The 57,671-nt window shown below is 39.3% G+C and carries 43 protein-coding genes and 1 tRNA gene (1 of these 44 running past the window's edge); 34 read left to right on the top strand and 10 right to left on the bottom strand.

Annotated features, from left to right (window positions below):
* From panB to EQG61_RS06285, 6 genes are all read left to right on the top strand, one after another.
* On the top strand, positions 1–493 hold the 3' portion of the coding sequence (panB, locus tag EQG61_RS06310) for a 3-methyl-2-oxobutanoate hydroxymethyltransferase (RefSeq protein ID WP_129461071.1). 326 nt of this gene lie to the left of the window's left edge; 493 of the gene's 819 nt are visible here — the last part of the coding sequence; its start codon lies beyond the left edge, outside the window; its stop codon occupies positions 491–493.
* 111 nt (positions 494–604) lie between these two features.
* On the top strand, positions 605–1,300 hold the full coding sequence (locus EQG61_RS06305; protein ID WP_129461070.1) for an RluA family pseudouridine synthase: 696 nt from the start codon (positions 605–607) through the stop codon (positions 1,298–1,300).
* Positions 1,301–1,361: 61 nt separating this feature from the next.
* Positions 1,362–2,726: a DUF5723 family protein gene (locus tag EQG61_RS06300; RefSeq protein ID WP_235829035.1), complete on the top strand. Its 1,365-nt coding sequence runs from the start codon at positions 1,362–1,364 to the stop codon at positions 2,724–2,726.
* Position 2,727: 1 nt separating this feature from the next.
* Complete coding sequence (locus EQG61_RS06295) at positions 2,728–4,056, top strand: aldehyde dehydrogenase (protein ID WP_129461069.1); 1,329 nt, start codon at positions 2,728–2,730, stop codon at positions 4,054–4,056.
* Positions 4,057–4,102: 46 nt separating this feature from the next.
* Complete coding sequence (locus EQG61_RS06290) at positions 4,103–8,113, top strand: PAS domain S-box protein (RefSeq protein ID WP_129461068.1); 4,011 nt, start codon at positions 4,103–4,105, stop codon at positions 8,111–8,113.
* A 148-nt stretch (positions 8,114–8,261) separates the two neighbouring features.
* Entirely contained in the window at positions 8,262–9,593 is a 1,332-nt protein-coding gene (locus EQG61_RS06285) for a hydroxymethylglutaryl-CoA synthase family protein (protein WP_129461067.1), read from the top strand.
* 1 nt (position 9,594) lies between these two features.
* Here the strand turns inward: EQG61_RS06285 and EQG61_RS06280 are convergent, their stop codons facing one another.
* Both EQG61_RS06280 and EQG61_RS06275 read right to left on the bottom strand, forming a co-directional pair.
* On the bottom strand, positions 9,595–10,512 hold the full coding sequence (locus EQG61_RS06280; RefSeq protein WP_129461066.1) for an alpha/beta hydrolase: 918 nt from the start codon (positions 10,510–10,512) through the stop codon (positions 9,595–9,597).
* Between the two features lie 12 nt (positions 10,513–10,524).
* Complete coding sequence (locus tag EQG61_RS06275; RefSeq protein ID WP_129461065.1) at positions 10,525–12,060, bottom strand: YifB family Mg chelatase-like AAA ATPase; 1,536 nt, start codon at positions 12,058–12,060, stop codon at positions 10,525–10,527.
* 197 nt (positions 12,061–12,257) lie between these two features.
* On the opposite strand from EQG61_RS06275, the gene EQG61_RS06270 reads away from it, so the two are divergent.
* On the top strand, positions 12,258–12,737 hold the full coding sequence (locus tag EQG61_RS06270; protein ID WP_129461064.1) for a hypothetical protein: 480 nt from the start codon (positions 12,258–12,260) through the stop codon (positions 12,735–12,737).
* The gene (locus EQG61_RS06265; protein WP_129461063.1) at positions 12,727–12,927 is read left to right on the top strand and encodes a helix-turn-helix transcriptional regulator; all 201 of its coding nucleotides are present in this window, start codon (positions 12,727–12,729) and stop codon (positions 12,925–12,927) included. The genes EQG61_RS06270 and EQG61_RS06265 overlap by 11 nt, the downstream gene beginning before the upstream one ends.
* Before the next feature lie 35 nt (positions 12,928–12,962).
* On the opposite strand, the gene EQG61_RS06260 is transcribed toward EQG61_RS06265, so the two are convergent.
* Genes EQG61_RS06260 through pabB form a run of 3 tightly spaced genes read right to left on the bottom strand, consistent with a single transcriptional unit; the run spans position 12,963 to position 17,576 of the window.
* The gene (locus EQG61_RS06260; protein ID WP_129461062.1) at positions 12,963–14,963 is read right to left on the bottom strand and encodes a protein-disulfide reductase DsbD family protein; all 2,001 of its coding nucleotides are present in this window, start codon (positions 14,961–14,963) and stop codon (positions 12,963–12,965) included.
* Positions 14,960–16,267, bottom strand: coding sequence for a tRNA lysidine(34) synthetase TilS (gene tilS, locus EQG61_RS06255; RefSeq protein ID WP_129461316.1), 1,308 nt, complete (start codon positions 16,265–16,267; stop codon positions 14,960–14,962). Before tilS ends, EQG61_RS06260 begins: the two co-directional genes overlap by 4 nt.
* A gap of 16 nt (positions 16,268–16,283) precedes the next feature.
* On the bottom strand, positions 16,284–17,576 hold the full coding sequence (gene pabB / locus EQG61_RS06250; RefSeq protein ID WP_129461061.1) for an aminodeoxychorismate synthase component I: 1,293 nt from the start codon (positions 17,574–17,576) through the stop codon (positions 16,284–16,286).
* Between the two features lie 186 nt (positions 17,577–17,762).
* Here pabB and EQG61_RS06245 point away from each other — a divergent pair, with 186 nt between their 5' ends.
* The 6 genes from EQG61_RS06245 (at position 17,763) to EQG61_RS06220 (ending at position 22,278) form a co-directional block, all read left to right on the top strand.
* Positions 17,763–18,668 (top strand): DUF4349 domain-containing protein, encoded by a 906-nt coding sequence (locus EQG61_RS06245; protein ID WP_129461060.1) that lies wholly within the window; start codon positions 17,763–17,765, stop codon positions 18,666–18,668.
* 68 nt (positions 18,669–18,736) lie between these two features.
* Positions 18,737–19,111, top strand: a complete 375-nt coding sequence (locus EQG61_RS06240) for a DoxX family membrane protein (protein ID WP_129461059.1) — start codon at positions 18,737–18,739, stop codon at positions 19,109–19,111.
* A gap of 2 nt (positions 19,112–19,113) precedes the next feature.
* Positions 19,114–19,992 (top strand): tetratricopeptide repeat protein, encoded by an 879-nt coding sequence (locus tag EQG61_RS06235; protein ID WP_129461058.1) that lies wholly within the window; start codon positions 19,114–19,116, stop codon positions 19,990–19,992.
* 206 nt (positions 19,993–20,198) lie between these two features.
* Positions 20,199–20,744, top strand: coding sequence for a heme NO-binding domain-containing protein (locus EQG61_RS06230; protein ID WP_129461057.1), 546 nt, complete (start codon positions 20,199–20,201; stop codon positions 20,742–20,744).
* Between the two features lie 14 nt (positions 20,745–20,758).
* On the top strand, positions 20,759–21,877 hold the full coding sequence (locus EQG61_RS06225) for a sensor histidine kinase (protein WP_129461056.1): 1,119 nt from the start codon (positions 20,759–20,761) through the stop codon (positions 21,875–21,877).
* A gap of 5 nt (positions 21,878–21,882) precedes the next feature.
* A complete protein-coding gene (locus EQG61_RS06220; protein ID WP_129461055.1) occupies positions 21,883–22,278 on the top strand; it encodes a response regulator in 396 nt (131 codons plus the stop codon).
* A gap of 96 nt (positions 22,279–22,374) precedes the next feature.
* Here EQG61_RS06220 and lpdA read toward each other — a convergent pair whose 3' ends face one another.
* Positions 22,375–23,778: a dihydrolipoyl dehydrogenase gene (gene lpdA / locus EQG61_RS06215; protein ID WP_129461054.1), complete on the bottom strand. Its 1,404-nt coding sequence runs from the start codon at positions 23,776–23,778 to the stop codon at positions 22,375–22,377.
* Positions 23,779–24,171: 393 nt separating this feature from the next.
* Here lpdA and pckA point away from each other — a divergent pair, with 393 nt between their 5' ends.
* The 6 genes from pckA (at position 24,172) to EQG61_RS06185 (ending at position 29,309) form a co-directional block, all read left to right on the top strand.
* The gene (gene pckA, locus EQG61_RS06210) at positions 24,172–25,791 is read left to right on the top strand and encodes a phosphoenolpyruvate carboxykinase (ATP) (protein ID WP_129461053.1); all 1,620 of its coding nucleotides are present in this window, start codon (positions 24,172–24,174) and stop codon (positions 25,789–25,791) included.
* Between the two features lie 29 nt (positions 25,792–25,820).
* Positions 25,821–27,488: a putative transporter gene (locus EQG61_RS06205; protein WP_129461052.1), complete on the top strand. Its 1,668-nt coding sequence runs from the start codon at positions 25,821–25,823 to the stop codon at positions 27,486–27,488.
* A 157-nt stretch (positions 27,489–27,645) separates the two neighbouring features.
* On the top strand, positions 27,646–28,131 hold the full coding sequence (locus EQG61_RS06200; RefSeq protein ID WP_129461051.1) for a hypothetical protein: 486 nt from the start codon (positions 27,646–27,648) through the stop codon (positions 28,129–28,131).
* A 76-nt stretch (positions 28,132–28,207) separates the two neighbouring features.
* A complete protein-coding gene (locus EQG61_RS06195) occupies positions 28,208–28,633 on the top strand; it encodes a hypothetical protein (protein ID WP_129461050.1) in 426 nt (141 codons plus the stop codon).
* A 39-nt stretch (positions 28,634–28,672) separates the two neighbouring features.
* Entirely contained in the window at positions 28,673–29,092 is a 420-nt protein-coding gene (locus EQG61_RS06190; protein ID WP_129461049.1) for a hypothetical protein, read from the top strand.
* A 22-nt stretch (positions 29,093–29,114) separates the two neighbouring features.
* Complete coding sequence (locus EQG61_RS06185; RefSeq protein WP_129461048.1) at positions 29,115–29,309, top strand: hypothetical protein; 195 nt, start codon at positions 29,115–29,117, stop codon at positions 29,307–29,309.
* A 1-nt stretch (position 29,310) separates the two neighbouring features.
* Here EQG61_RS06185 and EQG61_RS06180 read toward each other — a convergent pair whose 3' ends face one another.
* On the bottom strand, positions 29,311–29,763 hold the full coding sequence (locus EQG61_RS06180; RefSeq protein WP_129461047.1) for an Lrp/AsnC family transcriptional regulator: 453 nt from the start codon (positions 29,761–29,763) through the stop codon (positions 29,311–29,313).
* Positions 29,764–29,929: 166 nt separating this feature from the next.
* Here EQG61_RS06180 and EQG61_RS06175 point away from each other — a divergent pair, with 166 nt between their 5' ends.
* From EQG61_RS06175 to EQG61_RS06165, 3 genes are all read left to right on the top strand, one after another.
* A complete protein-coding gene (locus tag EQG61_RS06175; protein ID WP_129461315.1) occupies positions 29,930–31,141 on the top strand; it encodes an aminotransferase class I/II-fold pyridoxal phosphate-dependent enzyme in 1,212 nt (403 codons plus the stop codon).
* A gap of 101 nt (positions 31,142–31,242) precedes the next feature.
* Complete coding sequence (locus EQG61_RS06170; RefSeq protein WP_129461046.1) at positions 31,243–32,298, top strand: T9SS type A sorting domain-containing protein; 1,056 nt, start codon at positions 31,243–31,245, stop codon at positions 32,296–32,298.
* Positions 32,299–32,359: 61 nt separating this feature from the next.
* The gene (locus EQG61_RS06165; RefSeq protein WP_129461045.1) at positions 32,360–33,415 is read left to right on the top strand and encodes a T9SS type A sorting domain-containing protein; all 1,056 of its coding nucleotides are present in this window, start codon (positions 32,360–32,362) and stop codon (positions 33,413–33,415) included.
* 12 nt (positions 33,416–33,427) lie between these two features.
* Here EQG61_RS06165 and EQG61_RS06160 read toward each other — a convergent pair whose 3' ends face one another.
* Positions 33,428–35,359: an amino acid permease gene (locus tag EQG61_RS06160; protein ID WP_129461044.1), complete on the bottom strand. Its 1,932-nt coding sequence runs from the start codon at positions 35,357–35,359 to the stop codon at positions 33,428–33,430.
* Between the two features lie 197 nt (positions 35,360–35,556).
* Between EQG61_RS06160 and EQG61_RS06155 the strand changes: the two genes are divergently transcribed.
* The 9 genes from EQG61_RS06155 to ribB all read left to right on the top strand — a co-directional run bounded on the left by EQG61_RS06155 (position 35,557) and on the right by ribB (position 44,089).
* Positions 35,557–36,195, top strand: a complete 639-nt coding sequence (locus EQG61_RS06155; RefSeq protein WP_129461043.1) for a peroxiredoxin — start codon at positions 35,557–35,559, stop codon at positions 36,193–36,195.
* 56 nt (positions 36,196–36,251) lie between these two features.
* Positions 36,252–36,560 (top strand): thioredoxin family protein, encoded by a 309-nt coding sequence (locus EQG61_RS06150; RefSeq protein ID WP_129461042.1) that lies wholly within the window; start codon positions 36,252–36,254, stop codon positions 36,558–36,560.
* Between the two features lie 2 nt (positions 36,561–36,562).
* The gene (locus EQG61_RS06145) at positions 36,563–36,820 is read left to right on the top strand and encodes a DUF6952 family protein (RefSeq protein ID WP_129461041.1); all 258 of its coding nucleotides are present in this window, start codon (positions 36,563–36,565) and stop codon (positions 36,818–36,820) included.
* Between the two features lie 127 nt (positions 36,821–36,947).
* On the top strand, positions 36,948–37,448 hold the full coding sequence (gene tpx / locus EQG61_RS06140) for a thiol peroxidase (protein WP_129461040.1): 501 nt from the start codon (positions 36,948–36,950) through the stop codon (positions 37,446–37,448).
* 6 nt (positions 37,449–37,454) lie between these two features.
* Positions 37,455–37,829 carry a diacylglycerol kinase family protein gene (locus tag EQG61_RS06135; RefSeq protein WP_129461039.1) on the top strand — a complete coding sequence of 125 codons (375 nt, stop codon included), beginning with the start codon at positions 37,455–37,457 and terminating at the stop codon, positions 37,827–37,829.
* Between the two features lie 36 nt (positions 37,830–37,865).
* Entirely contained in the window at positions 37,866–40,403 is a 2,538-nt protein-coding gene (locus tag EQG61_RS06130; protein WP_129461038.1) for a DNA translocase FtsK, read from the top strand.
* A 1-nt stretch (position 40,404) separates the two neighbouring features.
* A complete protein-coding gene (locus tag EQG61_RS06125) occupies positions 40,405–41,046 on the top strand; it encodes a LolA family protein (protein ID WP_129461037.1) in 642 nt (213 codons plus the stop codon).
* A gap of 5 nt (positions 41,047–41,051) precedes the next feature.
* Positions 41,052–42,956, top strand: coding sequence for an LptF/LptG family permease (locus tag EQG61_RS06120; RefSeq protein ID WP_129461036.1), 1,905 nt, complete (start codon positions 41,052–41,054; stop codon positions 42,954–42,956).
* Between the two features lie 2 nt (positions 42,957–42,958).
* Positions 42,959–44,089, top strand: coding sequence for a 3,4-dihydroxy-2-butanone-4-phosphate synthase (ribB, locus tag EQG61_RS06115; protein WP_129461035.1), 1,131 nt, complete (start codon positions 42,959–42,961; stop codon positions 44,087–44,089).
* Between the two features lie 57 nt (positions 44,090–44,146).
* Here the strand turns inward: ribB and EQG61_RS06110 are convergent.
* Both EQG61_RS06110 and EQG61_RS06105 read right to left on the bottom strand, forming a co-directional pair.
* Positions 44,147–44,231: transfer RNA gene (locus EQG61_RS06110), tRNA-Ser, on the bottom strand.
* Positions 44,232–45,075: 844 nt separating this feature from the next.
* Entirely contained in the window at positions 45,076–45,708 is a 633-nt protein-coding gene (locus EQG61_RS06105) for a response regulator transcription factor (protein WP_129461034.1), read from the bottom strand.
* 305 nt (positions 45,709–46,013) lie between these two features.
* On the opposite strand from EQG61_RS06105, the gene EQG61_RS06100 reads away from it, so the two are divergent.
* Together EQG61_RS06100 and EQG61_RS06095 are read left to right on the top strand one after the other, a co-directional pair.
* Positions 46,014–46,469, top strand: coding sequence for a hypothetical protein (locus EQG61_RS06100; RefSeq protein WP_164974898.1), 456 nt, complete (start codon positions 46,014–46,016; stop codon positions 46,467–46,469).
* Between the two features lie 11 nt (positions 46,470–46,480).
* Positions 46,481–57,671: beta strand repeat-containing protein (locus tag EQG61_RS06095; RefSeq protein ID WP_129461032.1), on the top strand; the 11,191-nt coding region annotated here is incomplete at its 3' end.

Here is a 57,671-nt window from a genome sequence, read left to right as displayed (position 1 = left end):
TCGTATTATGAAAGAAAGTGGCGGACATGCGGTAAAACTCGAAGGCGGTTCGGAGATTAAAGATTCGATTAAAAAGATATTAAATGCGGGAATTCCCGTGATGGGCCATTTGGGTTTAACCCCGCAATCCATCTATAAATTCGGTACATATACCGTTCGCGCCAAAGAAGAAGCCGAAGCCGAAAAACTGATTGAAGATGCGAAACTTTTGGAACGTCTGGGCTGTTTTGCTTTGGTTTTGGAAAAGATTCCGGCCAAACTAGCACAACGCGTTGCGGAAAGCATTCATATTCCTGTCATCGGAATTGGCGCTGGCAGCGGCGTTGACGGTCAGGTTTTGGTGCTCCATGACATGATTGGAATGACCCATGAATTCAGTCCGCGCTTCCTTCGTAGGTATATGAATCTCTACGAAGACATGACCAAAGCGATTGGGCAATATGTGAGTGATGTAAAGGCTGTAGATTTCCCGAATGCGAATGAGCAATACTAATTTGAAAATTTGAAGATTTGATGATTTGATGATTTGAAAATGATAGTTCACTGCATCAAATCCACTTTTAAACCATTCAACTTTTCAACTCCCTAAAAAACTTCTATTTTCATGAAAATAATCAGTACACCCGATAATCTGGACGTATTGTACGAAGACAACCATTTGATTGTGGTGAACAAACGGGTGGGCGATTTAGTACAAGGCGACAAAACGGGTGATACACCGCTTTCAGACATTGTCAAAGCCTATTTAAAAAAGAAATACGACAAACCGGGTGATGTGTTTTTGGGAGTCGTGCATCGTTTGGACCGACCCACAACAGGTTTGGTGGTATTTGCGCGAACATCCAAAGCATTAGAACGCATGAACGCCTTGTTCAGCAATAGAGAAACCCAAAAAACCTATTGGGCTGTGGTTAAAAATGCGCCACCAAAGTCAGAAGACACCCTAATCCATTACCTCAAACGCAATCCGAAGAACAACACTTCCAAAGCCCATAGTAAAGAAGTTCCCGACAGCAAACGGGCGAGTTTATCCTATTCCATTATCAAAAAACTGGACCGTTATTTGGCGTTGGAAATTGCCTTACATACGGGAAGACACCATCAAATTCGCGCCCAACTGGCTACCATCGGTTGTCCCATCAAGGGCGATTTAAAGTACGGTTTTGACCGCAGTAATCCCGACGGCGGGATACATTTGCATGCGCGTTCGTTGCATTTTGTGCATCCTGTGACGAAATTACCACTAACGCTCATAGCGCCAGTTCCACAAGAAGTGCTATGGCAATCGATTGAAAACTAAATTCAATTTTTCTTCGTTTATAAAAAAAATAGCTAACTTTAGCACAAAACCCCAAGATTACATGAAAAAACGACACCTTATTGCGATGGCCTTCGTTGGTCTATATGCACAAGCTCAGGAACATTTTGCAGGAATCGGACTCTCAAGTCGGGTTGGTGTTTTGAACACCCAATTCAATCCAGCAGAGTTGAATAACATGTCCGATAAATTTGACATTAATTTATTTGGAATTAGTGCCAATGTTTCCAACAACAAACTCACAGTAAATGATTTGGTGAACAACGACAATTTGGAAAATGTCCTTTTTCGAGGTACTGATCCCGTAAATTTAAGAGCCGATGTACAAGTAAGCGGCTTTGGTATGGGCATCAAATTCAAACGATTTGCTTTAGGTTTAAGTACCAAAATCTACGGAAATATGGACATCATTGATGTCGATCCGCGATTGGGAGATGCATTTGTAAACGCAGGCATCAATTCCATTTTTGGTGCTACGACGGTTTCCAACAATTTCAACCAACGCGTCAACGGTACGGCTTGGGGTGAAGTGGCAGGAACCGTTGCTTTTAGTTTGATCAACAAAGAAAAACACAAATTTAATGTGGGTTTCACTGGGAAATTATTACTACCGGGTTCCTTTGCCAATATGGGAATGGACAAATTTACAGGAACCATTTCCCGTGTGGGCGGAGTGGCCTATTTAACCAATACCCAAGCTTCGGTTAATTTTGCGTATTCAGGAGAATTGGCCAACAGTTTTACCCAATTTGACAACTACAGTAAGTCAGCTATAGGTTCGGTAGGCGGTGTCGGTTTCGACCTCGGAGTCAACTACCAATGTCGCGATAAAGCTCCTGAGAATCCGAAGAAAAATCAGAACCGTTACAAGTTGAACTTGGGAATGGCAATTCGCAATGTGGGTTCGATGACCTTCAAAGATCCCAACAACAAAAGCACCAATTATACCTTATCGATTCAAGGGACGCAAAGCTTGAATTTGAACCAGTTTGAAAATGTTGAAAGTATTCAAGACATAGAAACTATTTTGTTGAATAGTGGCTATTTAACCAAGACTACTTCCAATAAAGATTTCAAAGTAAATTTGCCCACCACTTTTGTTTTGTATGCTGATGTCAAAGTGATTTCTAAGCTTTTTATTTCAGGCTATTTACAACAACGCGTAAAGTCCATAGATGTAAACGATCAGATTGCGACACAAAACAATTTTACGATTACGCCGCATTTGAATTTAGGTTTCTTCGAATTCTTTTTACCCTTCACACAAAATGAAATTTCGGGTTTCAATACTGGATTGGGCATTCGTGCCGGAGGATTCTATTTGGGTTCTGGTTCGGGCATTACCGCTTTAATGAACAATGCCAAACAAGCCGATATTTATTTGGGATGGCGCTTTGGAATTTTCTAAAATGAGTAGATTGCGTGACGATATCGACTACCGCTTGGAGCGACTCAAAGCACTTTACAATGCCATTGAAGTCCGTGAAGAAGCCATTGTCGCTGCGCTACACACCGATTTTAAGAAACCCCGTTTTGAGGCGATTGCCACAGAAACGGCTTATGTTTTATCCGACATAAAAAATACAATACGGCAGTTGAAAAGTTGGTCCCGACCCAAAAGAGTGTGGCCCTCACTTCTCAATTTTCCGTCAGTGGAATCCATACACTATGAACCGTATGGTAAGGTTTTGATCATAGCGCCTTGGAATTATCCTTTCCAATTGGCCCTAGCCCCGCTAACAGCAGCCATTGCGGCAGGAAATACGGCGGTACTGAAACCTTCCGAATTAACCCCATCGGTTTCGGCTGTTTTAAGCGAATTAATTTCAACTGTTTTTACGCCAGAGGAAGTTCTTGTAAAAGAAGGCGGACCCGAGATAGCACAAGAGTTATTGCAGGAGCGTTGGGATTATATTTTCTTTACGGGAAGTGTGGCAGTGGGCAAAATTGTAGCCTCGGCTGCTGCCAAACATTTGACACCCGTAACCCTTGAATTGGGAGGCAAAAATCCTTGTATTGTTGCGGCTGATACCGACATTAAACTGACTGCCAAGCGGATTGTTTGGGGTAAATTTTTAAATGCGGGTCAGACCTGTATTGCTCCCGATTATGTATTGGTTCACGCATCTATATATGAATCACTAGTTAGTGCTTTGAAAGTCGAAATTGAAGCGGCTTACGGAAAAGATCCGGAACTGTCACCCGACTATGCTAGAATTATCTCGGACAAACATTGGGTGCGCTTAGAAGCCATGAGCCAGCCAGGGAAGGTACTTTATGGCGGAACGGGTCAGCGGGATCAACGGTATTGGGCACCAACCTTGATTGCGCCCGACCAAAAAAGTGCTGTTATGCAGGAAGAAATATTCGGACCGATACTTCCCTTAGTACCTTTTTCAGAGGAAAAAGAAATAACCGAATGGATTCAACTGTATGAAAAGCCGCTGGCCTTTTATGTATTTACAAAAAATATCCGTTGGGCCAAACAATTGATGCGCCAACACGGTTTTGGTGGGGGCTGCATTAACGACACTATTCTTCATTTTAACAACAAGCGATTGCCCTTTGGAGGAATCGGACACAGCGGTATGGGCGCCTATCATGGCCAATGGGGATTTGAAACCTTTTCGCATCGAAAAGCCATTGTTTACAAACCCTTTTGGGGTGATATCCCTTTGCGCTATGCACCGTATTTAAGCAAGATAAATTTTGTTAAAAAAATCATGAAATTGTTTTGATTTATTCGTAAATTGCTAAGAAATCAAACCAAACTTTAAATCCTTCATGACACATTTATTGAATGTTCTATTGACCGGATTACAGGCACCCATTTTACAAACTACACCTATTATTGTGAAGGAATTTCACTTTGAAAAATGGTTTGTTGTACTTGCTGTATTGTTTTTAGTGCTGTACATTACCTACGCTGTCTTTAATTACAAATCCAAGAAAAACAGTTTTATCAACACCTACTCCGAGTTTGCTCCCAAAGAGGAACTTTACAACATGTTATTGTTGATGCTGGGTATCGCCTTACCCCTTTCTGAAGTTGTCGTTGAAATCTTTTATGTTCGCCCCACAAGTTTACTGGTCGTCAAGTTTGTCATAGGGATATTACTGTTAAGTTTTTATTTTATAAATACAAGAACACAATGGCTTCAAAAGTACTATGTCCCTGTATTTATTAGTATTTATGTCATTGATTTTACGCTAAACATATACAGTTTGGTTGCTTTACCGTACGACTATATGTTGTTTTGTTCGCTAATAATCAATTTCTTTTTATCGTATTACATTTTAAAAAACATGGTTCAGTATTGGACCTTCGTAGTAATTTATTTTTTATTCCTGATTAGCCTTTACCAACAAGAAGCGTTACCTCCAAAAGATGTAATTATATTAATTTCTTGTTCTTTGTTAATTATTGGCGTTCATGCTTCTATCCATTTGGCTACAGTCACAACAAAAAGTAAATTTTTATTTGCCAATGAAATTTTGACCAAAGGAAATATTCTTACCATAGCCACCAACAAAAAAGGAGAACTCTCCTATTGTAGCGAACAGATTCGCGACTTTTTAGGGTATGAACCTGAGGAAGTTATGGGGATGCGCTTTTGGATATTAACAGAAGATCCCGATTTTGTCGGCGAAGCGTATCATGATGATTTTATTGATAACCGCGTGCACATTCGCCGTTTAAAAGCCAAAAACGGAGAATACAAGTACATCCAATGGAAGGATAAAAAGTTTTCAGACGACTTGATTATTGGTATTGGGCAGGATGTTACCGAACAGATGAACATTCAAAATCAATATCAAAATTTGATTGAGAATGCCAACGATATTATTTATGAAATCAATACCGAAGGAAAATTCACTTTTATCAATAAACACGGTGTGGCTTTAACCGGCTATACGCAAGAGGAATTTCTAAAAACGCCTTTCTTCAATTTAGTTCGAAAAGACCACCAACGTCGCATTCGTGAATTTTACAAGCGAACAGAAATGGAGTTCAATGAATTTCCCACACTTGTTGTTCCTGTAACGGCCAAAAATGGAGAGACTCTTTGGTTATCTCAAAACGTTACGATTAAAAGAAATGAGGTAGGGAAAATATCGGGATATACCGTCATTGCTAGGGATGTTACGCTACAACGACAGTTGGAAATCGAAAATGTTCGGAAAGAGAAAAAATTAAAACGCTACAATGAAGCGATTAAAAATTTAACGCTTAAACACCAACCCAATGGGGATAATTTTACTGAATTTCTGGAGGCTGTATTAAAAATTATTGCCAAAAAAGTAGATGTGAATCGGGTTGGATTTTGGCGGTACCTTGAAGACCGTATTCATTGCGAAAGTTCATTTATTAAAAACAAAGACGAATTCAAATCGGGATTTGTTGTCGAGAAAAAAGATTATCCGCACTATTTTAATGCCATTGAAAGCGAGTTGCAAATTGTCGCTTCCAATGTATTGGACAATCCGTTTACTACAGAATTTACGTCATCCTATTTCAATGAATTTGCTACAAAATCCATGTTGGATACCCCCATCTATATCAACGGTTTGTTGTATGGTGTACTTTGTATTGAATCCGACACTAAAATCAAAGAATGGGATAACGAAGATATTTTATTTGCCCGCTCGATCAGTGATTATTTAGCGGCAGCTATCGAAACTCACCAACGTTTGGAAGCAGAAGGGAAATTGGAATACAAAAACCAAATTTTAACTGAGATAACCAAATTTACCAACCGTTTTATTGCCATCAAAAACAAACAAGAATTATTTAATGAAGTTTTATTATCCCTAGGAAATGTTATAGGTGTCGACCGAATGTCCTATTTTGAATTTGATTATGAAAAAATGACATTCAGTCAGCGCAACCGTTGGCACAAAGAACAGAAAAACATTATTGAATTAAATCCGAACCTACAAAATTTACGCTACAACGATTTTGAAGAAATATTCCAAGTATTGCAACAAGATAAGGTTTATTCTGGATTAGTGAAAGATATCAAATCGTCAGTATCACGTGATTTTCTGACTGCTATACATTGCACTTCCATTTTAATATTACCCATTACCGTAAACAATCAATTGGAAGGATTTATTATTTTGGACGAGATGTATGTAGAAAGAAACTGGCAACCCGAAGAAATTTCAATTCTCAATACATTAGCTCGAATTGTTTCTTCTACGCTAGAACGCAACATCAATGAAAGTACCATACGTGAAAACGAAGAACGATTCCGATTACTAGCGAACAACATCCCTGGTACAGTGTATTTGTGTTCAATCGATGACGATTACAGCTACATATATCTAAATGATGAAATCCAAAAGTTAACTGGAGTTAAGAAAGAGAATTTCAAAAATCATAAAAACAGTTTTGGTGCAATAATCCATCCTGACGACAGAGAACGGGTGTTTGATACGTATAAAAAAGCCATTAGTTCGAAAAAGAAAATTCATACCACTTATCGTGTATTAAATACCGAAAATACCATAAAATGGGTGGAAGAATTTGGAGACATTATACGCAATGAAGATTCCCAATATATTGAAGGAATTCTCATTGATATTACCCGTCAGAAAGAAGCGGAAGAAGCCATCAAAGCCAAAGAATATGCGGAGGCAGCGAGTAAAGCTAAATCGGAATTCTTAGCAAATATGAGCCATGAAATTCGAACGCCTTTAAACGGAATTATCGGATTTACCGATTTATTAAAAAGTACCAACTTGGAGCAAATCCAACGCAGTTACATGAATACCATTAACGAGTCGGCACAATCCTTATTAGACATTGTCAACGACATTTTGGACTTCTCAAAAATTGAATCGGGTAAACTCGAACTGGATATCCGACGCTATGATTTAAAAGAGATTTTGAGTCAGGTGGTGGAATTGGTGAAATACGACACCAACCGTAAAAACTTACAATTGGAACTCACCATCAACAAAGAGGTTCCCAAATATGTTTGGACGGATATCATTCGTTTAAAACAAATTCTAATCAACTTATTGGGTAATGCCGTAAAATTCACTGAAAAAGGAAAAATAAACCTATCAGTGACCAATCTCGAATTTATAGGTGACACCCAATGCCGTTTGCGGTTCATGGTAAAAGATACCGGAATTGGAATCAGTAAAGAATACCAAGAACAAATCTTCAATGCCTTTTCGCAAGGTGACAATTCTACTACCCGAAAATTTGGCGGTACAGGTTTGGGCTTATCAATTTCCAACCAACTTCTGGGCTTAATGCAAAGTCGTTTAAAAGTCAACAGCGAGGTAAATAAAGGTTCAGAATTCTATTTTGATGTGGTGGTGAAAGCCAACAATACCAAGACTATCGAAGAGATCAATAGTATCGAAGTAGCAGTGACTGAAACGGAGAAACCCAATTATGGGCATGAAAACTTTAAGGTGTTGATTGTAGAAGACAATAAAATCAATATGTTGTTAGCCAAAACTTTAGTCAAACAAATCATTCCTCACGGCACAATTTATGAGGCCAACAATGGCGAAGAAGGAGTAATTAAGTACAATGTACTTCAACCGGACATTGTATTAATGGATGTTCAAATGCCTGTAATGAACGGGTACGAAGCCACCCAAGAAATTCGTAAATCCGATAAAGGTAAACATGTGCCCATTATCGCTTTAACTGCGGGTACTGTTGTGGGAGAAAAGGAAAAATGTTTGGAAATGGGCATGGACGATTATGCTTCCAAACCCATTATCAAAGAAGTCTTGGAAAACCTTATCGCTAAGTGGTTGAAAAACTAAACGAAAACGGGTGTGAAATCGAAAATAGTAAAATTTTACTCCCGCTTTTTTAACAAATTCATAAATCGTATTGCTGGGGAGATAATTTAGGGCTTGTCCAACGTTTATAAGGCTTGAGTATTTTTAATTTTGCCAAAAATTCAAGAAAATGAACGTAGGAATTGACAGTATCGCTTTGGATTTACCCCAGTTGTATTTACCCATTAAAACCCTTGCAGAGCAGCGTCAAATTGAGGCTGACAAATTGGTTAAAGGATTGGGCTTACACAAAATGGCTTTTCCCGATGTGGGACAAGATGTGGTAACATTTGCCGCCAATGCAGCCCTACAATTACTTCGTCAAGAAAACCTACAACCCTCAGCAATTTCTAAGATTCTTGTTGCAACGGAAAGTGGAGTTGACAGTTCTAAACCTATCGGTTCCTATGTTATTTCCTTGTTGGAAAGTCAGTTAGGTGCGCGTTCCTTTGCCCACTGTGATACCGTAGATTTTACTTTTGCCTGTATTGGTGGCGTAGATGCACTGCAAAGTGGTGTGGATTACGTTCGGTTGAATCTGACCGAAAAAGTAATCGTAATCACCACCGACAATGCCAAATACGACTTAGCCTCAACAGGAGAATATACCCAAGGTGCTGGAGCTTTGGCTTTATTGATTACTGCAAATCCGCGCATCATCGCTTTGGGGCAAAAAACAGGTGTTGCCACTGAAGGGGTTTTTGATTTCTTCAAACCACGACGTACTTTTTCAAAACTAGAAGTAACTGGAAAATCAGATAATCCCGATTGGTTGGGGGTTTTGGAAAATGATATTCAAATTTACAAGGAGCAGCCTGTATTTGATGGACAATATTCTAACCAATGTTATATCAACCGTATTTCGGAAGCCTACGAACATTTCAAAAAACAAACGGAGACTACAGGTGTTGTTTTCCAAAATTGGGCACAAGTCTTTATGCACCTACCCTACTGTTTTCAAGCGCGCCGAACATTTATAGAAATATATAAAAACGAATTGCACCCCAACCTTCCTGCCGAAGAAGTAAAAGCATTGGCCAAAAGCGAAGGCTATTTGCAATGGGTACACGAAAAAATTCAACCCAGCGAAGCCGCTTCGGGTCAGGTTGGCAATTTATACACGGGTTCCATTTTCTTGGGCATGCTCTCTGGATTAAGCGTATTAGCGACTCAAGAAACAGATTTAGCAAACGAAAAAGTTGGCTTTATCGCCTACGGCAGCGGTTCCAAGTCCAAAGTTTTTGAAGGAATTCTTCAGTCTAATTGGAAATCACAAATCGCGAAAGTAAACCTGTTTTCTTATCTTGAAAACCGTAAAGAAATTGATTTTAGCACCTACGAGCAATTACATAAAAAGGAATTGAGTACGGCTGTGGGACAACCGCAAGGTTTTATTTTAGATTCTATTGAAAAAGAAAATCCGGTTTTGATTGGTGCCCGCTATTACCGTTACCAAAACTAATTTAATTCCCTAACAAAAAGGTCAGCGGAATCGCCAAGCGTTTGTGCCAAGCTTGTTCGCTATGGTCTTCGCCTTCAAATTTTCGGGTTATCCAATGGGCACTATCCCAACCTTTTTCGGTCATTACGGCATCTGCTTGTTTTTGAAAAGGTTCGTATAACGCATCTAAGGTAGCCGTTCCGAAATCAAAGTAGATTTTATGCGAATTGGCCTTGGGCAAATGTTTTTTCAAATAGTGAATAAATTGCGCCGGAATGGGATTGTTTTCTACCGAAAAAACACCCGGCCAATGGGTCGACAAACAAGCGGCACCGCCAAATACTTTGGGGTATTCGCAAATCGCATACATCGAAATCAAGCCGCCCATACTACTTCCTGCTACAAAGGTATGCGCCGCATCCGTATATACTGAAAAATGACTGTCGATATAGGGTTTCACTTCCCGAACCAAAAACTTTAAATAATCGTCAGAATGTACCTTATACTGCTGAAAAACCGAATTCCCATTGGGTCGGTTGACTTGATAAAGGGAATCCTTTTGTTTTTGGGTGAGTTGTTCAAAGGGTTTTTGAGGAAAATAATCGGCATGACGGGTAGCTCCGCCGTTCCAAACACCTACCACAATGCACTCTTGAATCGTTCCCGATTGTAACAATTGGGTCATCACATCATCCACCTCCCATGCTTGTTTGTTCCAAGTGGTGGTGGCATCAAACAACATCTGACCGTCATGCATGTACAACACACTGTATTTCTTGGTAGTGGAATAATCCTTGGGCAACCAAATATCGATGTTTCGAGAAGTGACATATTCCGATTTAAAATCGGGTAAGCGTTCAATAGTTCCTGCTACAACTTTTGGAATCTCTTGTGCATTAAGATTAAACGCAATACAAAATGCAATGACTAACTTTTTCATTTTTCTATACATTTATCCTAACCATCCGTCACGGTCCAAACTACGGTATTGAATCGCTTCGGCGATATGTGCCGACTGTACTGTGGGCGCCGCTTCTAAATCGGCAATGGTTCGGGCTACTTTTAATATTCGATCATACGCTCGGGCCGACAAATTCAATCGTTCCATGGCGCTTTTCAACAAAGTTAGTGAGGTTGCATCCAATTCACAATAGGTTCGAATCAATTGTGTATTCATTTGGGCATTGTAATGAATATGATTCAATTCCGAAAAGCGTTGGGTTTGAATTTCTCGCGCCGCAATGACGCGTTCGCGAATGATCGAACTGCCTTCTGAACGTTGCCGGTCGGCTAATTTGTCAAAAGGTACAGGTGTGACTTCAATATGAATGTCTATTCGATCCAACAGAGGACCGGAAATCTTACTCAGGTACCGTTGCATTTCCGCGGGTGAGGTGGTTACGGGTGCATCGGGATCGTTGAAATAGCCGCCCGGACTCGGATTCATGCTGGCAACCAACATGAAAGATGACGGATAGGTAATGGTGAATTTAGCTCGTGATATGGTGACTTCCCTATCCTCCAGAGGTTGGCGCATGACTTCCAATACTTCCCGTTTAAATTCGGGCAGTTCATCCAAAAACAATACGCCATTATGTGCCAACGAAATTTCTCCCGGTTGGGGATAACTTCCACCTCCCACAAGAGAAACACTGGAGGCAGTATGATGCGGATTCCGAAACGGCCGCTGACTGATGAGTCCGACCTCCTTCACCTTCCCTGCCACACTGTGAATCTTGGTGGTTTCCAAGGCTTCGCGCAAGGTCATGGGTGGCAAGATACTCGGCAATCGTTTGGCCAACATGGTTTTTCCAGCACCCGGTGGCCCGATGAGAATGATATTATGTCCGCCAGCAGCTGCAATTTCCATGCACCGCTTGATGGACTCCTGCCCTTTCACATCGGCAAAATCAAATTCGGGAAAGTCTTGGGATTTAAAAAATTCGTCGCGGGTATTGACAACTGTAGGTTGCAATTCTAAATTTCCTGAAAAGAAGTCGATGACTTGCATTACATTTTCAATACCATAAACTGCTAAATCATCAACAATGGCTGCTTCTTGCGCATTTTGTAGCGGAAGCATAATCCCCTTAAATCCCTCTTCACGGGCTTTGATGGCAATGGGTAATGCACCGCGAATGGGTTGGAGACTTCCGTCTAAGGACAATTCGCCCATAATGATGTAGCGATCCAATTCATCGGCGGGCAATTGACCACTGGCGACTAAAATTCCTAAGGCTAGAGTTAGATCGTAGGCCGAACCTTCTTTCCGTAAATCGGCGGGTGCCATATTGATGGTAATTTTTTTAACGGGCAATTCATAGCCGTTATTTTTTAGGGCGGCAGCAATGCGGTAACTACTTTCTTTGATGGCATTGTCGGGCAATCCGACGAGATGGTAACCGACTCCTTTGTCGACATTGACTTCTACGGTAATCGTAGTGGCTTCCACGCCATAGACGGCGCTTCCAAAAACTTTTACTAACATGGCTTATACGTATTAAAGGCTTATAACTACTATGTTACGAAGGTAATTATTTTTTTAAAAGGATGAGCAATTCGGAGTTTTAAAAAGAATATTCAATAGTAAAAAAGTCAATTATTTTTTACTAAATGTAAATTTTATTTGTCTATATGTAAAATATACTTTACATTTGAAATATTCTTTTTTAATCACTTTTATATATGAAAACACAATTTTTATTTCCCCATTCGTGGAAAAAGGTAGGTTGGATATTATTCCTTCCCGGTATTTTATTAGTAATAATGGGTTCATTCTTCAACGTAAGTATTGATAATTACTTACCAATAAAAGTTATTGCCCTTTACAGTGATGAAATTTTAGGAAAATCCGGTTGGTTTCAAATCATAACGAATGCCATTGCGGATGAATTACTTACGATTATGGTTATTGGTGGCGGTATCTTGGTCGGTTTTTCAAAAATGAAAAATGAAGATGAGATGATTTCCAATATTCGGTATGAGAGTTTGGTATGGGCTACCTATCTCAATTATGGCATTATTTTATTTACGACACTTTTCATCTTTGGAATTGCCTACATGAATGTCTTAATTCACAACCTTTTTACCTTACTTTTCTTTTTTATCTTGCGATTCCATTACCGCATTTACAAACTTTCAAAAGCGGGCGACGATGAAGAATAATTTGAAAATATTGCGTGCGATTAAAAACATCTCACAAGAGGAATTGGCAAAGCAAATAGAAGTCAGTCGCCAAACCATCAATGCCATGGAAAAAGGAAAGTATGTTCCTTCTACCGTATTAGCCTTAAAGTTAAGTCGCTATTTTGAAAAACCAGTGGAGGAAATCTTTGAATTGGAAGCAAACGATTAAAAAAAATCCCAAGTAATGTGCTTGGGATTTTTATTTTATTTGAAGTTTTTAAGTCCGGACTCTAACCATTCCTTATACTCTTTTACATCTGGTGTGTATCCAATCGGTTTACTCAAATCCTTTCCGTCTGGAGTTTGCAACACATACAACGGTTGGGCATTGTTTTGATAGCGGGTAATTTGAAAATCACTCCATTTATTTCCGATGGTCACAATTTCTTTTCCTGTTGCTTTTGACACATACTGTTCCGATTTCGGCAATTCAATTTTACGATCACATACTAATGAAATCAAGACAACCTTTTCTTTTAATGTAGGCAAAATGGCATTAGAAGGCCACACATTTTCTTCCATTTTACGGCAATTCACACAAGCATCACCTGTAAAGTCAACAAAAACCGGTTTATTGACCGTTTTTGCATACGCCAAGCCTTTTTCATAATCATCAAAGGCAATGATTCCGTGTGGGCCTACATGTGCTCCTTCGGGCAAACTCGCAGTTGTTGCGGCATGACCTCCTCCTGATAATCCATTCGGACTCTCACTATAATGCATAGGCGGTGGAAATCCAGAGATTAATTTCAACGGCGCACCCCATAAACCTGGAATTAAATATAACGTAAATATAGAAACAAATAAGGCCATGAAAAGGCGTCCCACCGACAAATGAGTCACCGGACTATCGTGTGGTAAAGTAAGTTTTCCAAACAAATACACGGCCCAAGCACCAAAGATGATAATCCAAACTGCTAAGAATAATTCACGTTCGAAATAATGTTTTTGCAATACTAAGTCGGCATTGGATAAGAATTTAAACGCCAAAGCCAATTCTAAGAATCCGAGTGACACTTTTACGGTATTTAACCATCCACCTGATTTTGGTAAGGTATTCATCCAACTCGGGAATAAGGCGAATAACATGAATGGTAAAGCCAAGGCTAATGAGAATCCGAACATCCCGATTAAGGGTGCAAATCCGCCTTTTGAGGCTGAGATAACGAGTAAGTTCCCTACAATCGGACCCGTACACGAAAACGAAACAATAGCTAAGGCTAAGGCCATAAATAGAATACCTACAAATCCACCTCGATCGGCTTGACGGTCTACTTTATTAGCCCACGAATTGGGTAATACAATTTCGAAAGCTCCCAAAAAGGATGCTGCGAAGAATACCAACAAGGCAAAAAAGATTAGATTAAACCAAACATTGGTTGACAATGAATTTAAGGCATCAGCACCAAAAATAGCCGTTACTATCGAACCTAAAAGAATGTAAATGATAATAATAGAGGCGCCGTAAAATATGGCATTGCGTTTCCCTTGGGCTGGCGTCTTACTTTGTTTCGTAAAGAAACTTACGGTCATGGGCACCATGGGGAACACACAAGGCGTAAACAATGCGGCTAAACCTCCGAGAAATGACAAAAAGAAAATGGACCAAATGCTTTTATCCTCTTCTTTATCTTTAGTTTGTTGTACTTCTGCAACCACTTCCTTGACAATTTCTTGTGTGGATGTTTTTGTGGTATCTATTGCAGTAGTTGTAGTATCTGGAGTTGAAGCCGTTTCTACAACGGTAGTCGTATTTAACTCTGGTAATGTGAATGTAAAAACTTTATTGTCATTAATACACTGCTCTTTACACACCTGAAAATCCAAATTCATGGAGATGGATTTCAGCTTAGGGTTGGTAATTTTTACTTTTTGGGTGACAACCACCTTGTGCTCGAACAGGTATTCGTCGACTCCAAAAATATCACTGTAGACTTTTTTGTACGGACTTTCTTTGGCTTTGCCAAGTAATTCAAAATTTCCTTTTTGGTCTTTAAACGTCAGTACCATAGGCAAGGAACCGCCATCGGGAGTGAATTGGGAATAGACGTGCCATCCTTCTTCGATAGTTCCAGTGACTATTAAATTGAATTCCGTTTCTGATAATTTCTCTGTTTTGGAAGTCCACTTTACCGGATTCTTAATTTGTCCAAAAGTGGTAATTGAAAGTAATAAAGTTAGAATTGCGAGGCAATAAGTTCTCATTCTGAAAAGGTAATTTTGAGTTTAGTCTTTGTGTTGTTTGTTATTTTAAATCGGTCATCGGCACGTTTGCCAATCACCCATACAATTTTATTTCCAGAGCATAACAGCCATTGGCGTTCTTTGGCGGTTAAGCTATATTTTTCATCCTTAAAATACTTGCTCAGTTTTTTTGAACCGTTCATACCAAAGGGATGAAACTGATCGCCTTCTTGCCAGGTTCGTAACGTTAATGGATAATCCAACAAGTCAGCGTCTACAAAGATAGTATTTGCATCGTCAGAAGAAATGTCACTTGTGCTACAAAACTCCAATTTTATGGGAAAATTAACGCTTAGATTCGTTTTCTCGATGGTAAATACTTCTTGTCGAACTTCATGTCGGGCATATAAAATCAAATGTGTACGGTTTTTAAGCAAGACAAAGTCAGGAGCAAAAATCTGTTTTCCCGATTCGGCTTCAGGCAAATGATAGATATCGTCCCAAGCGGTAAATCCGTAGCTTTTCAACCAATAATACAAAATAGCGCGCGGTGCCGGCATGGCATTCAATTGGTATAAATCCAAATGAAATTCATTACCATGTTGGCGCAAGGCTTTCTCTAAAAATTGAGCCACAGCCCAATCCGCTAAATTTTTAGTTTCTTGAAGATACAGTAACGTTTTTTGAAAATTAGCTAAAAATAACGGATTCATGTCTTTCAACACCGGCAACACCTCATGTCGCAAAGCATTGCGTTGGTAATAATTTTCCGCATTGCTCGAATCTTCGCGCCAAGAGATCAAATACTCGGCCGCATAATTTTCGATTTCTTTTCGGGAAAAAGGCAATAACGGACGAACCACTACTCCATTTTGTTGGGGAATTCCGGTGAGTCCGTCCCAACCCGTTCCGCGGGTCAAATTAATCAAAAACGTTTCCGCAACATCATCCGCTTGATGCGCAGTGAGTATGTAATCATAGCCTTCCCGAACGCGTAAGGTTTCAAACCAATCGTATCGCAATTGACGGGCAGTCATTTGAATGGACATGCCAATTTGTTCCGCAAATTCAGCGGTATTAAACCGATTTAAGAAAAAAGGAATCTTACGTTCTTGACAATAATCTCGAACAAAAATTTCGTCTTCATCACTTTCTAAGCCACGAAGACTAAAATTACAATGCGCCACTGCGATGGACCAATCCAATTGCTGGCACAATTCCAACAATACCATACTGTCAATTCCGCCACTTACGGCGACAATTAGTTTTTTCGTTTGTAAAAACGGAAGTTGTTGGCTGATATGATTCTGAAAAGCGTTGATCATTTTCAAATATACGGAATTATTTGTCTCCCAACACCTGGCGCATGGCTTTTGCCTTTAATAGACATTCGGCATATTCATCGGTTGCTTTCGCTTTGGCAGTTACAGCACTGCCTACAGAAAAGGAAAGGTAGTGATTTTGGGCGTTATAAAGTATGCTTCGAATGACCACATTAAAATCAAAATCGCCTTGAGGGGAAAAATAACCCACGGCACCACTGTACAAACCTCTTCGTGTCACTTCCAATTCTTCTATAATTTGCATGGCCGAAATCTTGGGTGCGCCGGTCATACTGCCCATCGGAAAGGTTGTACGAAGTAATTCCACAGGCGGTATAGCCTCTGAAACTTCAGCAGTGATGGTAGAAATCATTTGGTGCACTTGTTTAAAAGAATACACCTGACACAATTCTTCCACCTGAACCGAATTGATTGATGCCGTTCGCGATAGGTCATTTCGAACCAAATCGACGATCATAATATTTTCCGAACGCTCTTTTTCATTGCGCGCTAATTCGATTTTCAACCGTTCATCTTCCTCCGGTTTCTCACTTCGCTTAGCCGTGCCTTTAATGGGTTGAGAAAAGACGGTACTTCCCTCCTTTCGCAAATACCGTTCTGGTGAAGCCGATAGCAAATAATGATAATTGTTTTTAAAAAACGTAGCAAATGGCGGTTCAGAAATCGCATTCAATTGTTGAAAGACAGAAAGTGGTTGAATTTTAGCATTTTCAGCAAAAAATTCCATACAAAAATTGGCTTCATAAATGTCACCGCGCTGGATGTGTGCCAACATTTTTTCAAAACGCTCGGCATATTCCTTTTCCGAAATGCGTTGTTGAATGGTTAACGCAGGTTTCGAATTGTATTCTGTTGGATGTATTTGTAAAATTTCAGCCCAATCGGATTCCATCTCGTCATCACAGCAATACAAATAAGCAACTGTCAGCACATTATCCTTGCAATAGAATATTTTTTTGGGTTGAAAAAAAAACAAATCAGGAAATGCAAGTCCGTCCCCATTTTCGGAAACCAACTTTTCAGTGGCATTCTTTAAATCATAGGACAAATAACCCACCAACCAATCTTTGGTCTGGGATTGGTACTGGTGCAAATCCTCAAACGCTTGATAGTAATCGGTTTTTAACGACGTAAAAGCATCAACCGCTAAAAGCCAATCGAATGAACTGTGGTTTTGATGGTATTGGTTCGAATCTAAAAATACAACTTCACGAAACGATTGCGCCCATTTTAACAATTGCTTTTTGTTGTGATTGGGATTTTCAAGGACTCGTTTTAGTTCTGTTCGCATAGGGTCAAAAATACATTCTTTTTTTGGGGTATAAAAGTGGGGTTTCGATTTTGGCACGGTTTTTAGAAGCAAGTTATTTATTCCATTTAAACCTTTAATTTTTTCATACGTATTGAAATAAAAAACTACTCATTTACAAATAAGTATTCTTAATCACTTATTATATCACTTTAAACATTTCAATGTATGAAAAAAAGAACCATTCCCTTGGTTGGGTTGTTCATTTGGTTGACAACCCTAAGTTGCAAACAGCATGAAAATGCAGTTAAACAACAGCAAGAATCGGAAACCACAATGGTAACAGATTCTGTTTCTTCCAACACGTTGACCACAGCAGCGGCGGTCGAACCCAAAAACAGTACGCAAAAATTTGTCCGAACAGGCGACGTTCGCGTTCGTGTAAAAGACGTTGTTCAATCTACTCAACGTATTGAAAATGCAGTAAGTTCGGCGGGCGGAATGATTACGCACACCAAAATGGAATCGGTTGTAGACGATCGAAAAGAAACGGTAATAAGTCAGGACAGCGTATTGGTTACCCAACAATACCATACGGAAAATGAAATGATTTTGAGAGTTCCCAATGCGCAATTGAACACTGTATTGCAGTCGATTTCAAAAGAAGTTGAATATGTCGACTACCGAACCATTGATGCTGAAAATGTGACGGCTCAATTTTTAGCCAACGAACTCGAACAACAGCGCAAAAAAGAAAGTTCGACCCGTTTACAAAAAGGAATTGACCAACGATCTGCCAAATTAAACCAAGTGGTAGAAGCAGAAAAAGCACGTGAAGTAAAAGCTTCAGAAAAAGACGCTAAATTCATTGAAAATCTACAACTTAATGACAAATCAAGTTATGCAACACTGGCGTTGAAATTGTATCAAAATAATGCGATTAAACAAGAACGTTTGGCCCGGATGGAAATCAGTGAGCGACTCCGACCTTCCTTCGGATTTCGGGCTTGGCAGAATGTAAAAACCGGATGGTTTGCCTTGGAAAGTACTCTTTCGTTTTTGTTGTTGTTTTGGCCGGTCGGTCTCTTGGGCGGGATCGGATATTATGGATACAAGAGGTTCGCTAAAAAATAATCCTCAAACCATCGGAAGTTTCCGGTGGTTTTTTTTTGTATTTTTGATTATAATAAAACCAAAGCCCTATGAAAATTACTGGAATTGTTATTCGTATCTTACTTGGCGGACTCATGCTCTTTGCCTCGATTGCCTATTTTTTTGATTTGATAAAGGCCGAGCCTCCTGTGGGTGCCATGGCTACGATGAATGCCGGTTTTGCAGCTACGGGTTATCTCTTTCCTTTAGTAAAAAGTATCGAATTGATTTGTGGATTGGCTTTGGTTACCAACAAACTTCCGCGTTTAATTCCAATTATACTTTTCCCGATCTCCATTAATATTTTTTTAATTCACTTGTGTTTGGATCGGCAAAATTTAGCGATTGCATTTTTTGTTTTGGGTGCTAACTTATTTCTACTATTTCAACAACGCACTCATTATCGCGAATTGTTCAAATTATAAGCATGAAGCATAGAATACTCTTTTTCTTATTGTCGCTTTTTCAATGTTTAACTGCGCAAACAACCGAACCGCTTGTTTTTGACAAACATTATGGCGATGTCATCAACCGTTGGGTTGCTTTTCCTTCCCTTAAAAATCAAGGAAGTATTATTGCCGGTTATGTTTATTTGGATGCGAAAGAAGGCGTATTTGTGCAATACCAACTCAGTTTTCATTTTGGCCCACAAAACGAATTAATTGCAGATGGGATTGATAAAAACGAGTTGTTCCGATTGCGTTTAGGCAGAGCCTATAATTTCAAATTAGCCGCATTATCTAGTGAACATTGTGCCTTACTTAAAATTCCGAGTCGTCCTGATGGAGCTGCGTATTACCAATTTACTACCGAACAGCAAGAGTACCTCAGCGGGAAATACCTCAACGATGACAGGGAATTTGAACGGGCTCAAGTCTTTTTAGAGCGATTGTACAGTCAACAACCCCATTACCCCAACTTGGAATTGCAATTAGCCTATTGTTATAACGGGCAACGCCGCTATGACCTTACCATAACCTTATTGCCAAAGGCGATGGAGAATAATCCCAACGAACCGTTGTTTTACAAAGAATTGGCCTTTGCTTTTTTAAATTCAGGAATGACTTCAATGGCAGAGAAATCTTACCAACAATGTTTAGAAAAAACCACAGATAAATCGTTGAAAAGTGAAATCGGTTCGAGCATGGCCTATTTCTTTTACCTTCAAAAAAAAGAAGACAAATTCAAGGAATGGAGTAAAGTTGTCACTGACAATGCAGAACAGGGTTCTCAGTATTTGATTTTGCTTCAACAGTTGGAAAACCAATGGAACAACCGACCAGAGCGTGAGTTGAAAAAATTATAATTGCATTGAATTGGCTATACATTTGAATTTATACAAAAAGGTTAATGTTTTTATAAATTATTTTTATGTCTTTTTTTAAACTCTCAATCATACGTATAATGAGTGTTTTAAATAAAACATCTTTCAATATTTAACAGCATTACTATATCACTTCGTTTTTTGTAAGTTTTTTTTTATTATCTTTAAAAAAGAAAAAAACCAAATATATGCACGGAGTCGTCAATCAAGCCATCGAAGGATTAATTATAGAGAAGTTCGGTAAAGAAGCTTGGGACGAAATATGTGTTGCTTCCAATTGTCAGGATACGACATTTTACAACAACCAAAATTATTCCGATAGTCTGACCTACAACTTGGCAATCAATGCTTCCAAAATTTTACAAATCAACTTGGATGATTTACTTTTTGAATTTGGAAGGTATTGGGTGCTCACCATTGCCAATGAAAAATACAATGCGCTTTTGCGATCTGTGGGTACAAATTTGACCGATTTCCTCATCCAATTGCCTAATTTTCACAGTCGGGTCATGTTGTATTACCCAAATATTATTCCCCCTGAATTCAAGGTAAAGGTAATTTCTCCTACACGTATTCATTTGCATTATTATTCCAAACGTCCCGGACTTGAGTGTTTTGTGACTGGGATTTTGGACGGACTAAAAACTTTTTTTCAATCGGATTGTAGTATACAACTTATGGAAAAAGGAAATGAAGGCGAATATCATAAAATTTTGTTTGAAGTTAGAACCTAACACCTCCCTGCCCCATGCAAACCCTACGCCAATTATTTCCGTTTTTTATACGACTCGACCGATCGCTCGATATCATTGAATATGGAGTTAGTATGTCCAAATTGAGAAAGCTATATGGCAATTTTAAAGATCATTTTCAGTTCATCCGCCCTAATTTCGAAATCACATACACTTTCGATTCTATTGTTGAATTTAGTAATCAAGTCTTCGTCTTAGAACTACGGGACAACCCACATAAAATACGTTTAAAAGGACAATTTTTACTTATAAATGATCAGGATAATGAAATTTGGTTTTGTGGATCACCGTGGTTGATGTCGATGGAAAATATACTAGAATACAATTTGGTGATTACCGATTTTGCTTTACACGATTCAGCGGTAGATACTTTTTTGATGATGAATCAAAATAATTTAACCTTAGAAGACAGTACAAAAATGATTTCCGATTTGAGTCATAAAAACAAATCGTTAAAAAAAATCAATCAGCGATTGGATTCCATTATTTATGCAATCACCCATGATTTTAGAGCGCCACTTTTAGCCAGCATTGGCCTTCTGCAATTACCCGAACCGCTAATGTACAGTCAGGTTCCTGATGTATTACAAACGCTCAAAAAATTAGACCGAACCATTGTCCATTTGAACGAATTATCGAAAAATGAAAAAGTGGAGTTGAAAGTTACTGCTTTGGATTTGTCCGCATTAATTCAAGAAATTTATACCAATTACCAAATTATTTATGGCGTTAACGTTCCCTTAGAATTGGACATTGATTCGACATCACCCTTCAATTCGGATGCCTTTCGCATACGAACTATTTTAAACAATCTTATTTCCAACGCCTTAAAATATTCCAAAGCAAAACCTGACTCGTATGTGGCCATTCGTATACAAATTAGTGAACAAGAATGCCACTTATCGGTATCTGATAACGGGGAAGGAATTGATCAAAAAAACTTGGAAGATATTTTCAAGCTGTTTTTCCGAGCATCTTCCAAATCCCAAGGAAGTGGCATCGGATTATATGTTATTCGAGAAATGATTCATTTCTTAAAAGGTACGATTTCCGTAACTTCTGAAAAAGGAGTTGGAACAACATTCTCATTGACAATCCCAAACCAAAAAACATAGACCCCATGAAAAAAACGAATTTTATTATTATTGACGATGACGATATTTTCCTAAAATTAGGAAAAATGTACTTGGAACTAGGCAATTGCACTTCTTCGGTAACTTTATATAACGATGCAACCATCGCTTTGGACATCATTTCTGGGATGATCGAACATATTGATAAAAATATAGTGATTCTATTGGATCTCAATATGCCCGTTTTAAACGGTTTTGGCTTTTTGGAACAAATTCAAAACATCCCCAACGCCTTTGATGACAAATTACGGTTATACATCATGACCTCCTCATTAAACGACGAAGATTTAGAACGTGCCCAGTCTTTTCCCATCGTCAAAAAATATTTGAATAAACCCATTACAAAAGAAATGGTGGATGGGATTTGCACGGGAGTGATTTGATCGTGTCCATTTTAGCTTTTTTTAAAATAAAAAATCCCACTAGAAACCTAGCAGGACTTAATTAAATTATGAATTATGAATTCTAAATTCTAAGTTCTAGACATGTAACGCACGATTATCGGTTGCTGCTAATGCCGCTTCTTTTATTGCTTCCGCAAATGTTGGGTGTGCATGTGACATACGTGCTAGATCTTCAGCTGAAGCACGGAATTCCATAGCTACTACCGCTTCCGCGATTAGGTCGGCACAACGGGCACCAATCATATGCATTCCTAAAATTTCATCCGTTTTCGCATCGGCCAATACTTTTACAAAACCATCAAGATCGGCACTTGCGCGCGCTCTACCCAAGGCTTTGAACGGGAAACTTCCTGCTTTATAAGCTATTCCTGCTTCCTTCAATTGTTCTTCCGTTTTCCCTACACCCGCCACTTCTGGCCAAGTATAAACAACTCCTGGAATCAAATTATAATCAATATGCGGACGTTGTCCTGCCAAATATTCAGCTACCATTACGCCTTCTTCTTCCGCTTTGTGAGCCAACATCGCACCACGTACTACATCACCAATCGCATAAATATTGGCAGCGGTAGTTTGCAAATGATCATTCACTTCCACTTGACCACGTTCAGTAATTTTTACGCCAGCTGCTTCTGCATTCAATCCGTCGGTATACGGACGACGACCAACAGCCACCAAACAGTAATCGCCTTCCAACACCAATTCGTTGCCTTTGGCATCATCAGCTTTTACTGTAACGGCTTTGCCTTTGCGCGTCACTTCTTTTACTTTATGGGAAGTATAAAACTTCATCCCTTGTTTTTTCAAGACTTTGGTTAACTCCTTAGATAAACCGGCATCCATTCCCGGTATGATACGGTCTAAGTATTCTACAACAGAAACTTGTGCTCCTAAACGCAAGTATACTTGTCCTAATTCAATTCCGATTACACCACCACCGATAATTACCAAATGCTTGGGAACTTCAGTCATTTTTAAAGCTTCTGTAGAAGTAATGATTCGTTCTTTATCTACTGCAATAAAAGGCAATGAAGAAGGTTTAGAACCCGTTGCAATAATCGTATATTTTGACTCTAACACTTCGCTCGTACCGTCATTCTTTGCCACATTAATATGCGTAGCATCCACAAACGAACCTACACCTTCAAAAACGGTAATTTTATTTTTATCCATTAAGAACTTAATTCCGCCACAGGTTTGATCCACCACTTGTTGTTTGCGTTCAATCATTTTGGCGAGGTTCACTTTTACTTTTCCACTTACTTCAATACCGTGGTCGGCAAAGTGTTGTAATTCTTCATAATGGTGCGAAGAAGCCAATAATGCTTTGGATGGAATACATCCTACATTCAAACAAGTTCCTCCTAATGTGCTGTATTTTTCAATAATGGCGGTTTTAAAACCTAATTGGGCGCAACGGATCGCTGCCACATATCCTCCGGGGCCTGATCCAATCACGGTAACATCAAACTGACTCATATCGTTCTTATTTTGTTGTGTATTTTATTGATCGTGGCACAAAATTACAAATGTTTTTTGGGTTAGTGTTCAAGATTGGGAAATAATGTTTGATAGAAATTAGGAGTTATGAATTATGTTTTATTTGATGGTGGGAATTAAAAATTAGGATTACGTCAAAAGGTGGACTATTGAGTGTGAAGCAATTACTCCAAAGCGGCTATTCTACTCCCTAAAAACGAAGCTACACTTCACTGCTACCCTTTATAAACCAAGCACTTACAAAGAAATCGTTTTCGTAGATTTTTGGAAATTATGATAAATATCAGGCTTTTTGGCGTGGGGTGTATCGAACTTTGAAGTAGTAAAATTGTTCAACGAATTAACGCAGCTCTCGCTTAAAAATTAAAGACCATGAAAAATATCAAATTAATCCAAGAGTTACATGAAATGGGAATTACCGGCTACCATGAAGTAGTGTATAATCCCAGTTATCAAGAATTATATGAGGCCGAACTTTCTCACCACTGCCGTGGGTATGAAAAAGGAGCGGTTACTGAAAGTGGCGCGGTTGCCGTAAAAACAGGCATCTTCACCGGTCGTTCACCTAAAGACCGTTATATTGTCAAAGACGACGTGACTAAAGATACTATTTGTTGGGACGGCAAAGTGAATTTCCCAACCACCCAACCCATTTGGAGTGAATTGAAAAAATTGGTCCTCAAACAATTGTCAACTTCACGTAAATTATATGTAGTTGACGCCTTTTGTGGCACCAATCCCGATACCCGTTTAAAAGTTCGATTCGTCATGGAAGTTGCATGGCAAGCGCATTTTGTCACCAATATGTTCATTCGCCCAACACTTCATGAATTGCAACATTTTGGGGAACCTGATTTTGTTGTATTAAATGGCTCAAAAACAACCAACCCGAATTGGGAAGAAATGGGGTTAAATTCAGAAAATTTTATTCTTTTCAATTTAACTGAAAAAATGCAAATTATTGGCGGTACTTGGTACGGTGGTGAAATGAAAAAAGGCATGTTTGCCATGATGAATTATTACCTTCCCTTAAAAGGAATGGCTTCTATGCACTGTTCTGCCAATGTCGGTGAAGACGGTGATGTGGCCATATTCTTTGGCCTTTCTGGTACGGGAAAAACCACTTTATCTGCCGACCCAAAACGCTATTTAATTGGGGATGATGAACACGGATGGGACGACCGTGGCGTGTTTAATTATGAAGGCGGATGTTATGCCAAAGTAATTGATTTAAGTGAAGAAAATGAACCTGACATTTGGCGTGCTATTAAACGGGATGCTTTATTGGAAAATGTTGTAGTCAATGAATATGGTGAAGTGGATTATTACGACCATAGCATCACTGAAAACTCTAGGGTTTCTTATCCCATTTACCATATCAACAAAATTGTATTGCCTTCTAAAGCGGGTCATGCTAAAAAAATCATTTACCTCAGTGCCGATGCCTTTGGCGTATTGCCTCCTGTTTCTATCTTAGATGAAGACCAAGCCCAATACCATTTCTTGTGTGGATATACGTCTAAATTGGCCGGAACGGAACGTGGAATTACCGAACCACAACCTTCTTTCTCTCCAGCCTTTGGCGAAGCGTTTTTAACTTTACATCCTACCATGTATTCTAAAACCTTGGTAGCGAAAATGAAAGAACACGGTGCCAAAGCCTATTTAGTAAATACAGGTTGGAACGGAACAGGCAAACGCATTTCTTTGAAAAACACCCGTGCCATCATCGATGCGATTATTGATGGAAGCATTGATACGGTACCAACTACAAAAATTCCGTATCTTAACCTCACGATTCCAACCCAATTGAATCAGGTTGAAGATGCTATTTTAGATCCGAGAGCGACCTATGCTGAGGTGGCGATTTGGGAAGAGAAAGCCAAAAAATTAAGTGAATTGTATATTAAAAACTTTGCACAATACACCGATACTGCGGAAGGTGCGCGCCTTGTTGCCGCTGGACCACAGTTGGCACAAGTTGAAGTTTAAACCAAAAATAACCCTATACACACCGAGCCATGGACTGGATAACCACCTTACTGACCCAACCTTCATTTGCCAACACCTTAATCCTTTTCGGTTTGGTTATCGCCATCGGCATTAGTTTGGGCAAAGTCAAATTCTTCGGTATTTCGCTCGGTGTGACATGGGTATTATTCATCGGATTGGCGTTTTCTTTTGCGGGTATCGTCGTAGAAAATGAAATTCGGGAATTCTTGAAAGACTTTGGACTTGTCCTTTTTGTTTACACCTTAGGACTACAAGTCGGACCGGGTTTCTTTGCCTCTTTGAATCGAAATGCATTGACCAATAATGTATTGGCGGCCCTAATGGTGAGTTTGGGTTTGGTCATTACACTATTGTTTTATTTCACCACCACCTACTCTATTGGTGAGATGAGTGGCGTGATGAGTGGAGCAGTTACCAATACGCCGGGATTAGCCGCAGCACAAACCACGCTGAGCAATATCCATGGCGGCACAGCCGACAATTCAACGGTAACACTGGCCTATGCTGTGGCCTATCCCTTTGGCGTATTTGGTATAATTGCAGCCATGTTGGTGCTAAAGAAACTTTTCAAAGTTAACATTGAAAAAGAAACTGAATTGCAAAACAAGTTGCAACAATTACGGGAAAACCGTGTCATTTCCAAACACCTGCAGTTGGACAACCAACAATTGATCGGTAAAACCTTGTCGCAAATTTTTGAGATAATCAAAACTCCTATAGTGGTTTCCCGCATGTTTCATCATGGAGAAATCATCACTCCTACTCCGAAAACGGTTTTGGCCAATGGCGATGTACTGTTGATTGTTGCTCCCAAAACGACATTTGAACAATTGCATTTATTAATTGGTGCTGAAAGTTCGATGAATCTTAAAACCGCAATTGACAGCAACTTAATCAGCCAACATTTTGTGGTAACTAATAAAGCGATTACCCACCATCGATTGGGTGATATTGCGGAATTACACCAACATGATTTTACGTTTACACGCTTGAATCGTGCCGGTACACAATTGGTTCCCAATGGGAATATCATTTTACAATTGGGCGATACCCTAAAAGTGGTGGGTACTGCTGAGGGATTGGAACAAGCGACAAAAATTTTGGGAAATTCTGTCAAACGTTTGGAAGTGCCCGACTTGGCTCCTATTTTTATTGGTATCGTACTCGGACTCATTGTAGGTAGTATTCCGCTTCAAATTCCGAGTATTCCTGTTCCCGTAAAAATTGGTCTTGCGGGCGGACCTTTACTTGTCGCCCTTTTATTGAGTCGGTTTGGAAATCAAATGTATTTGAACAATTACACCACGCACAGTGCCAATTTGATGCTGCGGGAATTGGGGATTTCCTTTTTCTTGGCCAGTGTAGGATTAGGTAGTGGTGCACAATTGGCCACTGCATTTACGGGAAGTACCGGATTTTATTGGATTGGAATGGGACTTGTCATTACCTTAATTCCGCTATTAATTACGGGTTGGTTGGCTAAAAAAGTATTCAAGAAAAACTTTTTCGAAGTCATGGGCTTGATGGCAGGCGCTTCTACAGATCCACCAGCATTGGCTTTTGCTTTAAAAATTGCAGGAAATGATACGCCTTCAGCAACGTATGCCACGGTATATCCTTTAACCATGATTTTACGAATTATTGGAGCGCAATTGTTGATCTTGTTTTTTTCTTGATTCCGTTATGATTTAGGATATTGCTCAATAAGAACTCAAGTTCGATTAAAATAGGTTTTTTTAAGCAAAAAAATGGTTAATGAGGATAAATAAATCCCTAAAATAGCTATGAAATGTTTGATTTCAACTATTTTTAGATTCCATTTATAAACATCCAATGAATCGAATCACAGTACAACGTATTATTCATTATAATTGCTTACTACTCTTTTTACTTTTTATTGATGTCATTCTTCCCAGTAAAGAAAAACCAGTTGCCTATTTGGATTCCATTTATGATTTTATGGCTGTGACGGGTGGTCAGAAAAAAGCCTTTGACGATAAAATCATTATGGAGTTTACGAATGGGGAACGGTATCGAATTGCCAAACATCCCGATCAGGAATTGCCAAAAAACACACCAATTCGAATAAAATTAAATAGAATTTCAAATTCTGTTTCTTCTCTTTCTTATTACCAAAATGGTTGGAAAAGTTGTTCTGTTAGTTTATTACTTAATCCGTACATTTTTATGTTGCTTGCTTGGATTATATGTACAACGTTGCTCAATCATTTTTTTGATATAAAATCACTAAAAATAATGTTAGTTGGCGCAATGATGAGTCTCACTTTTTTTAATTATGTGTATTTTTTCTTTTATTAATTTGACTCCAAGAAGCATAAAGACGAGTATTTTTCTCTTTATCAGTCTCGGAATATGGAGTCAAACACCCGATTGTTTGCAACTGACGCAACAGGAGTTTGACGGAGCTGATTGTTGGAGAGCACTTGCCAAAGCGGGAAACTATGAAGCAGCGGCAACCTTACAACTTGAATTTATAAATAAAGGAAAGGTGCGCAACTTAACTTCCCTTTATTGGCATGTGGGGCAGTTATTTGCTTTGGATAATAAAATTGAAAAAGCAATTCATTACATGCAAAAAACGCAGACTGTTTTTACCAAATGGTTGGGTGGTGAAGAGGGAAAAACGTGGTATTATTTTACCAAAGCAACGATGGCATTTCTTCAAAGAGATCGGGCGACGTTTAACCGAATTCTTTTGAAATGGGAACGCAAATTTCCCAAAGATAAAAATTATATAGAGTTGACCCGACTCGACAAAAATTGGGAATTACCCTATCGACAAGCAACGCTAAACTCCTAATTTAGTCTTTAGCTCCAAAAAAAACTTAGATAAATCAAAATGGATGTTCCAACCACAATTAATGAATATTTGGATTCTCTTTCTGAAAACACGAAAGAAGAATTGACCTTTTTTCACCAAAAGGTTTTAGAAAAATATCCCAATTGCCGCATTTGGTTTTTAGATGGAAAAGATGCCACAGGAAAAGTGATTAGTAATCCCAATATGGGCTATGGTTCTATTCTATTACCGACGAAAACCAATGTAAATCGGGAATTTTATAAATTGGGAATTAGTGCGAATTCGAAAGGATTCTCAATCTACTTTATGGGATTAACGGATCGAAATTTAATTCAAAAACACTTGGGCCATTTTTTCCCCAATTCAAAAATTACAGGATATTGCCTAAATCTTAAATCAATTAAGAATGTCGAATTGGCTATTCTAGAGAAATTGATTCAATTTGGCATGAACAATTAACTATTTTTGAGTATTATTTTTTATGAAAAAATCAAGCAAAAACGCCGGTATAATCTTAATGGTAATTGGATTAATTACTATAATGAAAGTAGTGAATAAATTCATAGAGGAACAACCGTTACGAACGAGTGAATACCTTTTGGCTGTGTGCGGACTTGTATTATTTACCATCGGAATTTATGCCATTCGTAAAGCATCAAAAGCATCGAATTCATAATCTACAGTTCATAGGCCGTACTGTTTTTTATTTCCCCAATCATAAACGAACTGTGGGTACTACCGATATGCTGTAATCCCGTGAGTTTGGTCACCATAAAATCGCGGTACGCTTCCATATCTTTTACGGCTATTTTCAGAATATAGTCGTAATCCCCGCTCACGTGAAAACATTCCAATACTTCAGGTAATTTAATGACTTCGGATTCAAATCGTACCAAGTAATCTTTGGTATGTTGGACCAATTTGATGTGACAAAACACTATAAACGCTTTTTCAATTTTATTGCGATCAATCAAAGCCACATAGTTTTTGATTACCCCTTCCCGTTCCAATTTTCGGATACGTTCATAAACTGCGGTAACCGACATTTGAAGTTTTAAGGCCAATTCTTTATTGGTCATTCGGGCATCATTTTGCACTAATCCCAACAGTTTTTTATCGATTGAATCCATAGGATGTTTTTTCTTAGAAAAGATTGTAATTGAAACAAATTTAAACTTATAATCTATATTATTTAGTTTTTATAGATTTATTTTCTAAAAATAGAAATAATACTTGAAAAATAAAATACAATAGTTGAATTTTGAAGAAACAAACCAACTCAATATTACTATCCCTATGCAAAATCCTTTTGATTTTAAACCGGCGGATCAAATACAAGATTTACAATATTTTGGCGAATTTGGCGGAGTGAATCCTTCCATTTCAGACTCATCCACCTATACCTTTTTATCGGCAAAAACAATGTTTGATACCTTTGAAGGCAATGCTGAAGGCTGTTATTTGTATTCGCGTCACTCCTCACCCATGAACCTCTATTTGGGTCAGGCCCTTGCCGCACTCGAAGGAACCGAAGCGGCCAATGTCACGGCATCGGGTATGGGAGCGATCACTTCGGTATTGATGCAATTGTGTACCAGTGGCGATGAGATTGTGTCGAGTCGCACCATCTATGGCGGTACCTATGCGTTCATGAAAAACATGTTGCCGAAATGGAAAATCGCCACTCGCTTTGTAGACATTACCAAATTGGAAGTTGTTGAAGCAGCGATTACCCCGAATACCAAAGTTTTGTATTGTGAAACGGTGAGCAATCCGTTATTGGAAGTAGCGGACATTCAAGCTTTGGCACAATTGGCCAAAAAATACAATCTAAAATTGGTGGTAGACAACACCTTTTCACCCTTACAAGTCGCACCCGTTAAATTGGGTGCTGACGTAGTGATCCACAGTTTGACAAAATTCATAAACGGAAGTTCTGACACGGTGGGTGGTGTGATTTGTGGTACCCAACAATTCATTGATGATTTGCGCAATGTTAATGATGGAGCTTGTATGTTACTAGGTCCGACGATGGATAGTTTCCGTTCGGCATCCATTTTAAAAAACCTACGTACGTTACATATCCGCATGAAACAACACAGTCACAATGCGGCCTATTTGGCGGCTCGTTTTGAAAAAGACGGCTTAAAAGTGGTTTACCCGGGATTGGAAAGTCATCCCAGTCATATGATTTTATCCCGCCAAATGAATCACGAATACGGTTATGGTGGCATGATGACTTTGGATGTGGGTTCGCTGGACCGTGCTAATGCCTTAATGGAATTAATGCAACACAATAATTTAGGCTATTTGGCGGTAAGTCTTGGTTTTTACAAAACCTTATTTAGTGCGCCGGGAACCTCGACTTCGAGTGAAATTCCGATGGACGAACAACAAGAAATGGGATTGACCGATGGCTTAATTCGTTTTTCTATAGGTTTGGATAATGACATAGAACGCACCTACGAAAAAATGACCGATTGTATGCGTCAACTCGGTATACTTTAGTTTTTATTTTTAAGTTTTTAGTTGAAAATCCATGCTCGAAAGTGTATGGATTTTTTTTGTTTGCAAAAATATACTACTTTTATACATCTAAAAGCTTGATTATGAAACAAAAATTACTCCTATCCGCCTTATTTATAAGCCTTTTTTCATTCGGTCAAATCATCAATTTTCCAGATGCCAATTTAAAAGCGAAATTATTAAGTCCAAACACCGCTAGTTATTATAATCCAAACTACATCAGTGTTAACCTAGATAGTAATGGTGATGGCGAAATTGAAGTTAGTGAAACATTGTTGGCTGAAAGAATCAATATTGCAAACAGTAATATTAGCTCTTTAGAGGGATTGGAGTATTTCCCCAATTTGAAATATGTCAACACAATTGGTAACCCAATTGCAACCCAAAGCTTGATGGCACTCACTCAAATCAAAGAAGTTTTGTTGGGCTTAAACGGCTGGACAATCATTGATAGTAGTGTTATTCCTCAAAATATTACTTTTTTATATGTAAACTTTGGTACTACGATCACTCAGTTTTGCCCCAATTCATTAACACAATTAAAAAAAATTTCACTTCAAAATTATCCATTTACTGACTTAAATTTATGCAATACTGCTGTTAAAGCATTATTTATATATACTGCCCCTAACCTTACAACTATTAATTTAAAAAACAATCATCTAACTCCCCAGTTTGTAACTAGTGTAACATACCGCAACACTATTGTTTCAGCACCACCTTCGATACCCCCACCTGCTATTTGGATCACTTGTGACACCTCAAATCCGCTTACAATTTATGTAGATGCTGGTGAAATTTCTGAAATAGATGCAGGATTTATAAGCAATCCACATCAATTAGTCACCAACGCACCACCTTGTGACACCAGTGTAACCTGCGCCAATGCGTTATCTACACCTACTTTTGATTATTTCACTACGCATCCCAATCCTGTGGAAACTACGATGACTCTAAGCAATACGTTCAATAAAACAATTGATCAGCTTACCGTATTCGCTCTCGATGGAAAAGTCGTATACCAACAAAGAAACGTTGCTCAAGAGATAGATATGAGTTCACTCTTTTCCGGACTTTATCTACTTAAAATCGAATGTAACGACGGGAGTGTTTACACTAAAAAAATCTTGAAGAAATAGGTTATTTTTGACTTAACGAATAGTAAAGTTCTCGAACTTTACGCTACTAAACCAATTGATTATGAAACAAAAATTACAATTATTTGCATTGTTTATCAACTTTGTTTCATTCGGTCAAATCATCAATTTCCCGGATGCCAATTTAAAAGCGAAATTATTAAGTGTAAACACGGCTTACAGTTCCAATCCAAACGAACCCAGTATTGTTTTGGATAGTAATGGTGATGGAGAAATTGAAGTTAGTGAAACATTGACTACCGAGCGAATTGAGATTTCGAATAGTTCTATTCACGCTTTGGACGGATTAGAATTTTTTCCCAATTTGAAATATGTGGGTACTGTTGGAAATGCCATTCCAACCAACAGCTTGATGGCATTGAGTCAAATCAAAGAAGTTTGGTTGGGCTCCAATGGCTGGACAACAATTGATAATAGTGTTATTCCTCAAAATGTAACTTTTTTACGTGTCAATTTTGATACTTCAATTACTCAATTCTGTCCCAATACATTAACACAATTGAAAAACGTAACTCTTTATGATTACCCATTTGTAGATTTGAATTTATGCAACACAGCAGTAGAAGCAATTCAAATTTATAATGCTCCTCAACTCAACTCGGTGAATTTAAAAAACAATCATTTAAGTCCTATGTATGGAACTGACGTAAGTTACCGAATAACAGTTAACTCAGCACTATTACCTCCTCCTCCACCTTCTGTAATCATTTTCAGTAATACTACTAATCTACTTACCATTCATGTAGATGCTGGAGAAATTTCAAATGTAAGTTCAGGATGGATATCAAATACCTTTCAGTTAGACACCAACGCCCCGCCATGTGACAACAGTGTAACCTGCGCCAATGCGTTAACTACCACTACTTTTGAATATTTCACTACGTATCCCAATCCTGTGGAGACTACGATGACTCTAAGCAATTCGTTCAATAAAACTATTGATCAGCTAACCGTATTCGCTCTCGATGGGAAAGTCGTATTCCAACAAAGCAATGTTGCTCAAGAGATAAACATGAGTTCACTCTTGTCCGGACTTTACCTTATAAAAATTGAATGTAACGATGGGAGTGTTTACACTAAAAAAATCTTGAAGAAATAGGATTTAGATACCCTAACTCAACGGAGTGTTTTCGTTTAACTTACTGTTTTTATAACTAAAACCAAAGTAAATCGTTAATCCCACCAACAACCAAATTGTGAAATAAATCCAGTTCCATACACTGAGTTCCGCCATCATATACAAGCAACTCACCAACCCGAGTAACGGAATCAACGACAAATTCTTTTGGTAAGCCCAAGCCGCTAATCCAAATAAAGTCACGATGAAAATCCACATCGGGATTTTGTGTTGGAATAACGCAAATCCAGCTTCGTATTTCAAACTTTGATCAATAGGTAGTTCATCGACTAAAGAATGATAGGCTTTTGGGTCTTTTTGGTATTCACTTAATGTAGCTTCCAAATCAACCTTAGTGTCTTTGATCATTTTCAAATCATAAAGATAGTTAGTTACCGCTTTGGCTTCCTCTTTACTCAAAGAAGTAACCAAGGTAGCCGCATCATTTAATTTGGGTTTATTGGTTACAAAATCCGCTACATTTTGGGGGAAAAATTTCAAGGCACAAACCATCCCAATTAGCAATACTACTGGGAAAATATATTTGGCATTAACATATGGCGTTTTAAATTTTCCGCGCGGCACATCGGGTTTATTTTGCAAAACCAAGACTCCGGCACAAACCAAAACGAATGCGAATAACGTACCAATACTACATAAATCCGTCACCATCGTTAAGTTAAGGAAAAGCGCTGGAATAGCGACTACAAATCCGGTGACTATTGTCGCATACGAAGGTGTTTTATATTTAGGATGAACTTTGGAATAACGTTTCGGTAAGAGTCCGTCCCGACTCATACTCATCCAAATTCGGGGTTGTCCCATTTGAAAAACCAATAACACACTGGCCATCGCTACCACGGCACTTACCGCGATGATTCCCGACATCCATTTTAGATCCAATTTATCAAACACAAAAGCTAATGGATCACCAACATTCAAACTTTCATACGACACCATACCTGTTAAAACAAGGGCGATGATGATATAAAGTAAAGTACAAATAATGATAGCCCACATCATGCCTTTGGGTAAATCGCGCTGTGGATCTTTACATTCTTCGGCGGTGGTAGAAATCGCATCAAACCCGATATAGGCAAAGAAAACGGCTGACACTCCTTTTAAAATTCCGGTGACTCCATTGGGTGCAAACGGACTCCAATTATCGGTATCTACATAAAACACACCCACTGCAATCACCAATAGGATTATACACAATTTCACGACCACCATTAAATTACTGGCATTTCGGGATTCTTTCATGCCACGGTACACCAAAAAGGTAATAATAATGATAATGAGAAGTGCTGGTAAATCGGCCACCAAATGAAATCCACCCAATGTAGGAGCTGTTGTCCATGCGGTATAGGCCGCTTTTACGCTTTCGCTTAAATTCTCAAAGGTTTTACCACTATGCATGAGCGCAGTAGCTTCTTCAAATCCTTTAGAGGCTGTCAAATAATCCATTTGAATCCACTGAGGAAGGTGAATGCCGCCGCTCTCGAGGAGTCCGGTAAAATAGTCACTCCATGAAATGGCTACCGTGATGTTACCAATGGCATATTCCATGATTAAAGCCCAACCGATAATCCAGGCTACGATTTCACCAAAAGCCACATAGGAATAGGTGTACGCACTCCCTGAAACGGGAACCATAGACGCAAATTCAGCATATGCAAAGGCGGCAAAGCTACAAGCAACCGCAGTAAATAGAAATAAAAAGATAACAGCAGGGCCACCGTCAGCACTAGCTTTTCCAATGGTACTGAAGATTCCAGCTCCAATAATGGCTGCAATTCCAAAAGCGGTTAAATCTCTGGCGGTAAGATGTTTTCCTAGGGCATGATGTCCGTCAGCTTCATTTTTTGCGACTTGTTTTAGAATATCATGAACCGATTTCTTTCGAAATAAATTGGAAAATTTCATACGCTTAACTGCATTATAATTGAGAAAAACAAATATAAACTTTTATTTGAATGATTAGAAGTACTGACAAACGGTTATTGAATAACCAAAAACTATTCTGTAATAAAAACTAATAATAAAAATTAATAGAATCACACTCAAGTTGTCTGTATTTTTGCAGTGTTAAAAATCAATTACTAATTTAATACACAATACACATGTCATTAGTTGGAAAAAAATTCCCAAACATTACAGTAGACGCCATCTCTTTCATGGGCGATAATTTACGCATCAACGTTTTAGACGAAGCGGTAAAAAACAATAAGAAAGTATTGCTTTTCTGGTACCCAAAAGATTTCACCTTTGTTTGTCCAACAGAATTACATGCTTTTCAAGCGGCTTTAGAAGAATTTGAAGCTCGTAATACGATGGTTATTGGAGCTTCTTGTGATACGAATGAAGTGCATTTTGCTTGGTTAAACACTGCCAAAAACAATGGTGGTATCGAAGGGGTAACGTATCCATTATTAGCGGACACTACTCGTAACTTATCTTCTACTTTAGGAATTTTAGATATTGAAGCGGGTGAATACAACGAAGATACCGATTCAATCTTATTAGAAGGTTCAAATGTTACTTACCGCGCAACTTATTTAGTAGACGAAACTGGTAAAATTTTCCATGAAAGTGTAAATGATATGCCGTTAGGACGTAATGTTCACGAATACTTACGTTTGATTGATGCTTATACACATGTTCAAACCAAAGGAGAAGTTTGTCCAGCCAACTGGGAAAAAGGAAAAGATGCCATGAATGCGGATCGTAACAGTACTGCTTCGTATTTATCAAATCACTAATATTTGTTAGGATTCCTGTTTATAAAACATATTCCTAACGCTAAAAAGAGAAAACCATGTTTCAAGAATTAGATCAAGATAATTTAGCCGAAATTGTTGCCAATAATGAAACCGTCGTTGTACAATATGCAGCGTCTTGGTGTGGAAATTGCCGCATTATGAAGCCCAAATTCAAAATGTTGGCCAGTCAGAACGAATCCATTCCCTTTGTGATTGTGGATGCCGAACAGTTTCCAAACTCGCGCCAATTGGCAAAAGTGGACAACCTACCCACATTTGCCACTTTTAAAAATGGCGCTTTAGTCAACCAAACCCAAACCAACAAAGCTGAAGTGTTAGCGGAGTTAATTCAAGAAGTTGTGTAAGTATGAAACTACCTGTAATCAAACAATTAACGCAATTCATTGAGGACAATGATCAAGATTATATCGTGGAAACGATTGAAGTTTTGGAACATTTAACCGAATTGGAGTCGCTTAAGGATGAGGAACTGGATGTTATTGGCGAATTGATTTCCAATATGTACGGTGCCTTAGAAGTCCACAAAATGATCAAAGAAGGTAAGGACAAAAAAACTGCCTTAAATGATTTTATGAAACGCGTACTCGGTTCGATAGACAAATAAATTGAAGCCCTCTTCGGAGGGCTTTTTTAATGCATCCGCTTCGATATAAAATCTGAATTTCAATCAAACACGTAGTTATATTCGATTTAAAAATTATATTTTTGCAACTCTAAAAACATTCAAGAAAATGGCACAAATTACATTAGGCGGGAATCCCGTACATACCTCAGGCAATTTACCCGAAGTGGGATCAAAAGCTCCAGCATTTGAATTAGTAAAAGACGATTTATCAACGGTACATTTAGCTGATTTTGCAGGAAGTAAATTGGTTCTTAATATTTTCCCAAGTATCGATACTTCCACATGTGCAACTTCTGTTCGCACATTCAATGCCAAGGCATCAGCTCTTGAAAACACAAAAGTATTATGTATTTCCCGTGATTTACCTTTTGCTCAAAAACGTTTTTGTGGAGCGGAAGGGTTAGAAAATGTCATCAACTTATCCGATTTCAAAACGGGTGCTTTTGGTAAAGATTACGGATTGGAAATTACCGATAGCGTATTAGCCGGCTTACATTCACGTGTCGTTGTTGTATTGGATGAAAACGGTGTTGTAAAACATGCGGAACAAGTGGGAGAAATAGCTAACGAACCCAATTACGAAGCGGCTTTAGAAGCTTTAAAATAATTACACATGGAATTTCAACGCGATAAATCCTTTGTCACCGGTCGGTTAAAAAGTTTCAAATTTGCATTTATTGGTGCTTGGAAACTCGCTACTACTGAACACAGTGTGATGGTACAATTAAGCATTGGTGCGGTAATGACAGCTATGGGATTTTATTTTAAAATATCCATGACCGAATGGATGTTTCAAACCTTTGCCATCGGTTTAATTGTGGCTATTGAAGGATTGAATACAGCCGCAGAAAAAATAGCCGACTTTATTCATCCCGAATACCATGAAAAAATTGGATTTATCAAAGATATTGCGGCAGGAGCGGTTATGTTTGCAGCACTTACAGGCGTTGCTATTGGTGCAATGATTTATGTTCCAAAATTCCTTTAATTTTTTTTGCTACTTTTATAGAAATTTAGCGTAATAATGGCCAAGAAATCAAGTAAAGAAACGCAGCCAGAAAATGGTGCGGATACATTGAAAAAATTTAAAATGAAAAGGCAATACAAATTTATTTTGGGTTGCCTTTTGGTGCTTTTTTCAGTTGCCTTATTGGTAGCATTTATTTCGTATTTTGTTAATGGACAAGAAGACCAAAGTGTAGCCAATGCATTTATTGACCGTAGCAAAGAAGCCCAAAATTGGTTGGGAAAATTTGGTGCTTGGTTGGCTGATGCGTTTATTTACAAAGGATTTGGCGCTGCTTCTTTCTTATTTGTGAAATTATTTTTCATTACAGGTGCTTTTCTAATTCTAGACATTCCCTTACGAAAATTAAAATCGACTTGGTTTTGGGATCTTTTTGCGCTAATTGTGGTTTCCATGATTTTGGGCTTTTTTGCCAATTCCATACCTGAATTGGGCGGAACTATTGGCTATGAAACCAATACATTTATTCAAGATTATATCGGAAAAACGGGGACTTTATTGGTCTTAATTTTCAGTGTTCTTATCTATTTGATTTTTAAAATTCGTCTTTCTCCCGATGGTGTAAAAGCGTTTTATGAAAAGAAAAAAGCGGACATGCAAGCGGATCTTGAAACGATTAACCCTTCAACATCTGAATCGGCTGACACCGCTTATAACCTTGAAGAGTATGCGATTAACGATGTAGAGAACGAACCCCAACCCGATTATACGATTGAAGAAATTGTGCAACCCAAATCACAATTTGAAATTAATAAAGAAGCCTTAAAACCTACAATATCCAGTTATTCGGGAATAGATTTGAATCCGAACAAAACGGGTATAGACCCCATTCATGAACCGGATATCGAACCTGTGCTGTTGACGCCAAACGAGCCTATTGTTCCGCCCGTTGCTCCTCCTTCAACACCTGTTCAGAAAGAAATCATTAAAACTAATGATGATGCTTTTGTTATTGAAAAAGCACAAGATGAAGACGTTATTGTAGAAAATCTTGCTGCAAAATTGGTGGAGGATTTTGGTTTGTTTGACCCTACGCTCGAACTTTCTAATTATAAATTTCCGACGATTGATTTGCTCAAAGAATATGCAAGTGTTGGAATCACAATTAATCAAGAAGAATTAGAAGAAAATAAAAACCGAATTGTCGATACCTTACGCAATTATAAAATTGATATCGCACAAATCAAGGCCACTGTAGGACCTTCGGTAACTTTATACGAAATTGTTCCCGAAGCCGGTATTCGTATTTCAAAAATCAAAAGTTTAGAAGACGATATTGCATTATCACTGTCGGCTCTTGGAATTCGTATCATTGCTCCTATCCCAGGAAAAGGAACCATTGGTATTGAAGTTCCGAATAAAAACCCAACCATGGTTCCGATGAAAACGGTAATTTCTGCCTCGCGTTTTCAAGAAGCCGAAATGGAATTGCCTATTGCTCTAGGAAAAACCATTTCCAATGAAACCTTTGTAGTTGACTTGGCAAAAATGCCCCATTTGTTGATGGCAGGAGCCACAGGTCAAGGAAAATCGGTGGGATTGAATGCTGTACTCACTTCTTTGTTGTACAAAAAACACCCGGCAGAGGTGAAATTTGTGTTGGTTGACCCCAAAAAGGTAGAATTGACTTTATTCAATAAAATTGAACGTCATTATTTGGCCAAACTTCCCGATACTGAAGATGCCATTATTACCGACAATACCAAAGTAATTAATACCCTGAATTCGCTGTGTATTGAAATGGACAACCGTTACTCTTTACTCAAAGATGCAATGGTTCGAAACATTAAAGAATACAATGAAAAATTCAAAGCCCGAAAATTAAATCCGGAAAACGGCCACCGCTTCCTACCCTACATTGTATTGGTAGTTGACGAGTTTGCTGATTTAATTATGACGGCGGGTAAAGAAGTAGAAACCCCGATTGCACGTTTGGCTCAATTGGCGCGTGCGATTGGAATCCATTTGATTATTGCCACACAACGTCCGTCGGTAAATGTGATTACAGGGATTATTAAAGCCAACTTCCCGGCACGTATTGCGTTTCGGGTAACTTCTAAAATTGATTCACGAACGATTTTAGACACCCAAGGTGCCGATCAATTAATAGGTCGAGGAGATTTATTATATACCAATGGTAATGATTTAGTACGGGTGCAGTGTGCCTTTGTCGATACGCCTGAAGTAGACAAGATAGTCGATTTTATCGGTTCACAAAAAGCCTATGCAACCGCTTATTTACTCCCAGAATATGTGGGCGAAGAAGGTTCTAATGTCAATCTCGAATTTGACATCTCAGAACGGGATTCTATGTTCCGTGAAGCCGCTGAAATTATTGTAACCGCTCAACAAGGTTCGGCATCATTATTGCAGCGCAAATTGAAACTGGGCTACAACCGTGCCGGTCGATTAATTGACCAATTAGAAGCCGCCGGAATTGTGGGTCCGTTTGAAGGAAGCAAAGCACGCTCGGTGAATATTCCCGACTTGGTTGCCCTTGAACATTTTTTTAATAACGAACAAAACGAAGAATAAAATGAAAAAGTTTTTAGCAGTAGTACTGGTAGTTACGTTGGGGTTTTCTGTACAAGCACAGGATAAAAAAGCCAAAGCGTTATTGGATCAGGTTACGGCAAAAATTAAGAGTTTTGACAACATTGTCATTGATTTTAAATACACCCTAACAAACGCCAAAGAAAACATCAATCAAGAAAGTAAAGGAAATGTTACCCTGCAAGGCAATAAATATGTCTTGAATTTTATGGGAGTTACTAAAATTTTTGACGGTAAAAAAACCTACACTATTGTTCCCGAAGACGAAGAAATCACCATTTCTAGCGTTAATGAAAGTGATGATAAAGCGATTACTCCCAACAAAATGCTGACGTTTTTCAACAGTGGTTACAAGTATACCTGGGACATTCAGCAAAACATCAACGGGCGAAAAATTCAGATAATCAAATTGGTGCCTAATAATGCCAAGGACCAACGTAAAGAAATTCTATTAGGCATCGACACACAAACCAAAACCATCTATAATTTAATTGAGATTGGGAAAAACGGAACACGCACCACATTAACTGTTAATTCTTTTAAAACCAATCAACCGCTTTCAAAAAATCAATTTACTTTTGTGGCGAGCAAGTACCCCAAATACATGATCAATAAATTAGATTAGTTTCGGTGAAAATCATAGATCGGTATTTATTAAAATCTTTCTGGATTACATTTACTTCGGTTTTTGTAATCCTATTTTTTATTTTCATATTACAAACTGTCTGGTTATTCATTTCTGAATTAGCCGGTAAAGATTTGGATACCTTAATGGTTATCAAATTTTTATTGTTTGCTATGCCGCGAATTGTGCCCATGGTATTGCCGCTTTCGGTGCTTTTGGCTTCGATTATGACCTTTGGAAGTTTAGCCGAAAATTATGAGTTTGCCGCCATGAAATCTTCTGGTATTTCGTTTCAGCGCTCGTTAAAATACCTTACTTATTTTATTTTAGTTCTTTCGGTTGTTTCTTTTTTCTTTGCGAATAATGTTATTCCCTACGCTGAATATAAATTCATCAATTTTAGACGAAATATTGCACAGTTAAAACCCGCCTTAGCGATCGCAGAAGGGCAATTTAGTGAGATCGGCAATTACAGCATCAAAGTGATGAAAAAACGAGGTGAAAAAGGAAATCTTTTGGAAGGGATTACCATTCACCGCACTATTCCGAATGGCGGGGGCACTACCACCGTAATCAAAGCAAAATCGGGGGAATTGGTCAGCAGTGAAGATTCTAATACATTAAAATTGGTTTTACACGACGGAACCTATTATGAAGATGTCGCTACCAATTACGAAACCCGCAACAATATTCCCTTTGCCAAAGGAACTTTTAAACGGGATGTATTTAACATTGACTTATCCAAATTGAATCAAGAAAGTCAGAACGGCTTAGATCTAAGCAACACCTTTACGATGTTAAACATTTCTGAGTTGCGATATACTTTGGATTCTTTAAATGCCAATTACAAAAAAGAAGCGCTATCGTATGGAGAAAACTTGGCAACACGTTCCGGTATAGTTTCTAATACTGCGGGTATGTCGAATTTTACCAAAAAAATGCCTTCCCAAGATATATTAGCGTATTTATCGCAAAATCAAAAGGTAGATGTGTACCGTTATGCCTATAGTAATGTTGAGAATATCGGATTTACAATTGACAGTTCGTTGTTTGAAATGGAAGCAAAAACGAAAAACATTAATAAACATTGGATTGCCATTTATGATAAATTCATGATTGCATTCTCGTGCATACTGATGTTTTTTATTGGTGCGCCCTTGGGTTCGATCATTCGGAAAGGCGGTATTGGATTACCTATCGTGTTTTCAGTTATTATCTTTATCATTTTCCACTTTGTCAACACGTTTGGGAAACGATTAGCACAAGAAAACGGAATTTCACCCTTTTTAGGAGTTTGGCTTTCGACGTTCATCTTAATTCCGCTAGCCATTACCCTCACCTATCGCGCCATCAATGATATCGGTGGTATGGTAACTTTTGATGTGATTACGGAACCGATTCTAAAATTCTTTAAGCGCTCAAAAATTGAAGATTTAACAACGGTTTCAACACTATCGCATGAAGAATCTTTTGAAACGGAAACCGAACTAATTGATGAAGAATTATCTGTTTCAGAAATAAATCAGTTTGAAAATAAAACAACTACAGATGTAGTAGAACAAAGTCCTGTTATGGAAGACATTTCTGAAATCGTTGAAGCATCCTTAGGAAATTTGAACTACGATTTTATTGTAAAGTACAATAAAAAGGCGCTCAGTGTTTACTTCGGAATGGTATTACTTTGCAGTGTGTTATTTTTTACTCCCCATTTCTTAGTTTGGGGTGGGGCTTTGACCCTTTTACTTGTTTTATTGTTTTATGTATCTAAAATTCAGCTGCATTTAATGAAAAATGCCCCAGAAATGGAACCTGGATTGGTGATTAGTCTTTTGACGGCTTTTCCTTTTTATCCGATTCAGTTTTATTTATTAAAAAAACAACTCAATTCTAAACTTTTGCCCAACTCTTAATTATGAGTGCTACAATACAACTAAATACAATAGAAGAAGCCATTGAAGATATTCGTCAAGGTAAAGTTATCATTGTTGTCGATGATGAAGATCGCGAAAATGAAGGGGATTTCCTTGCAGCAGCAGAAACGGTTACTCCCGAAATGATTAATTTTATGGCTACGCATGGCCGAGGATTAATTTGTGCACCGCTTACTGAAAAACGATGTGCCGAACTAGAATTACATTCCATGGTAAAAAACAATACCGATCATATGGAAACGGCTTTTACTGTTTCTGTAGATTTAAAAGGCCATGGCGTTACGACTGGTATTTCAGCGGCGGATCGAGCCAAAACCATTTTGGCATTGGTTAATGAAGACACAAAGCCTTTTGATTTGGCGCGTCCCGGACATATTTTTCCGTTAACGGCTAAACAAGGTGGCGTATTACGACGAACAGGTCATACCGAAGCGGCTATTGACTTTGCACGTTTAGCTGGATTTAAACCGGCGGGTGTGATAGTGGAAATCATGAACGAAGACGGCACCATGGCGCGTTTACCGCAATTGGTAGAAGTAGCCAAACGATTTGACTTAAAATTGGTCTCCATTGAAGCCCTTGTTGCCTATCGTATGCAACACGACAGTTTAATTCAGAAAAAAGAAGATTTTCAGGTTCAAACCAAATACGGATCATTCCGTTTACGTGCCTACCAACAGATTACCAATAAACAAATTCATATCACTTTAACGAAAGGAAGTTGGAATAGTGGTGATTCGGTTTTGACACGTATTATTTCGAGTCCGGCCAACAGCGATGTTTTAAATGCACTCACAAGCTGTATGGATAAAAAAATGGATGATGTATTCCAATTAATAAATAAGGAAGAAAAAGGAGCAGTTATATTTATCAATAGCGAAAGAGATCCATCAGAGTTGTTGACGCGTATTTCTGAATTAAAACAGTTGCAGTCGGAAGGCATTATGGAAGCGCCTCAAATGAAAATGGATACCAAAGATTTTGGTATAGGTGCCCAAATTTTACACGACATCGACATTTCTAAAATTCGCTTAATCACGAATAGTTTTCAAGCCAAACGCGTAGGAATGATTGGTTATGGATTGGAGATAACGGAATATGTTACATACTAAACTAAAAATAGTATAAATAAAAAAACCGATTAGAAATTCTAATCGGTTTTTTATTTGCGGAGAAAGAGGGATTCGAACCCCCGGACCTGTTACAGTCAACAGTTTTCAAGACTGCCGCAATCGACCACTCTGCCATTTCTCCAATATGTTCACATCACTGCTGCAATGCGGATGCAAATATAATAAGCTTTTTGTGTTTTGCAAATAGAAATGAAAGGAATTTAAAAACTTTTTTTTGGATTTTAAATAAGTCATTCAAAATCAAAATTATGTACTTAAAATTAAGAAACCCCTAATTTTTACAAACTAGGGGTTTCATTAGTACGAAGTAGGGTTTTTGTTGGAAAACTTATGTTTTTATAAGCTTCAATAGTATCAAAACTTCGCTATTTGATGTAAAACCTGAGTGCATCTGAAATAAATTACTCGAAAGAGTTTGCAGCTTTGGATTTTTTTTTCATGTTTATTCCAACTGATCAAATGCAAGTAAAACATTAGTGATATACTGCAATCAACTTATTACAGATGCAATGCTATTCCATTGGCGGGAAATGGATTAACCCAAACAATAGGATTTCTGCACTCTAAAACAGTAATCGAAAGAAAGAACGTGCCCTCTGGATTGCGCTCAGGTTATAACTTTTTTCTTCAAAATAATTCGACAACTCGAACATTAGTATTCAAAATTACATTTAAGTTACTTGAATCTAAAATTTTATTTACAAGTTTTCTTAAAATTAACACTTAATCCTCTTGAATGCAATATTTTAATTAAACATAAAAAAAATTTATAGAACAAAATCTTAATTACAACTTGTAGAAAAAATTCAATATTCCTATAAAATTATTGAAATTGACTATAATACAATAAAGCCAAACTTTGAAAATTAGTAATTTTTGAAATTAGATTAAAATTATAATCCAAAAGTAAACGAACGGAATTGGATACACAATGCGAAAAACACTATTTTTTTTAAGGATTTTTCCTATTTATTTTTGTTATATTGTTTGAAAAGTTCAGATAATTCGATGATATTTTGGGTTTGTGTTTTTATAAATATCCTTTTTTTATAGGTACTTATGGTAGTTGCTGCTAGGTTTAATTGCTGTGTTACAGTATTATTTGAAACACCGGAAACCAATAATTCTGCAATTTGTAATTCTCGGGAAGATAATTTAACCAGCGGACTGCTATTCTTTTTCTTTACCAATTTCAATTTGGCATTGAGTTTCATTTTTTTATCAAAATAACGCGAGCCATCTGATAATAAAAGAACTGTTTTTATAATGCTTTCAGCACTTTCTGTTTTTTCAATAACTACTGAGGCACCATACATTAATGCTTTTGCCTTTAGTTCGTCATCAAACAAAGAAGAATAAACAGCAATGTTTAATTTTTTATTGAGTTTTGAAATCCTTTTGATAATTGAAAGGTTGATTCGATCTTTTTGAAATACATCAATTAAGGCCAAATGAAAGTTTTCTGAACTTACTTTGTTTTCCAAGTCGAATTCACTTTCTGCGAATTGTAGTTCACATTTCAAATCTTTTCCAAATAATGCGTTGTAAGCATATTGCATTAAAGGAACAGAATCATAAATTATTATTTTTCTTTCCATACGTATATCCACGATGTCCTAGTCATCGCTTTAATTTAGAGTGCAGTGCAAAATAAATGGATTTTTCTACAGTTTACAATTCCTTTCGTCGAAAAAAAAGTCGATGAACTACTCGGCAATTTTACATTTTTCATCTAATGTCTTACTTAATCTGACTTAATAAAAAATTACATATCATTAAATTAGAGATAATTCAAAAAATTAACGCTACAAATTTTCATTATTCAGCCAACTATTCTTACATCGAAAAAAACTCAATATTATTAACATTGTTTTAAAAAATAAATCAGGTTATATATATTTGAATGGCGTATAAATTTATTAAAATGGATAATTCTGCATTAATTAAAAGCAAGTACAATTGGCTCTTCATTTTATTAATACCAACTGCTTTATTTTCGCAAAATTGGTATCTCAATGATGAAAATCAAAAAGGAGATGTATTTACTAATACAGTTGGCGCTCCACATCACTCTGGTAAATCTAGTGCCACTCCAACCAACTCACTTACCTTCATTTTTGAAAACGCAAAAAAAGGGGATACGGTATTCATTGATTGTGGAAACTATCCAGAAATTAGTGCAGACGGTACAATTCTAATTCCGAAACCTGAAGGTGTAAAAATAATTTTCTATTCCGATGTAATGCTTTCTAAAAATAAAATTCCCACCAATGTAAAAGCTACTGCAGAAGAATTTTATATTCTCAATGACAAACCGGTCAGTCGGGAAGAATATTTGAAAGCAAAATCTAAACTTTAATACATCAAATAATGAAAAATATACTATTACTTCTTTTCATTTTTTTGGGTATTACAAGTTATGCCCAACCAGCCAATGACACGTGTGGAACGGCTATACCAATTACCGTCGGTAATGGTACATGTAACTCCATTTTATATGATTTAACTGGAGGCACAACCACGGGAAATCCAAGCACTCCTGCCTGTTGGATACCTAACACCATGAGTACCACCGTTTGGTTTTCATTTGTTGCTGCAACAGCTGATATTGAATTATCGACCAACTTTGGAGGAACATTAGCCAATACTCAAATTGCAGTATACAGCGGGAGTTGTGGCTCACTTACCTTACTGGCTTGTCAAGAAGACATCAATACTGCAGGAGGATTATTGCACACCAATGTTATTTTACACGGTCTAACTGTTGGAAACACTTATTACGTAGCTGTTGATGGTAATGGTGCTTCCACAGGAACTTTTGGAATTTGTGCGCAACAAGCGCAACCTGTTGGTCCAACATTACCTGTACAAGATTGTGTGACGGCTCAAACCCTTTGTAACTTGAGTAATGTTTCAGTTCCTGATGGCCCAGGAGGTGTTGGAACGTCTACTGAAGCGCCAAGCTGTTTTGGTGCGCCTGGAGAACGGTCTTCCAATTGGTATACATTTACAGCGGCAACCAACGGCGTTTTAGCCTTTACCATTACTCCAAACTCGGTAATTGATTACGATTTTGCAGTATATGATACAACAACTTCCTGTCCGGGTACCGAACTCTCATGTAATTGGAGCGGTGTAACCGGTGCAACGGGAGCAACAGGTTTAGGTTGTACAGGTACGCAATGTAACACAACCATTAATTTGATTGCGGGTCATACCTACACCATTTTAGTTGATCGATTTACCTCGACTTCATCCTCAGGATTTACTTTGGACTTTGCAGGAACTACAGCAAGTTTTGCCAGTCCAAACCCTACATTTACAGCGACTACTGTTTGTCTAGGAAATGCAACTCAATTTACAAATACAACCAACGGGAATTTTACTTACAGCTGGAATTTTGGTGATGGCACTACTGCTACTATAGAAAACCCAATCCACACTTATGCCGCTGCAGGTACTTACAATGTTAGTTTATTGCTTACAGCAGTTCCTGGTGGTTGTCAAAATCAGATCACCTTACCTGTAACAGTAAATCCACAACCCACAGTCGATGCTGGAAATCCGACAACAATCTGTGCTGGTGCTTGTGTTACTTTATCTGGGTCTACCAATGCTGTAGGAGGAGCCACTGGTCCCGTTACTTTTACAAACAATACTGCAGTTGCTATTCCAGATTCAGATACTGTTACAGGTGCTGTTTCAACGATTGCTGTCACTGGTGTCACTCCTAATATTGTAAGCGCATCAAGTATCGTTTCGGTTTGTTTGGATATCACACATACATGGGATAGTGATTTGGATATTTATTTACAAGCGCCTAATGGTACCCGAATCGAACTGTCAACTGACAATGGTAGTTTAGATGAAAATTATACGAACACTTGCTTTTCGATGTCTGCTACTACCCTAATCACTGCAGGTACTGCCCCATTTACAGGTAATTTCATTCCTGAACAAGCCTTTTCCCTTTTGAATGGTAGTGTTATAAATGGCAATTGGCAACTTGTTGTTCAGGATGATGCAGGTGGTGATGTAGGTACACTCAATAATTGGAGCATTACATTTCAAAATACACTACCTACGTTCTCTTGGTCACCAACAACTGGAATGACAAATGCGAATACCTTAACTCCAACAGTTTGCCCAACCACCACAACAACATACACATTATCCGCAAATAATGGTGCAAGTTGTATCGTAACTGATACCGTTACTATTACAGTTAATAATTCAAATACATTAGCACTCACCTCTGCAGCGGCGACAACCGCACAAACCGTTTGTGTGAATACAGCCATAACTAATATCACGTATACTTTCGGCGGTGGAGCCACGGGTGCCACTGTAACCGGATTACCCGCGGGAGTGACAGCCACGGTTTCAGGTTCGACGGTGACGATTTCGGGTTCGCCTACCACAACCACAGGTTCGCCTTTCTCTTACACGGTAACAACCACTGGCGGCTGTGGAACGCAAACACTGACAGGTACAATTACCGTGAATCCAAGTGTGACATTGACATTAACTTCTACGGCAGCGACAACTTCACAAACCGTTTGTGTGAATTCAGCCATAACTAATATCACGTATACTTTTGGCAGTGGAGCTACAGGTGCAACGGTTACGGGATTACCTGCGGGTGTGACGGCCACGGTTTCAGGTTCGACCGTTACGATTTCAGGTTCGCCTACCACAACTACAGGTTCGCCGTTCTCTTACACCGTAACAACCACAGGCGGATGTGGAACGCAAACGCTTACAGGTACAATTACTGTGAATCCAAGTGTGACATTGACATTAACTTCTACGGCAGCGACAACTTCGCAAACCGTTTGTGTGAATTCAGCCATAACTAATATCACGTATACTTTTGGCAGTGGTGCTACAGGTGCCACCGTAACGGGATTACCTGCAGGAGTGACGGCAACTGTTTCAGGTTCGACGATGACGATTTCAGGTTCGCCCACCACATTCACAGGTTCGCCTTTCTCCTACACAGTTACAACCACTGGCGGTTGTGGTACGCAATCGCTGACAGGTTCGATTACTGTGAATCCAAGTGTGACATTGACACTAACTTCAGTGGCGGCAACAACCGCGCAAACCGTTTGTGTGAATTCAGCCATTTCTAATATCACATATACTTTTGGCAGTGGAGCTACGGGTGCCACAGTTACGGGTTTACCTGCGGGAGTGACAGCCACGGTTTCAGGTTCGACGGTGACGATTTCAGGTTCGCCTACTACAACTACAGGCTCGCCTTTTTCTTATACTGTTACAACCACTAGCGGCTGTGGAACGCAATCGCTGACAGGTACAATTACCGTGAATCCAAGTGTGACATTGACACTAACTTCTGCAGCGGCAACTACTGCTCAAACCGTTTGTGTAAATTCAGCCATCACTAATATCACGTATACTTTTGGCAGTGGAGCCACGGGTGCCACAGTTACGGGTTTACCTGCGGGCGTGACAGCCACGGTTTCAGGTTCGACGGTGACGATTTCAGGTTCGCCCACCACTACCACAGGTTCGCCGTTCTCTTACACGGTAACAACTACAGGGGGCTGTGGAACGCAAACGCTGACAGGTACAATTACCGTGAATCCAAGTGTAACGTTGACACTAACTTCTGCAGTGGCAACGACTGCGCAAACCGTTTGTGTGAATTCAGCCATAACTAATATCACGTATACTTTTGGCAGTGGAGCTACAGGTGCAACGGTTACGGGATTACCTGCGGGTGTGACGGCCACGGTTTCAGGTTCGACGGTGACGATTTCAGGTTCGCCCACCACAGTCACAGTTTCACCTTTCTCTTACACGGTAACAACTACAGGCGGCTGTGGAACGCAATCGCTGACAGGTTCGATTACTGTGAATCCAAGTGTGACATTGACATTAACTTCTACGGCAGCGACAACTTCGCAAACCGTTTGTGTGAATTCAGCCATTTCAAATATCACATATACTTTTGGCAGTGGTGCTACAGGTGCCACTGTAACGGGATTACCAGCCGGTGTAACGGCTACTGTTTCAGGTTCGACGGTGACAATTTCAGGTTCGCCTACCACAACCACAGGTTCGCCTTTCTCCTACACTGTTACAACTTCGGGCGGATGCGGAACGCAAACACTGACGGGTACAATTACCGTGAATCCAAGTGTGACATTGACACTAACTTCTGTGGCGGCAACGACTACGCAAACTGTTTGTGTGAATTCAGCGATTACTAATATCACGTACACCTTTGGCGGTGGAGCCACAGGTGCCACAGTTACGGGATTACCTGCAGGAGTGACGGCAACTGTTTCAGGTTCTACGGTGACAATTTCAGGTTCGCCTACTACAACTACAGGCTGGCCTTTTTCTTATACTGTTACAACCACTGGCGGCTGTGGTACGCAATCGCTGACAGGTTCGATTACTGTGAATCCAAGTGTGACATTGACACTAACTTCTGTGGCGGCAACGACTGCGCAAACCGTTTGTGTGAATTCAGCCATAACTAATATCACGTATACTTTTGGCAGTGGAGCTACAGGTGCCACAGTTACGGGATTACCTGCGGGTGTGACGGCCACGGTTTCAGGTTCGACGGTGACGATTTCAGGTTCGCCCACCACTACCACAGGTTCGCCGTTCACCTACACTGTTACAACTTCGGGCGGCTGTGGAACGCAATCGCTGACAGGTTCGATTACTGTTAATCCAAGTGTGACATTGACATTAACTTCTACGGCAGCGACAACTTCACAAACCGTTTGTGTGAATTCAGCCATAACTAATACCACGTATACTTTCGGCGGTGGAGCCACAGGTGCCACAGTTACGGGATTACCTGCAGGAGTGACAGCCACGGTTTCAGGTTCGACGGTGACAATTTCAGGTTCGCCTACCACAACCACAGGTTCACCTTTCTCTTACACGGTAACAACTACAGGCGGCTGTGGTACGCAATCGCTGACAGGTTCGATTGCTGTGAATCCAAGTGTGACATTGACCCTAACTTCTGTGGCGGCAACGACTGCGCAAACGGTTTGTGTGAATACAGCGATTACCAACATCACGTATACTTTTGGCAGTGGAGCTACAGGTGCCACAGTTACGGGTTTACCTGCGGGTGTGACGGCAACTGTTTCAGGTTCGACGGTGACGATTTCAGGTTCACCTACCACAACCACAGGTTCGCCTTTCTCTTACACGGTAACAACCACTAGCGGATGCGGAACGCAAACACTGACAGGTTCAATAACGGTTCGACCAACATCAACTTTAACATTGACTACTGCGGCAACAACAGCAAATCAATCTGTATGTATCAATGCCTCTATTTCAGGAATAGTATATTCTTTTGGGGGAAGTGCAACAGGAGTAACAGTTTCAGGATTACCTTCAGGTGTAACTGCTACTGTCTCTGGAAATTTAGTATTAATTTCGGGAGCACCAAACACTACTGTTGGATCACCTTTCAGCTATACAATTTCAACAACTGGGGGATGTAATCCTCAAACTTTGAATGGTACAATTACAGTTAATCCTTTAGTAACATTAAGCTTAACAAGTGTCGCTTCTACAACGAACCAATCCATTTGTATTAATACTGTACTAAATCCGATTACCTATACTTTTGGAAATGGAGCTACAGGAGCTACTATAACCGGATTACCTGCTGGAGTGACAGCGTCTGTATCAGGCTCGACGGTAACAATTTCGGGTTCGCCCACCACTACTATAGGTTCGCCTTTCTCCTACACTGTTACTACAACTGGCGGCTGTGGCACGCAATCGCTTAACGGTACAATAACCGTTCGGCCTTTAGCAACCCTATCATTGACATCTTCAGCAGCTACAACAACTCAAACAGTCTGTATCAATAATCCAATAACTAATATCGTTTATGCATTTGGGAATGGAGCAACTGGTGCTACAGTTATTGGTTTACCAGCGGGAGTGATAGCCACGGTATCGGGTTTAACAGTGACTATTTCAGGCACGCCAACTACTACTTCAGGGTCTCCGTTTGCATATACTGTAACAACAACCGGTGGATGTGGAACAGCCACTTTAAATGGTACAATAACTGTGACACCTAATGTAACCTTAACTTTAACTTCAGCGGTTTCAACCACTTCGCAGACATTATGCACTAATTCACCTATTTCAACAATAAACTATACATTTGGAGGTAGTGCCACAGGAGCTACTGTTTCAGGGTTACCCCCTGGTGTAACTGCATCGGTTTCAGGTTCTACTGTGACAATTTCAGGATCACCAACTTCAACCACAGGATCACCCTTTACATACACAGTAACAACAACAGGAGGTTGTAATTCACAATCCTTATCAGGAACGATTACCGTGAATCCAGGAGTTACTTTAACATTAACCTCTGGATCAACAACTACAAATCAAACCGTATGTATTAATACACCGATTTCAAATACTTCATACAATTTCGGCGGTGGGGCTACTGGTGTAACTGTAACCGGATTACCTGCGGGAGTGACGGCAACTATTTCAGGTTCGACGGTAACGATTTCAGGTTCACCCACCACAACTACAGGTTCGCCTTTCTCCTACTCGGTTACTACAACTGGTGGTTGTGGATTGGTTACTTTGACAGGGACAATTACTGTAAATCCGAATGTGACATTGAGTCTAACTTCTTTGGCTGCGACAACTTCGCAAACCGTTTGTATCAATACATCATTAACTACTATTGTATATACTATAGGAAATGGTGCTACTGGTGCAACTGTAACCGGATTACCTGCGGGAGTGACTGCCTCTGTTTCAGGATCGACAGTGACGATTTCAGGTTCGCCCACAACAGTAACAGGATCGCCATTTACGTATACAGTAACTACCATTGGTGGTTGTTCTTCACAATCTTTGTCCGGAACGATTACGGTTAATCCGAATGTGATATTGAGTTTGACTTCAGCAACAGCGACAACTTCGCAAACCGTTTGCATCAACACTCCAATTACCAATATTGTTTATACTTTAGGAAATGGTGCAACGGGTGCCACCGTAACCGGATTGCCTGCGGGAGTGACGGCAACAGTTTCAGGATCGACCGTGACGATTTCAGGTTCGCCCACAACAGTAACCGGATCGCCATTTACGTATGCAGTAACGACCACCGGAGGTTGTTCTTCGCAATCTTTATCCGGTACGATTACTGTTAATCCAAACGTAACGTTGACGTTAACTTCTGCGACAGCCACAACTTCGCAGACTGTTTGTATCAACACTCTAATTACAAATATTGTATACACTTTGGGTAATAGTGCTACAGGTGCCACCGTGACTGGATTACCTGCAGGAGTGACTGCAACAGTTTCAGGTTCGACGGTGACAATTTCGGGTTCGCCCACCACAACTATTGGTTCGCCTTTTAATTATACTGTAACCACAACGGGAGGTTGTTCTTCACAATCTTTATCAGGAACAATTTCGGTTAATCCTAATGTGACGTTAAGTCTGACTTCTTCGTCAGCCACAACTTCGCAGACCGTTTGTATCAACACTCCAATTACAAATATTATATACACTTTGGGTAATGGAGCAACGGGTGCCACCGTAACGGGATTACCAGCGGGAGTGACCGCAACTGTTTCAGGTTCGACCGTAACTATTTCGGGTTCGCCCACCACAACTATTGGTTCGCCTTTTAATTATACTGTAACCACAACGGGAGGTTGTTCTTCACAATCTTTATCAGGAACAATTTCGGTTAATCCGAATGTGTCGTTGAGTTTGACATCAGCGACAGCGACAACTTCGCAAACCGTTTGTATTAACACAGCCATCACTACTATTGTTTATACATTGGGTAATGGTGCTACAGGTGCCACCGTAACGGGATTACAAGCGGGAGTGACCGCAACTGTTTCAGGTTCGACGGTGACAATTTCGGGTTCGCCCACCACAACTATTGGTTCGCCTTTTAATTATACTGTAACCACAACGGGGGGTTGTTCTTCACAATCTTTATCAGGTACAATTTCCGTTAATCCAAATGTGACGTTGAGTTTATCTTCAGCAGCAACGACAACTTCGCAAACTGTTTGTATTAACACAGCTATTTCAAATATTGTATATACTATAGGTAATGGAGCAACTGGGGCAACTGTAACCGGATTACCTGCTGGAGTGACAGCTTCAGTTTCCGGTTCGACAGTGACGATTTCGGGTTCGCCCACTACAATAACTAGTTCGCCTTTCTCCTTCACTGTTACAACTACGGGCGGTTGTTCTTCACAATCTTTATCAGGAACAATTTCGGTTAATCCGAATGTGACGTTGAGTTTGACATCAGCGACAGCGACAACTTCGCAAACCGTTTGTATTAACACAGCCATCACTACTATTGTTTATACATTGGGTAATGGTGCTACAGGTGCCACCGTGACCGGATTACCAGCCGGAGTGACGGCTACAGTTTCAGGATCGACGGTGACGATTTCGGGTTCGCCTACAACAATTACGGGTTCTCCTTTCTCTTATACTGTAACCACCACTGGCGGTTGTTCTTCACAATCTTTGTCCGGAACGATTACGGTTAATCCGAATGTGACGTTGAGTTTGACATCAGCGGCAGCGACAACTTCGCAAACTGTTTGTATTAACACAACTATTTCAAATATTGTATATACTTTAGGTAATGGAGCTACGGGAGCCACCGTAACCGGATTACCTACGGGAGTGACCGCCTCGGTTTCAGGTTCGACGGTTACTATTTCAGGGACGCCCACAACAGTAACCGGATCGCCATTCACGTATACAGTAATGACTACTGGCGGTTGTTCTTCGCAATCTTTATCTGGAACGATTACGGTTAATCCGAATGTGACGTTGAGTTTGACATCAGCGACAGCGACAACTTCGCAAACTGTTTGTAATAATACACCTATAACTACTATTGTTTATTCTTTAGGAAATGGTGCTACAGGTGCCACCGTAACGGGATTACCTGCAGGGGTTTCAGCTAACGTAGTAGGTAATACAGTTACTATTTCTGGTACTCCAACTACACTATCAGGTTCGCCTTTTACTTACACTGTGACAACTGTAGGAGGTTGTAGTGTAATTTCTCAAACAGGAACGATAAGTATTCGACCCTTTGCCACTTTACAACTAACTTCATCAGTTCCAACAACCAATCAAACATTATGTAATGGAACAGTAATTCAAGCGATTACATACCTTTTCGGAGGTGGAGCTTCGGGAGCGACAGTTACGGGATTACCCAATGGCGTTACCTTCTCAATTAATGGATCTAGTCTTCAGATAAGTGGTATTCCACAAATAACATCCAATCAAACTTTTAATTATACGGTAAATACAACAGGTGGTTGTGGAGCACCTTCACTAACAGGAACTATCAATGTAATTGTTAGTCCGATTGTGAACCTACCCACACCCTACATCGTCTGTGACGACAATAATGACGGCGTGGCGTGTACCTTTGATTTGATTACGAAGATTCCTGAAATCACAACCGATCCGAATGTTCAAGTGACGTTCCACTTAACGACAACCGATGCGCAGACCGGTTCGAATCCGATTCCCCTGACGCAATTGTTCTGTAATAATGATTACGACCAACAGACATTATATATTCGGGTGTTTGATCCTCTTGCACCGAACTGTCCGTCATATACTACGTTACAATTAATCGTGAATAAAAAACCAGTTGCTACGCCTCCAGCGGATTACCACAAATGTGATGATAACACGGATGGTATTGCGGTGTTCAACTTGAATACAGTGGTGAACCCACAGGTATTGGGTAGTTTATCGGCTTCTCAGCATACAGTGACTTATTATACCTCACAAGCCGATGCTTTGGTTCCTCAAAATGCCTTATCGGGAACGAATGCTTTTGCCTCGGCCTCTACGACATTGTGGATTCGTGTGCAGAACAATACTACGGGTTGTTTTGATGTAGTGTCCGTAAACTTGGTGGTTGACCCATTACCGCTATTACCAGCTGTGGGCTACTTCCCGCAATATGAATTATGTGAGACTACGGCTCCTGTGGGCTATGAATTCTTTAATTTGAATTCGCAATTACCAACTATCTTAAACGGACAAACAGGCATTCAAGTGAAGTTTTATCCGACCTTGGCTAATGCCAATGCCAATACCAACGCGATTACGAATACGGCAGCCTATCAAAACGTACCTCCTTATAATCAAACCCTTGGTATTCGTTTAACCAACACTACGACGGGGTGTTTTGTAGTAACGACCATGGATTTAGTCGTGAATCCGAAGCCAAGTATTTTAGTACCGACAGCACCTTATACCGTATGTGATGACAATCAAGACGGTGTGGGTCTGTTTGATTTGAGTACGTTGACCCCACAATTGCTTTCGGGAGCGCCTACACTCTATACCATCACGTACCACGTAACGCAGATTGATGCACAGACGCCTTTGAACCCAATCAATGTGTCGGTTCCTTTTGTGAACAACGATCCATTTACGCAAATCATTTGGGTTCGCGCCGAAGACCCGACTACAGGTTGTGTGACTATTGCACCTATTACGTTACAAGTAAACATTGCACCTATCGAGCCGTTTAACTTGCCGACGATAAATAACTGTGATGTGGATAGTAATCCTACAGATGGGTGTACGACCTTTAACTTGGCGGCACAGACTCCTGCGGTTTTGGCCCAACAAACTACAGCAGCCAACAATTATACGGTAACCTATTACACTTCACAGGCCAATGCGTCAGCTTCACCTGCGGGAATCAACCCGATTGTGAATACAACCAACTATACCGCTTGTGGCACGACGACCATTTGGGTGCGTGTGGAGCATAAATCAACGCATTGTTTTGCGGTGGGTTCGTTTGACTTACAAGTGAACCTAGCAACTCCTGTGAGTTTGCCTACCTTATATGCATTATGTGATGATGATGCCACACCGAATAATCAATTCACCACTTTTGACTTGGTGAGTTTTATTGGGGCTACCCCTGGTTTAACGGTTAACTACTATTTAAATGCGGCGCATACGCAACCTATTAGTAATCCTAGCGCGTTTATGAATACCATAGCGGCTAACCAAACGATTTTCTTGGTTTTAACTAATGCAACAGGCTGTAAGAGTTATTCCACGTTGACGGTGAAAGTATTACCCATACCGACGCCGAATACCAACCCACCGGCTTTGGCAGCCAAGTGTGATGTGAATAGTCCGGGAGATGGGTATGAGATTTTTGACTTGACGGTGAATGCCGCTTATATCTTAAACGGACAAACCAATGTGAGTTTGCATTACTACCCGAGTTATAACGACGCTGTCGCAAATACCAATGAGATTCTTACACCAACGACAGCCAACGTGAATCAGAACGTATGGATTCGTGTGGAGAGCAACTTGAACATTGACTCGTTCAACGAACATTGTTATGTACTGGTTGAACAAGCCTTAACGGTGAATCCGTTGCCGACCTTGGTACAGCCTGTGGCCGATTACCAAGAATGTGACGACGATACCGATAACATCACGGCGTTTAACTTAACCGCTTGGG

The sequence above is a fragment of the Flavobacterium stagni genome (genome assembly GCF_004122105.1).
In the GTDB taxonomy this organism is placed as follows: Bacteria; Bacteroidota; Bacteroidia; order Flavobacteriales; family Flavobacteriaceae; genus Flavobacterium; species Flavobacterium stagni.
The sequence above is the reverse complement of the archived record's forward strand: the minus strand, read 5'-3'. Positions and strand labels throughout refer to the sequence as shown.

Coding starts and splice junctions, on each gene's coding strand:
- EQG61_RS06205 (WP_129461052.1), top strand. CDS start 25,821: ATGGACTGGATAACCACCTTACTGACCCAACCTTCATTTGCCAACACC.
- EQG61_RS06175 (WP_129461315.1), top strand. CDS start 29,930: ATGCAAAATCCTTTTGATTTTAAACCGGCGGATCAAATACAAGATTTA.
- tpx (WP_129461040.1), top strand. CDS start 36,948: ATGGCACAAATTACATTAGGCGGGAATCCCGTACATACCTCAGGCAAT.
- EQG61_RS06220 (WP_129461055.1), top strand. CDS start 21,883: ATGAAAAAAACGAATTTTATTATTATTGACGATGACGATATTTTCCTA.
- EQG61_RS06150 (WP_129461042.1), top strand. CDS start 36,252: ATGTTTCAAGAATTAGATCAAGATAATTTAGCCGAAATTGTTGCCAAT.
- EQG61_RS06125 (WP_129461037.1), top strand. CDS start 40,405: ATGAAAAAGTTTTTAGCAGTAGTACTGGTAGTTACGTTGGGGTTTTCT.
- EQG61_RS06145 (WP_129461041.1), top strand. CDS start 36,563: ATGAAACTACCTGTAATCAAACAATTAACGCAATTCATTGAGGACAAT.
- EQG61_RS06290 (WP_129461068.1), top strand. CDS start 4,103: ATGACACATTTATTGAATGTTCTATTGACCGGATTACAGGCACCCATT.
- tilS (WP_129461316.1), bottom strand. CDS start 16,267: ATGATCAACGCTTTTCAGAATCATATCAGCCAACAACTTCCGTTTTTA.
- EQG61_RS06100 (WP_164974898.1), top strand. CDS start 46,014: ATGGCGTATAAATTTATTAAAATGGATAATTCTGCATTAATTAAAAGC.
- EQG61_RS06105 (WP_129461034.1), bottom strand. CDS start 45,708: ATGGAAAGAAAAATAATAATTTATGATTCTGTTCCTTTAATGCAATAT.
- EQG61_RS06245 (WP_129461060.1), top strand. CDS start 17,763: ATGAAAAAAAGAACCATTCCCTTGGTTGGGTTGTTCATTTGGTTGACA.
- pabB (WP_129461061.1), bottom strand. CDS start 17,576: ATGCGAACAGAACTAAAACGAGTCCTTGAAAATCCCAATCACAACAAA.
- EQG61_RS06155 (WP_129461043.1), top strand. CDS start 35,557: ATGTCATTAGTTGGAAAAAAATTCCCAAACATTACAGTAGACGCCATC.
- EQG61_RS06165 (WP_129461045.1), top strand. CDS start 32,360: ATGAAACAAAAATTACAATTATTTGCATTGTTTATCAACTTTGTTTCA.
- EQG61_RS06260 (WP_129461062.1), bottom strand. CDS start 14,963: ATGAGAACTTATTGCCTCGCAATTCTAACTTTATTACTTTCAATTACC.
- ribB (WP_129461035.1), top strand. CDS start 42,959: ATGAGTGCTACAATACAACTAAATACAATAGAAGAAGCCATTGAAGAT.
- lpdA (WP_129461054.1), bottom strand. CDS start 23,778: ATGAGTCAGTTTGATGTTACCGTGATTGGATCAGGCCCCGGAGGATAT.
- EQG61_RS06200 (WP_129461051.1), top strand. CDS start 27,646: ATGAATCGAATCACAGTACAACGTATTATTCATTATAATTGCTTACTA.
- EQG61_RS06230 (WP_129461057.1), top strand. CDS start 20,199: ATGCACGGAGTCGTCAATCAAGCCATCGAAGGATTAATTATAGAGAAG.
- EQG61_RS06170 (WP_129461046.1), top strand. CDS start 31,243: ATGAAACAAAAATTACTCCTATCCGCCTTATTTATAAGCCTTTTTTCA.
- EQG61_RS06265 (WP_129461063.1), top strand. CDS start 12,727: ATGAAGAATAATTTGAAAATATTGCGTGCGATTAAAAACATCTCACAA.
- EQG61_RS06130 (WP_129461038.1), top strand. CDS start 37,866: ATGGCCAAGAAATCAAGTAAAGAAACGCAGCCAGAAAATGGTGCGGAT.
- EQG61_RS06225 (WP_129461056.1), top strand. CDS start 20,759: ATGCAAACCCTACGCCAATTATTTCCGTTTTTTATACGACTCGACCGA.
- EQG61_RS06185 (WP_129461048.1), top strand. CDS start 29,115: ATGAAAAAATCAAGCAAAAACGCCGGTATAATCTTAATGGTAATTGGA.
- EQG61_RS06300 (WP_235829035.1), top strand. CDS start 1,362: ATGAAAAAACGACACCTTATTGCGATGGCCTTCGTTGGTCTATATGCA.
- EQG61_RS06285 (WP_129461067.1), top strand. CDS start 8,262: ATGAACGTAGGAATTGACAGTATCGCTTTGGATTTACCCCAGTTGTAT.
- EQG61_RS06135 (WP_129461039.1), top strand. CDS start 37,455: ATGGAATTTCAACGCGATAAATCCTTTGTCACCGGTCGGTTAAAAAGT.
- pckA (WP_129461053.1), top strand. CDS start 24,172: ATGAAAAATATCAAATTAATCCAAGAGTTACATGAAATGGGAATTACC.
- EQG61_RS06180 (WP_129461047.1), bottom strand. CDS start 29,763: ATGGATTCAATCGATAAAAAACTGTTGGGATTAGTGCAAAATGATGCC.
- EQG61_RS06235 (WP_129461058.1), top strand. CDS start 19,114: ATGAAGCATAGAATACTCTTTTTCTTATTGTCGCTTTTTCAATGTTTA.
- EQG61_RS06275 (WP_129461065.1), bottom strand. CDS start 12,060: ATGTTAGTAAAAGTTTTTGGAAGCGCCGTCTATGGCGTGGAAGCCACT.
- EQG61_RS06305 (WP_129461070.1), top strand. CDS start 605: ATGAAAATAATCAGTACACCCGATAATCTGGACGTATTGTACGAAGAC.
- EQG61_RS06295 (WP_129461069.1), top strand. CDS start 2,728: ATGAGTAGATTGCGTGACGATATCGACTACCGCTTGGAGCGACTCAAA.
- EQG61_RS06240 (WP_129461059.1), top strand. CDS start 18,737: ATGAAAATTACTGGAATTGTTATTCGTATCTTACTTGGCGGACTCATG.
- EQG61_RS06270 (WP_129461064.1), top strand. CDS start 12,258: ATGAAAACACAATTTTTATTTCCCCATTCGTGGAAAAAGGTAGGTTGG.
- EQG61_RS06190 (WP_129461049.1), top strand. CDS start 28,673: ATGGATGTTCCAACCACAATTAATGAATATTTGGATTCTCTTTCTGAA.
- EQG61_RS06280 (WP_129461066.1), bottom strand. CDS start 10,512: ATGAAAAAGTTAGTCATTGCATTTTGTATTGCGTTTAATCTTAATGCA.
- EQG61_RS06160 (WP_129461044.1), bottom strand. CDS start 35,359: ATGAAATTTTCCAATTTATTTCGAAAGAAATCGGTTCATGATATTCTA.